Raw genomic sequence first — 56594 nt, forward strand, 5'->3', positions numbered from 1 at the left:
GCGGCCCGGTAGACCCAGATCCGGCCCTCGCGGGCGCGGGTCAGATACGCCTTGTGGAAGAGGATCGTGGTCACGGTGGTGACGGTCGTGTAGGCGATGTCCCGGTGCCGGTTGATGTCGTCGACGATCTCGCGCACCGTGGCGGGGCGGTTCCACCGCCAGAAGCGGTCCATGATCTCCGCCTCCAGGTCCCCCAGCCGACGCATCGTCCCCGTGTCCTCTCCGCCCCGTCCACTCCGGCGGGGTTCATAGTAGACGCGCAGCTCACGGCACCGGCCGGGCCGAGGGGAGTGGCGCGATCGCGCCACCGCGTGTTCACGCAACCGGCCAACCCTGGTCGGCGGCGGGCGAGTCGGCCAGGATGGTGAACGCGACGCGAGCCCCCGCGGCACGGGGAAGCCCTCGCGTCCACGGCATGGACCGGGCGGTGCCCTGGAGGAGTCGCCTCGACGGGAGAACCTCCCCCGTCCCCGTCGAGGTCGCGGCACCGCCCGGTCCTGCCGTCAGACACCTGCGTCGGGTGTTGCCCGGTAGCGGGCGAGCAGCCGGGGCAGGTAGTCGGCGTACGGCTCGGGCGAGGCGTCGCACGGCTCGGCGCCGGGCGCCGCGAAGGCCAGGGTGTCGAGTTCCGGGACCAGACCGCGCTCCGTCTCCGACGCGACGAGCCCGGCATGGCACCGGCGCACCCGTGCGGCCGGAACGGGCGGCGCCAGGAAGTGGAAGCCGAGGCTGCCGAAGCGCGCCCCGCGAGTCAGTCCCCACAGCCGCAGCTCCGACTCCGGTACGGCGAGGCCGACTTCCTCGGCCAGTTCGACGGCGGCGTGCCGCCGGAGCGCGGCGAGGTCCAACGGGCGCCCTGGCGGGGGAGGTTCCGCGCCGCCGCCCGGCAGGCTCCAGCGGCCGGGCGCCGCGGTCGTGTACGAGCCGCGCCCGAGCACCAGGCCCTCCTCGGTGGGCTGCAGCACGGTCACGTAGACCGAACCCGGGACCGCCGAGGCCGGCCGTAACGCCCGCAGGGCGCGGTGCCGGTACGTCATCCGGGTCCACCGCACCGAAGTGCCGCCGGGTGCGGTCCGGTCGAGCCCCAGCACGGCGACGATCGGGCCGTCGAAGGCCGCGGGGTTGGCGGCCGTGATTCCGGCCCAGTGGCGGTCGACCTCGCGCTGCTCGCCGGCCGAGAGCGGGGGCGGCGGGCACTCGACGAAGTCGATCCGGCGGGCGTCGCCGGTCGCGGTGTCGAGGAAGTCGACGGGCGGCGTGCCGTGTGGCGGCCCGGGTGTCATGCGGGGAGGCTGCCGGCGGTGGCCGCCGCCGCTTCCCAGGCCCGGGTCAGCCCGTCGAGCCAGGCCGGCGGGAGTTCGGCCGCGTCCCACTCGACGCGCAGTTCCTCGGGCGTCGTCAGGAGGCGCTCCAGGACGGCGATGCTGGTGGGGGAGTGCAGCAGGGAGTAGCGGCCGTGGATGGCGATGGTGCTGCCCGGGCCGTACTCCGCGTACATCCGGGCCACGCGCTCGCGCCCCTCCTCGGCGAAGCGCGTCAACCTGCCCGCGTATGCCGCCCGCTGACGTGCCGTCATGGTGCCGAGCACGGCCGTGAGGACCTGCTCGGAGACCTCCGGGTCGAGGTCGGACACATCGGTGAAGGACAGATAGAGCGGCAGCACGACCACCTTGGCCCGCTCCAGCTCCATCCGGCCCACCGGCGGACGCGGCTCCGCGCCGTCCTCGCCCCCGTCCCCCTCGCCGGCCCCGGCGCCGCGGTCCACGGCCTCGCGCAGGGTCCGCTCCGCTCGGGCGCCGAGCCCGTCGGCGGCGGCCCGGGCGCCGTCCAGCCACCCCTCGGCGTAGCGGGCCTCTCCTCCCGGCGCCTCGGCGGCGAGCGCGTCCAGCTCCCGCTGCGCCAGCGCGAGGGCCCCCGCCTCGACGAGTCCGATCAGCTCCTCCGCATCCCCGGAGTAGACCCCGGCCCGCGCGAGGAGCTGCACCAACGTCGTCTTCGCGTTGCGGACGTCGGCCTCGTCCAGCCGGAGCCGGTCTTCCTCGGTGGCGTTCAATGGGTCCTCCTCGTCGCACAGCGCCGCGCCGTCGTGAGCCTACGTGGCCGGGGCATCGCGCCGCTGACGGGCACACGGACGAGTGCTCTGGACAGCCCGCACCGCCCGCCGTACTCTCCGAGACGCATATTCAATTTGTTGAGTATTGACCGTTGAGTCGTCGAACGAGGAGAGGCTGGACCATGCACCCGTTCCGCAAGGCCGTGGAGGACCGCGACACCGCCGCCGTCGAGGCGCTGCTCGCCGAGGACGTCGTCTTCACCAGCCCCGTCGCCTTCAAGCCGTACCCGGGCAAGGCGATCACCGCGGCCATCCTGCGCGGGGTGCTGCGGGTCTTCGAGGACTTCACGTACGTGCGGGAGATCGCCGATCCGGGCGGCCGCGACCACGCCCTGGTCTTCACCGCCACCGTCGGCGGCAGGCGGATCCAGGGCTGCGACTTCCTCCACTTCGACGAGGACGGCAAGATCGACGACTTCACCGTCATGGTCCGGCCGCTGTCCGCCGCGCAGGCCCTGGCCGAGGCGATGGGTGCCCAGTTCGAGCGGATCGCGCGGGAGGCCGGCGAGGCGGCCGGAGCCTAGACGATCCGCATGACCGTCACCGTCACCGTCCACGGCCGACCGCAGCGGCGGTCGGCCGACACCTGATGGAGCGTCAATTCCGAGCCTGTGGCCTGTCAAGCCCTGATCGATGCGGCCGACCTGGCGGCCTGCTCGATCTTCGCCCAGTGGGCCGCACGGGCTTCCTCGTCGATCGGCTTCTCGTGTTCGGGGCGCAAGCCGGTCCGGCCGTCGACGCCCTCGCGCAGGATGTCGGCGTGCCCGGTATGCCGAACGGTTTCGCCGATGACATGGGTCAAGACGGCGAACAGGTTCGTGTTGGGAGAGGGCTCCGGCCACCACGGCACGTGGCCGGGGGCGTCGAGGGGAAGCTCGCTGATCGTCGCGTCCGAGTGTTCCCACGTGCGCCGGTAGAACCCGATGATCTGATCGCGGGTCTCGTCCTCGGCCGCCCACTGATCGCTGCCGTCGGAGTCCTGCCACCGGCACAGCGGTTCCGGGGAAGGGCGGTCGAAGACCTCGCCGAAATACCTGGCCTCGACGGTGGCCACGTGCTTGACCAGGCCGAGGAGGTTGGTCCCGGTCGCCGTCAGAGGTCGGCGGGCGTCGTATTCGGACAAGCCGTCGAGCTTCCAGAGCAGCGCCTCGCGGTCCCGGCGCAGTCTGTTGTGCAGGTTGTCCTTCGCGAATTCGTCGATCATGCGGCATGAGCCTGCCATGGGCTGCCTGTCGGCCTCAAGCCACGGACCGGCCCGACCGACTCGAACCGGCGGGACCTCGGTACGCGGCACCGCGACCACCTGCACCTCGTCCTCGTACACGATCCGGCCCGGATCCGCCGACTCGATCCGCTCGCACGCCACCCCGTGCGCGTGGAGCAGGGCCAGGTAGCCCGGCACCCGGTCGAGAAGATGGCCGGCGGTGCTCTTGAACCAGGCCACCGCGCCGGGGTTCACCCCGGGGTCGTAGACCTGCGGATCGGTGTCCGAGGGGTTCGGGTAGGCGGCGTCGTACCAGTCGTTCGCCGTCCGCCAGAAGCGGTGCTCCGCCTCGCTCAGCAGACCCTGCCGGGCCAGGCCGTTGGCCAGCGCGAAGACACCCGGGAAGTGTCCGCGCGGGCTGCGCGCCGTGCCCTGGAAACGGATGTACCGGGCGGCGTCCGCGGTGCGGTCGGCGGTCACGAGACCGGGCCCGCCGGACGCGGGGCCGGGACCCGGCCCGACACCGGTGTGCGGGCCGGCGTGCGGGCCGGTGGGCCGAAGCGCACCGGGACGCCGGGGGAGTAGAGCACGCTCACCGGGTCGCCCGGCGGGCGGGTGAGACCCGCCGCGGCGATGAGGTCCTCGTCGTACGAGAGGAGTTCGGCGCGGTGCAGCGGCCAGCGCGGGTGCGCGTTCGGCAGGAGGCGCGGGCGGCCGAGGGCCGTGGTGTGCAGGCCCCAGCGGGCGGTGAGGAAGTGCTCCAGGGCGGTCGGTTCCGCCACCCGCTCCCCGATCCGTACGGCGAGGTCGCCGCGCGCGCCGCGCGGCCCCGGCCAGCGCCGGCGGCTCGTGTACGTCAGGGTGTCGCCGTCCCGCCGGACCGCCATCCGCGACCAGACGTACGGGATCCGGAACGCCCAGCGCCCGATCGCCACCGGCAGCAGCCGCGAGGCGTCGAGGGAGCGGAAGACCACGCCCCGGCGGCCGTGCTCGTCGACCGAGTAGAGGCGCACGTTCGTCTCCGGGAAGCTGCCGAGGTACGGCACACCCGGGAGCCGGAACCAGCCGACCCGGTGCATCCGGAACGCCACGAGCCCGACGTGCGCGGCCCCCTCGAAGGTGTCGGGCACCGTCCCCGGCGGCAGCAGCGGTGCGACCTCCGCCGGGTCCACGGCCCAGTGCAGGAAGGCGAGATCCAGCCAGGACTGCGTGAGCAGCGTGGGCCCGGCCAGTGCCGGCGGGTCGGCGGATGTCGCCTCGGGGGAGCAGGAGGGGGTGAGGGGCGGGGACGGGACGAGGGGCTCCGGTGCGGGGGCGGCGTGCTGCGTCGGCGGCATCGCAGCAGTATGACAAGTCCCGGCCGCCCGCCCGGAGTGGCGGCGCCCCGCTACACGGGCAACATGGCCGTCGGTGTGATGGGCGACGACCTGATGGTCCGGGTCGGCCCCGACGCCGCCGACGAGGCCCTGGCCCGCCCGGGCGCGCGGCTCTTCGACTTCACCGGCCGCCCGATGCGCGGCTGGGGTGTACCGCGCTGACCACCGGAAACGTGGTGAACGACGGCTCGAACACCTGGTAGATTGATCCATGTCGCCGCGGGCCGCAGGGCCCGGGACGGCTCACCTGTCCGGGTGGCGGAATGGCAGACGCGCTAGCTTGAGGTGCTAGTGCCCTTTATCGGGCGTGGGGGTTCAAGTCCCCCCTCGGACACCACGGTTCATCGGGATCTTCCCGTGATGGGGTGGCTGGACTTCGGTCCGGTCACCCCATCGCTGTTTTTGCGCCCAAAGACTGTCAGGAACCTTTACTAACCTCTGTCGCGACGGCAGCATGTCGTGCACCCATCACGCCCGTACCGTCCCCACCCGGAGGTGGCGCATGGCACGACCGGCACACTCGGCCCGACGGCGCATGTTCCCGGCCGCCCTCGCGGCGGCACTCAGCGCCCTCGCCCTGACCCTGATCGGCACCCTCACCGCCCCACCGGACGCCGATGCCGCCCCCGCCTGGACGCTCCGGTGGTCGCCCGATCCCGCCGTCCAGGGGCTCGGCGCCTTCGAGACCGTCGAGGACGACCGGGCCGACTCGCACCCCGGCGGACAGCCGCACATCAAGGTGGCCGGCGACGCCTACCGCTTCGACATGCACATGGTCGACCGCGACTCCGCCACCGACCGGCAGCGTCAGGAGGTCACCGGCAACCGCACCTCCCCGACGAGCTATCTCTCCTGGAAGCTCGGCCAGACCTGGCGCGTCACGTACTCGATGTACATCCCGAGCTCGCTGATGGCGACGACCACGTTCACCCACATCATGCAGACCAAGCAGCCCGGTGACGGCTCCTCGCCGATCACCGTCACCTCGCTGCGCCGTGTCAACGGCAGGCAGACCATCGAGCACAAGATCTTCGCCGGAGACATCCTGGTCGGCCGCACCGACCTCGAACCGCTGCAGGACAAGTGGATCGACATCGAGTACGAGATGAAGATCGGCGACGGCACCGCGGGCTCCGTCCGCTGGGTGGTCAAGAGCGCCGGCACCACGATCGTGGACGCCACCAAGACCGGTGTCGACACCTTCCTCGCCGACCGGGTACGCCCCAAGTGGGGCATCTACCGTTCCCTCGGCGACACTTCCGGCTCGCTGCGCGACACCTATCTGCTGCTGCGGAACATGCGGGCCTACCAGCTGACCGACTCCGGCACGCCCGCCCCCGACGCCCTGCTCTCCCAGGGCCGGCCCGCCACCGCCTCCTCCGTCGAGGCCGCGGGACTCGAAGCCGGGAAGGCCGTCGACGGACAGTCCGCCAGCCGCTGGGCGTCCGCCGAGGGCGTCGACCCGCAGTGGCTGCGCGTCGACCTCGGCGCCCCCGCCGCCCTCTCCCGCGTCCGGCTCGACTGGGAGGCCGCGTACGCCCGCGCCTACCGTCTGCAGGGCTCCCTCGACGGCACCACCTGGACCGACCTCCACAGCACCATGAGCGGCGACGGCGGCACCGACGACGTTCCGGTGACCGGCACCGCCCGCTACGTCCGGATGTACGGCACCCAGCGCGCCACCCCGTACGGCTACTCCCTCTACGAGTTCAAGGTCTACGGCACGGCGACCCAGTCCGTCCTCCCCGGGACCTGAGCCGGAAGGCCGAGGCGCCGCCCCCGAACCGCCGCCTACCGTGAGGGCATGACTATCGATCTCGACGCCTACCTCGCCCGTATCGGCTGGTCCGGGGAGCGCCGGCCCAGCCTCGACGTGCTGCGCTCCGTGCACCGCGCGCACCTCACGGGCATCCCGTTCGAGAACCTCGACCCCGTGCTCGGCACGGCGCCCTCGCTCGCCCTGTCCGCGCTGGAGGCCAAGCTCGTGCGCGGCGGGCGCGGGGGCTACTGCTACGAGCACAACACGCTGTTCGCCGCCGCGCTCACCGCCCTCGGCTTCAGGGTCACCCTGCTCGCCGCGCGCGTCCTGGTCGGCGCCCGGCCCGGCGACGTACGCCCGCGCACCCACATGCTGATGCTCGCCGACGTGCCCGGTGAGCCCGTGCCGTACGTCACCGACGTCGGCTTCGGCAGCATCGGCTGCCTGATCGAACCCGTGCCGCTCACCGCCGGCACCGAGACGCACGTCGCCCCGCGCCGTCACCGCCTCGTGCAGGCCCCGCACGACGGGCCGCTGACGCTGTGGAAGCTCCAGGCGCACGGCGCGGAGACCGACGGCTGGGACGACCAGTACTCCTTCACCGTCGAGCCCTTCGAGGCGCCCGACTACGAGGTCGTCAACTGGCACATCGCCACCAACCCGCGCTCGCCGTTCTCCCGCGGCGTCTACGCCCAGCGGACCACCGACACCGCCCACCGCGCCCTCGCGGGCCGCCGTCTCACCGAGACGTACGCCGACGGCACCCGCAAGGCACGCGAACTCGCCGATCCCGCCGAGGTGCTGGCCGTCCTTCGGGAGGACTTCGGCATCCGCCTCCCGGACGGCACCGTGCTGCCCGAGTAGCGGCTCAGGCCGCCGCCGTGTCACCGCCCCGCAGCCGGCGGAGCAGGAAGGCCGCGAAGCCGGGGTCCGGCAGGGGCTCCGGCTCCGCGCCGTCCGCCGCGGCCGAGGCGAGGCGCCAGCGGGCCGGGTCCCCGGCGCCGTCCGTCAGCCAGCCGAGCGGGCGTCCGTCGGCCTCGCCCCACTGCAGGAAGCGGCGGGTGTCGTCGGGCCACCGGCGCAGCACCGGGGCGCCCGGCCCGTCCGCGGCCACCGGGTACACCCGGACCCCGGCGACCACACCTCCCGGGAACTCCCGCATGACGGCCCGGAAGTCCGCCGGAAGCTCCCCGCGGCCGGCCTCGCGGGACCGCCCGAGCAGCTCCTCCGCGTACGCGCGGACGGCGGGCAGGCCGAGGGCCCGCACCTCGGTGAGCAGGGCCTCGGCCGGATCGAGGCCCGGATCGGCCCGGAGGGTCGCCGTCTCGCGCATGGCGTCGGCGACCCGCCAGAAGCTGCCGGAGCCGTACGCCTCGTACTCCTCGAAGGTCTCGAAGGCCGGCTCGTCCGCGGCCCGGGCGAGCAGCGAGCGGGCCACGAACTCCGAGGCGGCGAAGGGGAACGCGAGCCACAACCGGAAGGCCCCGTCGGTGAGGACGGTCGTCCACCGCGCGGGATCCGGATCGGCCGTGTCCCACAGCAGCAGTCCGTCCCGGGCGGTCCGCGCCCACGGCAGCAGTGCGGCCGGCGGGTCCTCGCCGCGGCCCCGCAGCTCCTCCTCCAGGTTCCCCATCCGGTCGGCCTCCGCCGCCCGGAAGGCCTCGGCGGAACGCACCGGCAGCGCGGCGGGCCGGGTGAGCCGCACACAGCCGGCGAGGAAGCCCGGACCGACCGCCCGCAGCAGCCGCTCGTGGTCCACCGGGACCGGACCGCCGCCGGCCCCGCCGGCCCCGCCGGCCCTGCCGACCCCGCCGGCCCCGCCGTCATCGGGATCCCGCACCTCGCGTCCGAGCAGCCGGACCACGTCCCGATGGTTCATCTCGCCCTCACTCCTCCCCGGCCGCGAACGCCCGCGCCCGTCGCGTTCCCGAGCCGACCGGTCGGCAGACCGTACCCGACGTCCGCACGCGCGTTCGGGTCCCGGGGTCGATGTCCCGTACAGGCGAATTGCCCCGGGACTCTGGTCGTGCCCCGGCCCGCTGCGTACACTCCACCCTCGGTGCGGACACGGTGCGGTGATCCCATCGAGGCATGGGAGGGCGTGCGGACATGGCAGCGGAACCGGTTCCCCGGCGCGAGGTGGTCACCCGCACCCCCGGGACCACCACCGCCGCGCCCCGGGCGTACCGACCCGTCGCCGAGCGGCCCGAGCCGCTCCCGCCGGCCGTGCGCACCGAGGTACGGCGGCTGATCCGCGCCCAGTTGCGCGCCGGGCTCGCCGTCGGCGGGACCCTGGCCGTGCTCGTCGCCACCCTGCCACTGCTTCTGCGCACGCTCCCCGGCAGCGGCCTGGGCCCGGTGCCCCCGCTCGTCGTCTGGGCCGTGCTCGGCATCGCCGTGTACCCGCTCTTCCTCGTCCTCGCCGGCTGGTACGTGCGGCGCGCCGAACGCAACGAGCGGGAGTACACCCGGGCCGTCGAAGGGAGCTGAGCGGTGGCCCGCACCAGGACGGCGCCGGCCGGGGCCGCCGAGTGAACCAGCCCTACGGCGTGATCGCCGTGTCCGCCGTGATCGTCGCCACGATCGCGGTCGGCGCCCTCGGACTGCGCATCTCCCGCACCACCTCCGACTTCTACGTGGCCTCGCGCAGCGTGCCCGCCCGCCTCAACGCAGCCGCCATCAGCGGCGAGTACCTCTCCGCCGCGTCCTTCCTCGGCATCGCCGGACTCGTCCTCGCACAGGGCGTCGACATGCTGTGGTTCCCCGTCGGCTACACCGCCGGCTATCTCGTGCTGCTCGCCTTCGTCGCCGCCCCGCTGCGCCGCTCCGGCGCCTACACCCTGCCCGACTTCGCCGAGGTGCGCCTGGAGTCCCGGGCCGTCCGGCGCGCCGCCGGCCTCCTCGTCGTGGTCGTCGGCTGGCTCTATCTGGTGCCGCAGCTCCAGGGCGCCGGCCTCACCCTCGGCACCCTCACCGGTCTGCCGCACTGGTCGGGCGGACTCATCGTCGCCGTCGTCGTCGCCCTGTCGGTGGCGGCCGGCGGCATGCGCTCCATCACCTTCGTCCAGGCCTTCCAGTACTGGCTGAAACTCACCGCGCTGCTCGTGCCGCTGCTGTTCCTGCTGTTCGCCTGGTACGCCGACGGGCGGCCCGACCCCGCACTCGACGAGCCGCCCGGCTTCCGCCGGCACAGCCAGGTGCGGATCGACGACACGCTCACCCTCGGCCTCGACACGCCGCTGCGGGTCAGCGTCACCGGCACCGTCGACGGGCGCCGCCACGACGCCGAGCAGGTCGACCTGACGCCCGGCCGCCATCGCGTCGAGGCCGGCACCGTGCTCGGCTTCCCCGCCGGCAGCCCCTTGCCCGAACGCGCCACCGCCGCCGCCGACGGCGGCACCAACACCGGCTGGGCCGAACCCCGCGGACAGGCGGGCGAGGAGCACCCGCTCTACGCCACGTACGGACTGATCTTCGCCACCTTCATGGGGGCCATGGGACTGCCGCACGTCGTCGTCCGCTTCTACACCAACCCGGACGGCCGGGCCGCCCGCCGCACCACCGTCGTCGTCCTCGGCCTGGTCGGCGTCTTCTACCTCCTCGCGCCGGTGTACGGGGCGCTCGGCCGGGTGTACGCGCCGGACCTGCTGCTCACCGGCAGCACCGACACCGCCGTCCTGATGCTGCCCGACCGGCTCGTCGGCGGCACGGCCGGCGACCTGCTCGGCGCGCTCCTCGCGGCCGGCGCCTGCGCCGCGTTCCTGTCCACCGCCTCCGGCCTCACCATGGCCGTCGCCGGCGTCCTCACCCAGGACTTCCTGCCCTCGCCGCGCGGCGTGCGGCACTTCCGCCTGGCCGCCGCCGTGGCTGTCGCGGTGCCCGCCGCCGCGCATGTCGTCGTCCAGGGCCTGTCCGTCGCCAACGCCGTCGGCCTCGCCTTCGCCGTGGCCGCCTCGTCCTTCTGCCCGCTGCTGCTGCTCGGCATCTGGTGGCGCCGGCTCACCGCCGCGGGCGCCGTCGCCGGCATGGTCGCCGGGGGCGGGGCGGCGCTCACCGCCGTCCTCGCCACGGTCGCCGGCTGGCCGGGCTCCGGCTGGCCGCGCGCCCTGCTCGCCTGGCCGGCCGTCTGGACCGTACCGCTCGGCTTCCTGACCATGATCCTGGTCTCACTGGCCACCCCGAAGGGCGTCCCGGCCGGCACCGACGCGATCATGGCGCGGCTGCACCTGCCCGAAGCGCCGCCCGTGCCCCACCCGACGCCCGCCGGAACCTGGAAGTCGCGCCGATGACCGTACTCGTGCTGTTGCTCTGCTGCGCCGTCGTCGGGGCGCTCTGCTTCGCCGCCGGCGCCGCCTACGTCCGGGGCGCGGGATACGTCCTCGGCGCCGGGTACGTCCGGGGCGCACGCCGCCGGGGGCGCGGGCTCGGCGGGCTCGGCGGTCTCCGGGGTCCCGGCGGGCGGGGGGACGGCCCCGGCCCGGACTCGGACACCGTCGAACGCGCCACCTTCCAGACCCTGCACACCGCGTCCCTCGCCGCGCCGCCGCTGCGCGCCGGGCTCGCCCCCGACACCGCCCGCAAGGCGGTGCGCCGGCTCCGCCCGCTGCTCGGCACCCAGTCCCTCGCGCTCACCGGACTCGACGGCGTGCTCGCCTGGGAGGGGACCGGCGAGCACCACGGCGAGCAGCTCGCCGGCCATGTCGCCAAGGCGCTGCAGGCCGGCCGCACCCGCACCTTCTCGGTGGACTGCGACCGCGCCGACTGCGCCGTACGCTTCGGCGTCGTCGCCCCGCTCACCGCGGGCGGACGCCCCAAGGGAGCGCTCGCCGCCTTCGGCTCGCACGACTCCGCCGCCGTCGCCAGGGCCACCGAGGAAGTGGCCCGCTGGGTCTCGGTCCAGCTGGAACTGGCCGACCTCGACCGGGCCCGCAGCAGCCTCATCGAGGCGGAGATCCGCGCCCTGCGCGCCCAGATCTCGCCCCACTTCATCTACAACTCGCTGGCCGCGATCGCCTCGTTCGTGCGCACCGACCCCGAGCGGGCCCGTGAACTCCTCCTGGAGTTCGCCGACTTCACCCGCTACTCGTTCCGCCGGCACGGCGAGTTCACCACCCTGGCCGAGGAGCTGGGCTCGATCGAGCAGTATCTGGAGCTGGTCCGCGCCCGGTTCGGCGACCGCCTCCAGGTCACCCTGCAGATCGCCCCCGAGGTGCTGCCGGTCGCCCTGCCCTTCCTGTGCCTCCAGCCGCTGGTGGAGAACGCCGTCAAGCACGGCCTGGAGGACTCCGTCGACCGCAGCCTCATCACCATCGCCGCCGTCGACGAGGGCTCCGTCGCCCGCGTCAGCATCGAGGACAACGGCGTCGGCATGGACCCGGATCGGCTGCGCCGCATCCTGCACGGCGAGGGCGGACCGACCACCGGGATCGGCCTGCGCAACGTCGACGAGCGGCTCCGCCAGGTCTACGGACCGCACGAGGGTCTCGTCATCGAGACCGCCGTCGGCGCCGGAACGAAGATCACCCTCCGCATTCCCAAGTACCACGCCGGGGTGCGCGCGGGAGCCCCGGCCACCCATCGGTGACCGGGGCCCCGCGCACCTCGGATCCTCAGCGCGCCTGGAACTCCTGCCGCAGCGAGTCCAGGATGTCCGCCGCCTCCGTCAGACCCCCGGCCCGGCAGCGGGCCGCCGCGGCCGTGAGGCGGGTGACGGCGGCAGCGCGCCGCTCCAGGCCGTTGCCCTCGATCAGGGCGGCGATGCGCACCGCCTCGGCGCGCGGCACCTCGCCCTCCTCGCCGCCCCGCTCGTGCGCGGCGATGGCGGCCTCCACCGCCTCCAGGGCCTCGGGGAAGCGCTGGGCCTCGGCGAGCACCCGGGCCCGGCGGTAGTGCACGGAACCCTGCTCGTACCAGAGCGCGAAGTCCGCCGTGTCCTCCGCCGGCACCGCCGCGAGCAGCGCGTCGGCCGCCGCCAGGTGCTCCAGGGCCGCGGCCACGCCCTCCTCCTCCCGCGCCAGCATGGTGAGCCGGGCGAACTCGCGCATCATGTGGGCGAGCATCGGCGGGTTCGGCGCCTCGGCGTGCGAGGCGACGGCCCGGTCGTGGGCCGTGGCCGCCGCGTCCCAGCGGTCGGCGAGCGCCAGTGCCACGGCCGCCTCCGAGGCCACCAGGGTGTGGACCGCGCGGTCGTCCTCCCAGCCGGCGACGGTGTCCGCGAGCCGCAGGAACTCCTCGGCGGCGGGCAGGAACTCCTCGAGATCCCGCAGTCCGCGCGCCAGCGTGAGCCGGGCCTGCGCGAGCAGCCGCTCGTCCAGCTCGGCGGCCGCCTCGTCGGCGAGCACCGACTCCAGGACGGCGACGGCGTCGGCCTGCTGTCCGGAGCGGGCGAGCACGTCGGCGAGCTGGAGCCGCACGTCCGTGGCCTCCTCCCGCTCCCCGTCCTGGTCGAACCGCGCGGCCGCCTCCGACAGATGCCGGACGGCGCCGCCGAAGTCCCCGAGGTGCGAGCAGGCGTGCCCGAGCATCGCGTACGTCGGGGCCATCGGGAAGTCCGTGTCGTCATGGCGCACGGCGTCGCCGATCGCCTGGTGCAGCAGCTCCGCCGCCTCGGCCGGCTCCTGCCGGGCCAGCAGGAACTGGGCGAGCAGACAGCGCGGCCGGGTGGACCGCCACGGCCGCCCGGACTCCGCCAGATCCGCCAGGGCGGCGCGCAGCTCGGCCTCGGCGAGGGCGAAGTCCCGGCGCCGCCCGGCCAGGTCCGCCACGTACTGGCGGGCGTTGGCCGCCTGATGCGGCACGGACAGGCGCTCGGCCTCCGCCTGCAGGGTCGCCCGCTGCTCGTCGAACCGGGCCAGGGCCGCCTCGGAGGGCTCGGGAAGCTGCCCCAGGACCGCGCGGTAGCCGCCGTAGGCCGCCGCGTTGAGCACCATCAGATAGTGCAGGACCCGGGACCGGGCGACGTCGTTGCCGGACTGGGCGGCCGACGCCGTCTCGCCGGGGCCGGGCTTCTCGCCGGTGAGCGGAGCCTCGGTCTTGAGCCGTTCCACCTCGGCGAGCAGCTCGGCCAGGACCTCGTCGATGGCGGCGGAGAGCGCCTCCGCCGTCTCCGGGTCAGGCGCCTGGTCCTCGTCCCGCTCGCCGCCCCACGCGAGGGCGCGGGCCCGCGAGGCGAGCGCGTGCCAGGGCATGCCGGCCTTGGTGAACAGCTCGGCCGCCCGGTCGAGTTCGGCGACGAACTCGGTCATGCGGTCCGCGACGCCGTGCCGGCCCGCGTGGTGGTCGGCGAGCTCGGCCTCCAGGAGCTCGCGCGGGCCGAGCCGGTGGTCGTGCGGGTCCGGCGCGCTGCCGTCCGCCATCCGCTCGGCGACCCGCTGCCACAGCCGGTGCTCGGACGGCCGGCCCGCGCCGGAGAGCCGCCGTGCGGCGTGCACCAGCTCGACGAAGTCCTCGGGGATCTCGACGCCGGCCTTCGACGCCGTGCCGGCGCCGGAGACGGCCGGGACCTCCGCGGCCCCGGCACCGGCGGCCGGGCGGACCACGGTGGTGCGCAGTCCGAGCGGCAGCGGCTCGGCGAGCAGCGGCTCCTGGCCGAGCCGGGCCCTGCGGCGGTCCCCGACGGCCGTGGTGCCGTTGCGCGCGTCGAACGCGGCGGCCAGCGGCTCCGCCTCGGCCCGCACATGGCCGAGCAGTCCGGCCGCGGTCCAGTTCCGGCCGGGCGGGCCGGCCACCGTCGCGTCCCCGTGGCCCTGGGCCACGATCCGGGCGAGCAGCACCTCGACGCCGGTGAGGAAGCCGAGCCGGGCCAGCGGGGCGCCCGTGGCCTCGAACAGGCCGCGGTTCTCGGCGAGGATCTCCAGGCCCCGGCCCTCGTTGCGGGACAGGGCGCAGAACTCCAGGTGCAGGCCCAGCTCCTGCTGCATGCCGGTGTTGCCCCGCGCCCGGCGGTAGCCGGTGAGGTGATGGGAGCGGGCCTCGTCGGTGCGGCCGGTGCGCAGCAGGGGCAGCAGGGCGCGCGCCTGGCTCGACTGCGGCTCCTCGGAACACGTCTGGGAGCCGTCGAGCACCGGTCCCCAGGCGTCGAGCGCCGCCGTGTCGTCGCCGGCGGACACCAGGTGCAGGGCCATGCTCCGGGTCTCGCAGGCCTCGCAGTCGCTGAGGTCGGTGCGGGGCCGGGTGATCCACAGGTCGTACGCGTCGGCGGCGCCCACTCCGGTGTGCGCGGCGACGTGGTGGCGCATCGCGGCCACCGGCTGCATGCCGTGCCCGCCGGTCTCGTACCGCTCGCGCATCCGGTCGACCCAGCCCCGGATCGTGGCCAGCGGCACGTCGGGCACCTGGATCAGTGAGGTCGTCACCCATTTGAAGCGCCAGAAGACCTGGTGGGCCTCCCCTTCGCTGAAGGACTCCGGAACGGTGTCCCACAGCTTGAGGACCCGGGCGAAGACGACCGGCGCCTTGCGGTGCTCGCCGGTGAACTCGTACGAGGTCATCAGCTCGAGCAGCGCGGTGACCAGGACGTCGGGCTTGTCGAAGACCTCGGCCGCCTCCGCCAGTTCCTCGGCGACCACGGTGCGCTGCAGGCCGTGCGGGCGCTCGTGGTTCTCCCGCAGCGCCTCGAACACGGCCTCGGGGGTGTCCAGCATCAGATGTCCTTCCGGGGCTCGGTGCCGGGGGTGCCCGCGCCGGGGGTGTCCGTGCCGGGGTGGTGCATGGCGTGGCTGAGCAGGCCCATGAAGGCCCGGTTGAGCAGGGCGCTCTCGCTCGCCCTGAGCGGCCGGCGGCTGAGCAGCAGCGCCTGCCCGTACAGCGCCTCGGCCGTGGTGACGGCGAGACCCCGCTCGGTGATCGTCACGGCCTGCCGGACCAGCGGGTTGAGGTGGTTCAGGACCAGCTGCGCGCGCGGTGTCTCGTTCCGCAGCGAGCCGAGGATGTCGGCCCACAGGCCGTCGCTGTCGGCGGCGAGACCGGCCCGGGTGCGCTCGTGGCGTGCCTCGCGGTTGTCGAGCAGCAGCGCGGGCGCGGTGACCGGCTGGAAGTCGCGCAGCACGACGTCGCAGTCGTGCACGCCGATGGTCTCCCGGGCCACCGCGAGGAAGCCCGCGGCGCGCAGCTCGGCGGTCGGGTCGACCGCGTCGAGGTGCGCGGTGACGGTGGCCGGGTCGAGGTCCTCGACGGCCGTGCCCGGACGGATCTCCGGCAGCCGGTGCACCAGGTCCCGGTCGTAGGTGTATCCGCCGTTGACGACGCCGAGGCCGGCGGCCGCGGCGATCGGCGCGACCTGCCGGAACTCCTCGACGCTGCGGGTGACGAGCAGTGTCGGGTGGGTCCGGGCGAACTCCTCCAGGGTGACGTTGCCGTCGGTGGTCTCGAACGGCAGCCAGGGCAGCACGATCCGCAGCAGCTCGTCGTCGTAGCGGGCGAGCGCCTTCACCGCGAGGTGGTGGGTGTCGATGAAGCGGTGGAGCAGCGCCGGGTCGCTGGCGGCGAGCCCGGTGAGCCAGTCCCGGATCCGCTCGCCGAGCGCGTCCCGTACCGCCGACAGGGTGCCGTCCTCGTACAGCGACTCGCGCGAGGCGGTCGGCCGCAGACTGGTGGTGTCGACCACGCAGCGCACGAAGAAGGCCCAGTCCGGCAGCAGTTCGGGCGCCTGGTCGGTGAGCAGCATGCCTTTGAGGTGCACGCGGTGGCCGGCCCGCTGGGCCGGGCTGACCGGCGTCGGCAGCACATAGGCCACGCCGCGCAGTCCGGCCGCCGGCAGGTCGAGCTCGATGGTGTCGAGCGGCGTGAAGTCGAACAGCTCGCGGCAGTGCGCGGTCAGCGCCTCCTTGCGGGCCAGCGGCGAGCGGTGGCTCCGCTCCCACGGCGGGGCCTCGTTGACCCGGTGGGACGTGCCGCGCGGGTCGACGACGGTCACCTCGTGCCGCAGCAGCCCGCCGTAGTGCCGGGCCAGGGAGACCACCCGCTCCGGGGTCGTCCACTCGGTGTTGTCGGCGCGCGGGGTCAGCCGCACGGTGGTGCCCGGCTCGGGCACCTCGGAGGCCGGCAGCGTACGGATCGTGTAGCGGCCGTCGGAGTGTCCGCGCCATTCGACGGCGGGCGCCGCCGGGTCGGCCGCCGAGCGGCTGAGCACCGTGATCTCGTCGGCCACGACGAAGCAGGCGAGCAGTCCGATGCCGAACTGGCCGATGAACTCCCCGCGCGCCGCGTCGAGTCCGGCGCCGTCGAAGCCGCCGTCGGCGGTCCGCTTGGAGCTGCGCCCGATGGTGGCGAGGAAGCGGTGCACATCGGCCTCGGTCAGACCGACGCCGGTGTCCGTGACGGTGAGGGTGTCACCGGTGCGCACGGTGATGCGGCCGGGCGCGTCGGGCGTCAGCGCCTGCCGCGCCGTGATGGCGTCGACGGCGTTCTGCAGCAGCTCGCGCAGATAGACACGGGGGCTGGAGTAGAGGTGGTGGGAGAGCAGGTCGACCAGACCGCGCAGGTCGACCTGGAAGGTGTGGGCGGTCTCGGTCCGATGCGAGTGGGACACCTGGATGACGTCTTTCTGACGGTACGACGGTACGGAGGAAGGTGCGGGGAGCCCGGCGGGCTCGGCGGCAGCGGGGCGCCGGGCGCGGCTCAGCGGCCGGCGGCCGAGCGCTGCCTGCGGTAGGCCGCGACCGGGTCGTTGTCGAGGTACTGCCACGGGAACTCGGTGACCCGGCCCCCGGTGGCCTCGAAGCACTCCCGCGCGGCGTCCCGCTCGCCGGCGAGCGAGAAGGCCATGGCGAAGCTGTTCGCTATCTGCAGCCGCCCGGTGCGCGGGGCGAACTCAGGGTGCCGGTAGGAGTGGTCGGCGGCCCGGTGCAGCTCCGCCACCACGTCGGGGCGGCGGATGTACGTGCTGTCCGCGCCGGAGTCGAGGGCGAGCCAGTGCTCCAGGTGCGCGAGCGCGACGAGCTGACCGAGCGCGGTGCCCGCGGGCGCGCCGAACGCGGACTCCCGCGCGAAGGCGTGCATCGCCTCGTGCGAGCCGCCCCACTTCTCGCAGAGCTGCTGCAACTGCTGCTGGTGCACGCCCAGGTGGTACGGGTCGCGCCGCACCGCCGCCTCGAAACGGCGTCGCACGGTGACCTGGCCGATCTCCAGACCGCGCCCGGTCATCAGCAGGCCGTACCAGGGCGAGCTCCAGGACGGCTCACGCTCGGCCACCTCGTACAGCCAGGTCTCGGCGGTGCGCAGCCGCTCGTGGAAGACCTGGAACTGCTCGCGCGAGACATGCTGCGCCCGCAGCCCGGACCGGGCCTCCCAGCCCCAGCAGACCTGGCGCAGGCCGGCGACCAGCTTCGGCAGCGCCGAGTCCGGCTCGGCGTCCACGGCCCCGCCGATCCACCCCTCCACACCGGCGGTGTCCGCGACGCCCATCAGCAGTTCCGCGCGGTCCCCGCTCTCGGGCCGCGCCTCCAGAACGGCGCGCACGCCCGCCCAGTCGCCCGCCTCGGCGGCCGCGCGGACGCGGGTCACCTCCGGTTCACCGGAATCCCGCTCCAGGACCGCGGCCGTCCGGCCGGTCCATCTCCCGAGTGTGAGCCCCCACTCACGGAGCAATGCCATGTCCCCACCCCTTGCGATGTCGAACGGGCAGGTCAGACAGCACTCCGCCCGTGGACAAGTGAGTATCACGAGCGACCGACATCCGCACAGGAGTATCCACAGGTACGAACGGTCCCGAACGCCGTCGAACCGCACACTTCCGGAACCCGGGCTTCCCCCTCGCACGGAAGTCCGAGAAGATTCCCCGGCGTTTTCCGTTATCCGGTGCGGAGCTCCCGGTCTCCCAAGGTGTCGGGCATCGGCAACAGGCAGGACGACAGGATGAGGCAAGGCATGCACGCACCGCACGGGACCGAGCTGGTCAGGGCCGCGCAGGCCGGCGACCCCCGGGCGCAGGACCGGCTCGTCGCCGACCACCTGCCGCTGGTCTACAACATCGTGGGCCGCGCGATGAACGGGCACCACGACGTCGACGACGTGGTGCAGGAGACCATGCTGCGCGCGCTCGACGGCCTCGGCACCCTGCGCGCCCCGGACAGCTTCCGCTCGTGGCTGGTCGCCATCGCCATGAACACCCTGCGCTCCCACTGGCAGCGGCAGCAGGCCCGGTACGCCGCCGGCGCCCTCGACGACGCCCGCGACCTCGCCCACCCCGGCGGCGACTTCGTCGACCTCGCCGTGGCCCGGCTCCAGCTCTCCGGACAGCGCCGCGAGACCGCCGAGGCCACCCGCTGGCTCGAACCCGAGGACAGCGCCCTGCTCTCCCTGTGGTGGCTGGAATGCGCCGGCGAGCTCACCCGCCACGAGGTCGCCGCCGCCCTCGACCTCACCCCCGAGCACACCGGCGTACGCGTCCAGCGTATGAAGACCCAGCTGGAGACCGCCCGCGTCGTCGTCCGCGCCCTGTCCGCCCAGCCGCTCTGCCCCACCCTCCGCGACGGTCTCGCCACCTGGGACGGGCACCCCTCCGCGCTCTGGCGCAAGCGCATAGCCCGGCACGCGCGCGCGTGCCCCCACTGCGCCGGCCTCTGGCACGGCCTCGTCCCCGCCGAGGGCCTGCTCGCCGGACTCCTCCTCGTGCCCCCGGCCGCCCTGCTGCTCGCCGCCGTCCGCGACGGCGCCCGCCTCGACCCGGCCGCCGCCACCGCGCCCCTCGACGCCGTCCCCGCCTCCGCCTCGACGCCCGCCGCCGGACGCGCCCGGCACGCCGCGCACTCCGCCGCCGCGTCCGCAGCTCCCGCCGGCCGCGGCGCCCGGCGCCGCGAGCGCGAACGCAAGCGCGGCCGACGCCGGGCCGCCGCTGCCGCGGGCCTCGCCGTGGTCGCCGTCACCGGCGGCACCTTCTACCTCACCACCGGCCCCGACGCCGGTGACCCCGACCCGGCCGAGGTCACCGCGGCCGCCGCGCCCGACACCTCCGCCGGCACCTCCATCAGCCCGGACGGCGGCGCCCCCGCCACCACCACCGGCAGCCCCACCACCAGCCCCACGGCCCGCCCCTCCAGCCGCCCGCCCAAGCCGTCACCCAGCCGCACCACCACCAAGCCGACCCCGCCGCGCACCACCGCGCCCGCGCCCCGCCCCCAGCCCACCCGCCCCACCAGCACCTCGGGCGGCGGCACGAGCGACCCGAACGCGACCGAGGCCCAGCAGGTGATCGACCTCACCAACGCCGAACGGGCCAAGGCGGGATGCGGCCCGGTCACCGCCAACACCCTGCTCACGCGCGCCGCCCAGGGCCACTCCGACGACATGGCCGCCCGGAACTTCTTCGACCACACCAACCCCGACGGCGCCGACCCCGGCGACCGCGTCACCGCCGCCGGCTACCGCTGGTCCACCTACGGCGAGAACATCGCCAAGGGCCAGCGGACCCCCGCCGAGGTCATGGACGCCTGGATGAACAGCCCGGGCCACCGCGCCAACATCCTCAACTGCTCCTTCAAGGAGATCGGCATCGGCATCCACGACGCCGGCGGCCCCTACTGGACGCAGGTCTTCGGCGCGCAGTAGGAACCCTCCGAGACCCCCGGTCGGCGGATCGTGCCGCGCCGCGCGGCGTGCTCGGCGGGCCCGTCGCGGCCGGTCCGCCTACCGTGATCCGATGCGACGCGTTCCGAGATGGGCCCTGCTGCCGTCTGGCATCGCACCCGTGGTGCTGGTCGCCGGCTGGACGACCGCGGCGGAGCTCGAAGGCCCCTCCTACAACGCCGTGCGGCAGACCATCAGCGTCCTCGCCGCCTACGGCGCCGCCGGGTTCTGGGTCATGACCAGCGCCCTCTTCGCCGTCGGCGTCTGCCACCTCGGCACCGCCTGGGCGCTGCGCGCCGCCGCGCCCGCCGGGCGGGTCGCCCTGGCCGCCGGCGGCCTGGCCGCCGTGGTCGTGGCCCTGGTCCCGGCGCCCACCAGCGGCGGCTCGCTGCGGCACGGCTCCGTCGCCGCGACCGGCTTCGCGTTCCTCGCCCTGTGGCCGCTGCTCGCCGCCGTACGGGGCGGGGCGCGGGCCCCCTGGGGGCTGCGTCCGCTGCCCGCCCTCCTGGCCACGGCGTCGATGGGGGCCGGCGCGCTCTGGTACCTGGTGGCGACCGACCGCGACGGCCCCGCGGGCGTCGCCGAGCGCCTCGTCACCTGCCTGCAGTCGCTGTGGCCGCTGGTCGTGGTCCTGTCCTGCCTGTGGCACCAGCGCCGTGCGGACACCGGGGCGGAGGCCCGGTGATCCGGCCGCTGTCAGTGGCGGACCGTAGGGTCGGCCGCATGAGCACTTCCGACGACGTCCGCGCGCTCGCGCTCGCCCTCCCGGAGACCACGGAGAAGGAGGCCTGGTCGATGCCCACCTTCCGGGTCGCCGGGAAGATGTTCCTGACCCTGCCCGAGCAGGAGACCTCGATGGCCGTGCGCTGCCCCAGGGAGGAGCGCGACGAGCTGGCCCTCGCCGAGCCGGAGAAGTTCTGGGTGGCCGACCACGAGGCGGCCTTCGCCTGGGTACGGGTGCGGCTCGCCGCCGTGGACGACGCCGACGAGCTCCGCGCGATCGTCGTCGACTCCTGGCGGCAGGCGGCCCCGCCCCGCCTCCTCAAGGAGCACCCGGAGCTCGCCGCCCCGGCCTGAGCCGGAGCCGCCCGGAGGATCAGAGCCAGCCGTTGCGCTCAGAGCCAGCCGTTGCGTTTGAAGCCCCGGTGCAGCAGGAGACAGGCCGTCGCCATCACCGAGAGGACGAGGGGGTAGCCGTAGGTCCAGCCCAGCTCGGGCATGTGCTCGAAGTTCATGCCGTAGATCCCGCACACCATGGTCGGCACGGCGACGATCGCAGCCCACGCCGTGATCTTGCGCATGTCCTCGTTCTGCGCGACCGTCACCTGCGCCAGATGTGCCTGCAGGATCGAGTCGATCAGACCGTCGAAGGCGTTGATCTGCTCGGTGGCGCGCGCGAGGTGGTCAGCGACGTCTCGGAAGTACGGACGTATCGCCGGGTCCAGGACCGCGGGCGGCCGGGCGATCAGCGCCTCCAGCGGGCGGGCCAGCGGCACCGTGGCCCGCTTCAGTTCGAGCAGCTCCCGCTTGAGCTGGTAGATCCGCCCCGGGTCCGGCGGCGTGCCCGTCCGGGGCGCGAACACCTCGGTCTCCACCAGCTCGATGTCGTCCTGGACGGCGTCCACGACCGCGAGATACTCGTCCACGACATGGTCGGCCAGCGCGTGGAGCACCGCCGACGGGCCCTGGGCCAGCTGCTCGGGCCGCGCCTCCAGGGCCTCGCGCAGCGGGCCGAGCGAACCGTGCCGCCCGTGCCGGACGGTCACGACGAAGTCGGGCCCGGCGAAGACCATGAGCTCGCCGGTGTCGACGACCTCGCTGGTGGCCGTGAGCCGCTCGTGCTCGACGTACGTCACCGTCTTGAACACCGCGAACAGCACGTCCCCGTACTGCTCCAGCTTCGGCCGCTGGTGCGCGTGCACGGCGTCCTCGACGGCCAGCGGATGCAGCCCGAACAGCTCGGCCACCCCCTCGAACTCCTCCTCGGTGGGCTCGTGCAGCCCGAGCCACACGAATCCGCCGCGCCCGGTGTGCCGGCGCAGGTGGCGTACGGTCTCGGCGACCCCGCCCGCGTCCGCGAGCCGCTTCCCGTCCCGGTAGCCCACGCAGTTGACCACGGTGCTGCCGAGCGGCGAACGCGCCGGGTGACTGAGGTCCACCCGGCGCATCCGGCGCGCGAGACGGGCCATCCTGCGCAGGCCGCCGACCATCGACATACGGGCTCCTTCGCTGAGGTGGCCGCTCAGTCTGCCAGGCGTTCCACCGGGAGCGCCGCGTAGGCCGCCCGAAGTTCCGCGAGCACGGGATCGTCGGCGGGGAAGCGGTGCCCGTCCACGGCCCGGACGGCGCGGACGCCGATCGCCGCGTTGGTGGCGAAGGCGGCCCGCAGGGCCGGCAGTTCGGCGGTACCGACGGGCCGGACGAGCGCGCCCGGGCGGGCCTCCCGCAGCAGCCGCATGGTGACCCCGGGCAGCACGTCCGCCGCCGGCCACACCACCCGGCCTTCCGCGTCCACGAACCCCACGTTCCAGGTGCACCCCTCCGTCACCTGCTCGTCCCCGGCGGGCCCGAGACCGGGCCTGAGGCCGGGCCCGGGCCCCGGCTCCGTGAACAGCACATCGTCGAAGCCGGCGCTCCGCGCCTCGCGCCGCAGCGCCAGCGGCCCGAACAGGCCCACGTGCTTCACGGCGGGCACATCGCGCCGGTACGGCCGGCACGTCACCCGCAGCGGCGGCGGAAACAGGCCACCGGCCGGCCGTACGGTCACCAGCACCCGCGGATCGCCGGCGGGCTCCGCAGGGCGCGTGATGTCCAGGGCCGGATCGAACACGGTCACCCGCACGTTCAGCGCCCCGGAGCGCCCGTCCGCCGCCTCCCGTACGTACGTGACGACCCGCTCCGGATCGAGCGCCGCCCCGAACACGGCGGCGCAGTCCCGCACGAGCCGGTCCAGGTGCAGCGGGAGGCCGCGCACTCCGCCGCCCTCCTCGATCCGCAGGGTCGTGAAGTGCCCGTAGTTGGTCAGGGCGAGCGCTGCCAGCTGGGCGGTGGACGCGGGGACTCCGTCGACGGTTGCCATGCGCCCAGTCTGGCGAAGGGCGAGAAACAAACCCATGATCCCCTCGCGTGTTACCTGCGGGTACGGAATGATGGGGGCGACCAGGCACAGGCATGCGGACGGGCGGGGGCTGAGGCAGCGGTGACGACTTCCGAGGAACAGGCGGAACGGACCAGGGTGCACGCCTTCCGGGACGACGCCCTGGGCGAGCACGACGCGGTGGGCCTCGCCGCCGCGATCCGCAGCGGCGAGGTCGGCGCGGCCGAGGCCGCCCGGGACGCGGCGGCCCGGGTCCGCGAGGTCGAGGCCCGGCTGCACGCCGTCCAGGTGCACGCCGAGGACGCTCCGGCCACCGCGACCGGCTCCGGCGGGGGCGCCTTCGCCGGCGTGCCCAGCTTCGTCAAGGACAACACCGACCGGCGCGGGCTGCCCACCGGCCACGGCAGCGCGGCCTTCACCCCGCGCCCCGCCCGCCACGACGCGCCCTTCGCCCGCCAGTTCCTCAGCACCGGCGTCACGGTCCTCGGCAAGACCCGGCTCCCCGAGTTCGGCTTCAGCCCGACCACCGAGTACGACGGCGCCGAACCGGTCCGCAACCCGTGGCACACCGACCACTCGGCGGGCGGTTCGTCCGGCGGCAGCGCCGCCCTCGTCGCCGCCGGCGCCGTGCCCATCGCGCACGCCAACGACGGCGGTGGCTCCATCCGCATCCCCTCCGCCGCATGCGGACTCGTCGGCCTCAAGCCCACCCGCGGCCGGGTCGTCGCCAACGCGCAGAGCGGCCGACTGCCCCTCGACCTCGTCACGGACGGCGTCGTCACCCGCTCCGTACGCGACACCGCCGCCTTCCTGGCCGCCGCGGAACGCCACTGGCGCAACCCCGCGCTGCCGCCCGTCGGCCTCGTCGAAGGCCCCTCGGGGCGCCGGCTGCGGATCGGCCTGATCCTCGACTCGCCCAACGGCGTGCGCCCCGACGCCGCCACCCGCGCCGCCGTCACCGAGACCGCGACCGCCCTCGAACGGCTCGGCCACATCGTGGAACCGGTCAGCCCGGCCATCGACCCCCGCTTCACCGAGGACTTCCTCACCTACTGGGGCCTGCTGTCCTTCCTCATCGGCGCCACCGGCCGCACTCTCGGCGCCGGCTTCGACCGCCACCGCATGGACCCGCTCAGCCGCGGCCTGCGCGCCCACTACATGGAGAACTGGCACCGCACCCCCAGTGTGCTGCGCCGACTGCGCCGTACCGAGGAGGCGTACGCGGCGGCCTTCCGCGGCCACGACCTGCTGATGTCACCGGTGCTCGCCCACACCACGCCGCCGATCGGCCACCTCAGCCCGTCGGTGCCGTACCGCACCCTCGTCAAGCGGATTCTCGCCTATGTGGCGTACACCCCGATCGACAACGTCGTCGGCACTCCCTCCCTGTCCCTTCCGGCGGCCGCGACGACCGACGCCGGACTGCCGATCGGCGTGATGTTCTCGGCCCGCCCGGGCGCCGAACGCACCCTGCTCGACGTCGCGTTCACGCTGGAGGCGGAGCGCCCCTTCCGCCGGATCCAGGACGCCCGGGAGGTGTCCGGTGGATCGTGACCCGGCCCCCTCCGTACGGGTCGAGCGAGACGGGCCCGTGACGACCGTCGTGCTCTCGCGGGCGCACGCGCGCAACGCCGTCGACGGGCCGACGGCGGCGCTGCTCGCCGACGCCTTCCGGGAGTTCGAGGCGGACGACGAGGCCTCGGTGGCCGTCCTGTGGGGCGAGGGCGGGACCTTCTGCGCGGGGGCCGACCTCAAGGCGGTCGGGACGCCGCGCGGCAACCGGGTGGCGGCGGACGGGGACGGGCCGATGGGGCCGACACGGCTCCGGCTGGGCAAGCCGGTGATCGCCGCGGTCGCCGGGCACGCCGTGGCCGGAGGGCTCGAACTCGCCCTGTGGTGCGATCTGCGGGTCGTGGAGGAGGACGCCGTGTTCGGCGTGTTCTGCCGCCGCTGGGGCGTGCCGCTGATCGACGGCGGTACGGTGCGGCTGCCCCGGCTCATCGGGGAGGGCCGGGCCATGGACCTGATCCTCACCGGACGGCCGGTACCGGCCGCCGAGGCCCACGCCATCGGGCTCGCCAACCGCCTGGTGCCGCCGGGGGAGTCCCGGGCCGCCGCCGAGGAACTCGCCCGGCGGATCGCCGCGTTCCCGCAGCTGTGCCTGCGGCACGACCGGATGTCCGTCCTCGAACAGCACGGGCTGCCCGAGGAGGAGGCGATGGCGGCAGAACTCCGGCACGGCATGGTGCCGTTGACGGCCGGGGAGACCTCGGCGGGCGCGGCCCGCTTCGCCTCGGGGGCCGGCCGCCACGGCACCTTCGCGGAGTGACTCCCGCGTCCTGAGCGTCAGTTGACCGAGCGGCCGAAGAACTCCAGCTCCGCGACCGCGACCTGCTTGTGCGGGTCGGCGCGCCAGGCGGTGCCCAGGACCAGGCGCACGGACAGGGCGTCACGGACCCGCAGGTCCAGACGCTGTGTACCGCCGTCGTTCAGGCGGTGGTGCGTGACGCGCGTGGTGCCGGAGGAGTCCGTGACCGCGAGGTCGAAGGTACGCGGCGCGGCCTGCCCGTCGGCCTGCGTGGTGTTCTTCGAACTGCCGGGCGTGATCAGGACGTTCAGCAGATCGGTGGGCTCGCCGAAGCGGGCTTCCAGGAACTGTCCGGCCGAGTCGCCCCCGTATCCGGTGCCCCACCAGGTGTCGGAGTAGCCGTCGCCGGCGAGCTTGGGGTCCCGCTTCGGCGCCGCGTGCGAGGCCGTCCAGGCGACCGGGTGCACGGGGACCCGGGTGGCGAAGTGGTCCTGCACGGCCCGCGCGGCGGGCGGGCCGCCGACGATGCCGCCCACCACCACGGCCACCACGCCCGCGCCGATCAGCGCGCGCACGATCCAGCGGCTCCGGTCGCGGACCAGGCCGGGGCGCCGACCCGCGTACGGGCCGTCCGCCGTGTCCAGGGCCTCCGGCACCATCGGTGTCGCGCAGGACCGGCAGAAGTGCCGGCCCCGCTCGTTGACGCTCGCGCACGCCGGGCACGGCAGCCCGTCCCGGACCGGCGCCGGCGCCGCGGCGGCCCGGACCACCGGCGCCGCCGCCCCGGGCCGGGCGGGCAGCACGGGCGCGGCGATCGGCGGCGCCTCGGCGTCCGCGTGTTCCGGCACCGGTACGAGCAGCGAGCGGGCGATCGTGTTCCCGGCGCCCGACGCGGGCTCCACGGGCTCGGTCACCGGCGCGGGCACCGATTCCGTCAGCGATGCGGCCGGCGGTGTGACCGGCAGCGGCGCCGTGTCGTCCTCCGCCCCCGCGGGCCCGGCCTCGGCACGTACCGGCGCCTCCGGTTCAGGCCGAGCCTCCGGTTCCGGCTCCGCTTCCGCCGCCTCCGTGGCCGTGGCCGGGGAGCCGGACGCCGGTGTGTCCCAGCGCAGGAAGGCCCCGCACCCGTCACAGAAGGACTGGTCGTGCTTGCGGACGGGGCTCCCGCACTCGGGGCAGGCCCGCGAGGGGGAGGCGGACGGAGTGGCGGAAGAGGACGTGTCGCTCATGGGGGTCAGGCTCCTTCGGAGGTACGGGACGTGGTCACGGCGACCGTGAACGGCAGGTGGGCCGGGCGCGCCGCGGCCACCACCGCGCGCAGCCGGTGCGGGTCCACCGAGGCCGGCTCCGCGACCCGGAGGACGACGTGCACCCCGGGCTCGGGCGCACCGGGGAACGGGCCGAGCGGCCGGGCCGACCAGCTCGCGCCGCCGCTCTCGGTGATCTCGGGGACGATGCCGAACGCCAGCCGCACCGCCGCCACGAGCCCCTGCCGGGTGCCGCGGACCCGGTGCAGCGCCACCGCCGAGGCCACCGCCTGCCGGCGCAGCGCGAGCGGCTCGGTGCCGGTCAGCTCCGTGCCGACCCAGCCCGCCAGGTAGTCGACGAAGTCGGCGGGCGCCAGCCATGGCGAGAAATAGGCCTCCAGGGAGTCCAGGACGTGGAACAGCGGCGCCAGGACCACGTCCAGACCGGCGACGAAGCGCTGCCCGAAGTCGTCCTCGGCGTACACGGCGGGCAGCGCCGCCCCCAGCGGGTGCGGCGTCGCGAGACCCGGCACCGTGCCCCGCGCGGATCCGCTCACCGGGCCTCGACCACCCGGACGCGGTGGTCGAACGGGAAGAGCAGCGCCGAGGGCGCCAGCTCGATCCGGTCGGTCGCGTCGCCGCGCCGCCCGGTCAGCGGGTCCGCCGGGTGCAGCAGCACCTCGTCCACCAGCTCCACGCCCGGCACCCGCTGGAGCGCGGCGAACACCTCGCCCGCCCGCAGCGGCCGCCCGAACGGCCAGCCCTCGCCGTGCGCGCCGCCGGTCAGCGGATCCAGGTACGCGTAGAGGGTGTCGAGCGCGTCGGCCCGCACCCGCTCCGCCTCCGCCGCGCGGAAGGCGTGCAGCGTCGCGACCACGGTCACGCCCTGGTAGTACGGGGGACCCACGGCGAGCCGGGTGCCCAGCGGGCGCCGCTCGTCGAGGAAACCCGTCACGCGGGCGAGGAGTTCGTCGCCCGGCACCAGCTGCTCGAAGCGCAGCCGCCCGCCCCGGTCCGGCACCGCCTGCGGCACCACCAGGACTCGCACCGCGTTCTCGCCGACGCCGGACTCGGCCCCGCCGGCGGCCGAGTCCGCCGCCAGGCACGCGATCCGCGCCGTCTCCGGCGCCGCGCGCCGCGCCAGCTCCTCGTAGTCGCGGGCGGTCACCGCGCGCTCCTGGGCGCGCAGCGTGATCGGCGCCCGGGCCTTCGCCTCCTCGACGGTCTCCCCGTCGACACCGCCGCGTGCCGCCTCGCGGTTCTCCACCCGCGCGATGTACGGGATGGAGGAGCGCAGGACGGTGATCGTGCCCCGGGCCACGTTGCCCGCCCGGCCGCCCCCGGTGCCGTACCGCACCGCCCGGATCGCCGCGCCCTTCGGCGGTACGGCTCCGAACTGCCGTACCGTACCGTCGGGTTGGCGCACCGCGGGGCCGAAGGCCAGCTCGCCGGTGGCCGCGTCCAGGGTGAAGTGGCGGTCGCCGGGACGCGAGGCGGCGAAGTCGGCGACGGCCGTCCACTCCTGCCAGCCCGCCTCCGGATCCTCCTCGTCCGTCCTCCCGCCGGCCCGCTCGGCGACCTGGAGCAGCAGCGGCGGCCGGTCCACGACCGGCGCGTGCGCGAGCCGCAGCCGCTGCCCCGGCACGCCCTCGGACTCGCCGAGAGCCTCGTCCCGTACGGTCTCCGCGTGCGCGGCGCGCACCGTGCCGCCGATGGTGAACGCACCGGCCGAGCGCACCGTCGGCGACTCGCTGTACGAGGGCAGCCCGGCCGCCGCCTCCACCACCCGGCAGCGCACCCAGCCCGCGTCATGGCCGCCGAGCCGCGACACCGCGTGCCCGGACGGCATGTGGAGCACCACCTCGCCGGGCCGGTTCAGGCCGCCCGTGGAGTCCTCGTCGACCTCGACGACGGTCCAGCCCGCGCCGGTCGTCCACGCCTCCCACACCAGCGGCGGCCGGCGCGGATCCACGCCGACGCCGTCCACCCGGCTGTCCAGGTCGAGCACCAGGACACAGTCCGGCAGTGCCGCCGACAGGCCGAAGAGGAGCGCGTCGCCGACCTGGGGAAGTGCCGTGAACGCGGGCACGTCCTGCCCGCCCAGGACGTCCTGCGAGCGGTCCTCCGGCGTGCCGCCCGACTCGTGCCGCAGCACCCGGTCGAGCGTGCAGGGCACCACCGTCAGATCGGCGGTGGTCGCGAACACGACCGCCTCCTCCGTCTCCGTGCGCCCGGTAGCCACCTCCGTGCCGGCCGGCAGCAGCACCGGCTCGGGCTGCGGCGCGGACAGCCGGAAGGTCACGTCGGCCCGGGCCGCGGCGGGCGGGAACAGCGTCACGCCGAGCAGGTCGAGGAAGGCCAGATGGTTCTTCTCCGGTACCCGGTTCAGCCGGTAGACCAGCTGGTCCGCCATGTGCGCGACCGCCTCGATGAGGGTGACGCCCGGGTCGGACACGTTGTGGTCCGTCCACTCGGGACACGCCTGCTGGACATAGCGCTTGGCGTCGTCGACGAACTGCTGGAACCGCCGGTCGTCGAGACGGGGTGAGGGCAGGGCCATGGCGGATCTTTCAGTCCTCGGAGGGGATGACATAGAAGGGGAAGACGAGGTTGCGCGGATTGTTGGCGCCGCGCACCCGGTACCGCACGTCGATGTGCAGGGTCGTCGGCTCGCCCGGCGCGGGCGCGACCGTGACCTCCTCGACCTCGATCCGCGGCTCCCAGCGGTCGAGCGAGGACATCACCTCGTACCGGATCCGGCCCATCGTCGCGTCGTTGACCGGAGCGAACACCAACTCATGGACGGCGCAGCCGAATTCGGGCCGCATCGGCCGCTCGCCCGGCGCCGTCGCCAGGACGAGCCGCATCGACTCCTCGATCTCGCGGTCGCGTCGTACCAGGGCGATCGCCCCGCTCGGGCCGGTGCGCAGCGGGAAGGCCCAGCCGGCGCCGACGAAGTGCTCACTCATCAGGCCCCTCCTCAGAACGGCAGGTTGGCCGCGACCGGGTTCGGCATCGGCACGGTCGTGGTGATCAGGGCGGGCGCGTTGATCACCGCCTGGGTCAGTGCCGCCACCTTGAACTTCGTCCCGGCCTTGATGTCCACGCCGAGCTTCGCGTCCATGCTGATCCGGCCGCGCGCCGACAGCGTCAGGTCCCCGCCCGAGGAGACCGTGACACCCCGGGCGCCGGTGATGGTGACCGTGCCGTCGCTGTCGATGGTCAGCGTCGTACGGGCCTCGTTCAGCTCGACGCTGAGCTTCCCCTGCCCGGTGCGCAGCCGCACACCGTGCGAGGCCCGGGTCCGCCCGGCGTCCTCGCGCAGCTCCACCGTGTGCCCCGAGCGCGAGGTCAGCGCCCGCCACTGCACCCGGCCGCTCGTCGGATCCACCGCCGCCGCCCCGTCGGTGGCCGGCGTGTGCCGGTCCACCCCGTTGTAGAGCCCGGCCAGGACGTACGGATGCTCCAGCGACCCCCGGTCGAAGGCGCACAGCACCTCGTCGTCGACGTCGGGCAGCATCAGCCCGCCGCCCGCCCGGCCGCCGAGCTGCGCCACCCGGCACCAGCCGCTCTCGTACGTGTCCGACAGCCACGGGAACCGCAGCCGCACCCGGCCCAGGTTCAGCGGGTCCTTGGTGTTGGTCACCAGCGCCACCGCCACCCCCGGCATCGGCGGCGCCGGCTCGCCGCCGCCCGAGGCCGTCCCGTACAGCGAACGGAACTGCCGCCCTGACACCGTCAGCCAGGTCGCGAACTGCCGTCCCGACGTGAAGACATGACGCACACCGGTCGCCGTGTAACGCCCCTCGAACGGGAAACCGGCGCCCTTCACGGCCACCGGCTGCCCCGGCTTCAGCGCCGGATTGCCCGTGACCGCCACCTCCACCTCCGCGAAGGAGCCCGTCACGTCGTCCGCGAGCGCCGAGGCCGCCTGCTTCACCTCCGACAGCGTGGTGAACGGCGTGCCCGTGGCGGTGAGTTCGGCCGGGCCGAACGGCGTCGACAACTGCGCCGGAGTGATGTCCGAGACGATCTCCCGGCTCGCGAGGGCCGGCGTGGGCGAGGACAGCGCCTGCTTCGTCCGCGGGTCCCAGCCCCGCACGTCGACCTGGCGGACCTGCCCCGCGGCCGTCACCGACACCCTGCTGTGCAGCGTGTTCGACCCGAAGTCCAGGACGTACGGGCTCTGCGCGGCCGGCGTCGTGTCGGCGGGCGCGCCCGAGGCCGGCGCCAGGGCGGCGAAGACCAGTCTTCCCGCCGGGTCGAGGGACAGCCGGACGTCGTTCTCCCGGGCGAGCCGCGAAAGGAAGTCCCAGTCGGTGATGTTGGGCTGGGTCGCCAGCTCGTACACCGTCGGCGTCGCGTCGATCCGCCCGACGGGGATGCCGTTGAGCGAGGCCAGCTTGCGCGCGATGTCCGAGGCCGTCATGTTCGGATAGCCCTCGACCCGCCGGTTGCGCAGCAGCCGGTGCCCCGGGTCGTACCCCCGCAGGATCAGATGACGTCCGTGCCCCGGCGCCGCGTCCACCTCGACCGCCGTCACCTCGCCCGTCAGCATCGGCTCGCCCCGCCTGCCGTCGGCGAACGGCGAAAGCACCGCCATCGCACCGACCTTGAGGAACCGGAACCTCTCGGTGAGGGTGCCGTCCTTGTCCGCGAACGTCAGCTGGAACGCCGACGGCACGTTCACACTGGAGTCCACCCAGCCCTCGGTCAGCCGCGCGGCCAGCGGCTCCGGCAGCGGAGTGCCGTCGAGCTGCACGTGGAGGACGGTGGTGAAAGTCTTCTCGCTCATGAGGTGCCCTCGGTTTCCGGCGTGTCATTGGTGGACGGCAGGAGCAGTTCCGTGCCCGGGCGCAGCCGCATCGGATCGTCGATCCCGTTGGCCTCGGCGATCAGCCGCCAGCGCGTCGCGTCCCCGTACTCCCGCCATGCCAGCGACGCCAGCGAGTCCCCGGCCACCGCACGGTGCACCCGCCGCGCCGACAGCGCGCCGGAGGTGGGGTTCTGACGCTTCGTCGCCGACGAGATCTCCGTCAGCGACAGCGCGCACGTCGCCCGCAGCGGCACCCCGTTCGGACTGAACAGCGTGTACGTCGCCGACACCGACGTCACGTACGCGACCAGCCGCACCGTCGAGAACGACCCCCAGGAGAACGACACCCACGGCGGCGACGGGGCCTTCGCGTCGATGCTCTGCTGGGTCACCTCGCAGCAGGACAGCAGCAGTTCCACCTGCTGCTGCACCGCGGTCGACGACGGCGTCCCCGACGCGTCGAGGAACACCTCGACCTCCATCGAGGCCGGCTCGGCCCCCGTGAACTTCGGCGGCGCGCCCCGGTCGTACGCCACGTTCGGCTCGGTGAACCAGTGCGCCGACCGGCTCAGCCTCAACTGGTCCGGATTGAACTGGAACCTGACCTCGCCCAGCTTCCCGCCGAGCCCGCCGTCCAGGTCCGTCGGCGGCTGATGGATCGCCAGCGAGGCCCGTGAGAGCCCGCGTGCCGCCTTCCCGCCCGAGACCGCCGCCATCGCTACAGACCCCCCGCGTCCGTGAACCCGTGATGCGCGATCTCCAGCGTCTCCGTCGCCACCCCCGGACTCGCCGGATCCAGCGACGGCCCGGTCCACCGCACCGGCAGCACCTCCACCAGGCCCCACTGCGCCACGATCGACTTGTCGGCGCGCAGCGCCGCGATCTGCGCGGTCGGCCGGGTGATGCCGGTGGCGAGCGACGAGATCCACGCGGCGACGCGCGCGGTGTCGGCCGTCAGCGGTCGCGTCAGCCGGATCGTCGAGAACGTCACCCGCGTCGGCAACTGCCACACGAACCCGTTGTTCCCGCCCTCGTGGCGCTGTTCCACCTCGACCTCGGAGGACAGCCCGTCACAGCCGTTGAACAGACCGAGGTCCTGGCCGTCGATCGTCAGCTTGAAGAAGACGGTGGAAGCGGGGTCCTGCTGCTGGGGCATGGTGACGGTCTCTCGGTAGGTGGGTCAGGGTCTGTGGGCGGGGGGCAGGGGGCAGCGGGTCAGTGGCGGTGGTCGCGGAGCCGGCCCACGCGCTCCCGGTCCGCGCGCAACTCGGCGCGGAGCAGCCGGGAGAGCGGGGTGACGAGACGGCGGGCCAACTCGTCGAGGTGGGCGGGGGATTCGGGTGTCGTCGGGGTCGGGGTCGAGGTCGGGTTGGGGCGTGGGGGCGTCGCGGTCCGCTGGACGGGGGCGGGCGGAGCGGTTCCCGCGATGGGTACGGAGGTACGGGTACGGGGGAGGGGCGCGGATGCCGCCACCGCCGCGGGTGGCGGGGCGGGCGCCGGTGCCGGTGCGGGCTCCGCCCGGCGCTGGACGGTCGGCACCACGGGCGTCCGGGGCGCCACCGCCGGTGCCGGCGTCGACGCGGCTTCCGGCACACTCGGTGCGAGCGGGCGCGCGGTGGCCAACGGCCGTACGGCGCTGCGCCGGACGACGGGCGCGGTGGCTCGCGGGATGTCCATGAGGGTCACGAGGGGAAGCGGCGCGGGTTCGGGGGCCGGCGGCTCGGCTGCCGGGGCCTTCTGGACGGTGGCAGGGGTGGGAGCCGGGGCTGGCGCGACCGGTGCCCCGATGGGCGACCGCCGCGCTGTCGGCGCTTCGGTGTTCCAGTCGGCCCCCGGCGCCCGCCGCGACCTCCGCACGGCGGGCCCCCGCCGTGCGGTGTCGGGAACCCCGGGCCCGGCGGGGGAGTCCGGGCCCGGGGAGTTCTGGGACGCCCGGCTGTCGTCGGGCGAGGCGGTACGGGTGGGGCTCGGTTCGGGCTTCGCCCCGACCGCGTGCAACCGGCGGGCCGGGCGCACGGCCCGCGCGGAGACGAGGGGCGCGCGCTGGGCGGTCAGGGGACGGACGACATGGATTGCGGGCTGCGGAGCCGGGGCAGCCGAGGCGGGCCCGGCCGAGCGACCGGGCTCGGTACCCGCCCGTCCGCCACCGGTGGGGCTGGGGGCAGCGGCCCGGTCGGCCGGTGAAGGCGCCGCGGGTGACGACTGCCCGGCCTGCGGCCCCTGTGGACGGGTGGTGCCGGACGTGGGAGTGCCGGGACGCCGGCCCGTCGCGGGATCGGCTCGTGGCGGAGCCGGGTCGGTTGCGTGCCCGACCACCGGGGCCGCGCGCTGAACCGTCGGCGCCACTGCCCCACGGTGTGCCGTGGGATCCGGCTGCCCCGCCACAGGCGTGGAGACGGTGGTGCTTCGCCCACCACGGGCGAGCTCGGCCTTCGCCTCGGTCCGTGCGGTGGTGTCCTGCGGCGCCGCGTCCGCTGTGGGCGTGCGGTAGGTGGTGTTGTCGGGACGGCGGTTGATCGCGGGTGTGGCCGGTGCCGGTGCCGGAGCCGGTGCCGGATCGCTTCCGCGCCGGGCCTCGGGACGCAGGTCCGGGGCGGCGGTGGCGCCGGGGTGCCGCGCCGGTTCCGGGGCGGCGCGCTGGACGGTGGGCGCCGGGGCCGGCTGCCCGCCGCGCGGGCCTCGGGCCTGTCGGTGCGGCGCGGGCCCCGGCCGTCCTGAGCGCTGGGGCGCCTCGCCCGCGGCGGGCGGGGTCGGGCTGCTTCCGGGCCGGGCGGTGGCGCCCGTGTCCTGCGGGCCCGCGGTCGCGTGCGGAACCGGGCCGGGCGTAGACGTAGGCGTGCCCTGCACGCCGGCCGGGGTGGCGCGCTGGACGGCGGGTGCCGTTGTCGGCCTGCCGGTTGCCGAACGCGTGGAGGCGGCGGGGCTCGTTTCGCCAGGAGCGGGTTCGGCTCCGGCCTCGGCCCATACGGGCTGATCGGCCGTGTTCTGGGGACCCGGTGCCGGTGGCTGTACGCCGGACCCCGGTGCCGCGGCGGCCCGCGCGCCGTCCGTTGCTCGCTGGACCGGGGGCTGCGGCCCCGCGTCTGCGGTGGGCGTCCGGTGAGCCGTGGTGTCGGGACGGTGGACCTGCGCGGGTTCGGCCAGCGGCCGGGCGGCGCTGGCGCGCTGGGCGGCGGGCGCGGGTGACGGCCGTCCGTCCTGCGGGCCGTCGGCTCCACGGTGTGCCGTGGGCTGCGACGGCCTTGCCGTAGGCGTGGAGGCGGCGGGGGCCGCCCCGCCATGAGCGGGCTTGGCTCCTGCCTCGGCCCGTACGGGCTGATCGGCCGTGTTCGGGGGGCCGACTGCCGATGGCCGTCCGGTGGCCCCCGGCGCTGCGGTGGCCCGCGTGCCCTCCGTTGCCCGCTGGACCGGGGCCTGCGGCCCCGCGCCCGCGGCGGGCGTCCGGCGTGCCGGGTTGTCCGGCCGGTGGTTCTGCGAGGGTTCGGCCTGCGCCGGAGCCGGGTTGCCTGCGCGCAGGGGCTCGGGGTGTGCGGCTCGGGCGCCGGTGGCATCGGCGTGCTCCACCCTGGCCGAGGCGGCGCCCTTGACGGCGGGTGCCGGTGACGGCCTGCCGCCCCGCGGGGCCTCGGACCCAGGGTGTGCCGAGGGCGCGGCGGCGGTGCTCCGCCCACGAGATACGGCCTTTGGCCCGACCTCGGCCGGAGGCCGTACGACGGACCCCGCGATGTCGGGTCGCGCAGGCCGCGGCGCGGCGGCCTGCGTGCCCGCAGAGGCCTGCGGGACCTGCGCAGCCTCCCGTACCACCCGCTGCACCGCCGCCGCCGGCCCGTCGCCCGCCACCGGGAGCCGTACCCCCGGCAGTTCGGCGGCGGCCGTCGGCGTGACCGGGCGCACCGCGTCCAGCAGCACGCCGGCCGGGGCGTCGGGGAGGGCGCCGTGGCCCAGGGCGGTCTGGAAGGAGGGGTCCCAGTGGGTGGCGAGGGACGCGGAGAAGGTGTGTTCCGCGACCGGGGCCGGGGGTGCGAGGACCCGCTGAACGGGGGGCAGGGACTGCCACGCCGTACCGGATGCCCTCTCCGGCGCCGCCACCGGCACCGTCTCCGGCGTCGCCGCCGTCTCCTCACGCGGCGCCCGGTTGCGGCGCCCGCGCCACCTCTCAAGCATGCCCATCCTCTCCAACCCCCTCTCTCCGTACCGTCGTTCTCGTTCTCGCCGCCGCCGTCACCCCTGCGCCCGCTCCACCAGCGCCGCCGCCCGCGCCACGTATCCGCGCCGGTCCGCGTGCTCCAGGTCGAGGATCGCGTCCATGCCCCAGTGGAAGTGGAAGGCGAGGTACGCGGTCTCCTCCTCGATGAGATCGGCCGCGTACGTCACGATTCCCCCAGGCGGCTCCCGGCCAGCTCGACCTCGAAGGACTCCTCGCAGTGCGGGCAGGCCACGGCGGCCCGGGTGTGGCCCTCCGCGTTGATCTGCCGGTAGAAGTCCTGGAGGAACGCCAGGTCGGAGGCGAACATGTTCTCCACCGTCCCGTCGTGCACCGACGGGAGCGAGCCCAGTCGGGTGATCACCCGGCCGAGCAGGACGACCGACAGGTACGCGGGGTTCTCGCGGACCCGCACGTCCCGGAGCGGCACCAGCTCGTCCCGGGCCGTGGCAAGGCGCATGGCGCCCCGGCGGTGCACCGTGCCCGACTCGTCGACGTAGCCGCGCGGCAGCTCGAACTCGAACTCGGTGCGCAGCGGCTCCTGTCGGGGCGGCGCCGTCTCCGGCGCACCCGCCCCCGGCCCCGTTCCCTCGCGTCGCACCGGGATCAGCCGAGGGTCAGTTCTTCGAAGGTGATGGTGACCTGCTCGGTGAGCGCCGCGGCGTCACCGGCCTTGGTGCCGCTCAACTCCACCTTCGTGCACCAGGCGTTGCGCAGGTTGTAGCGCTTGACCTCGCGCAGCTCGTAGTCCATGAAGATGATCGAGGCGTCCTTGCGGGCCTGGCCCATGTTGCCCGCGATGGAGGCGGCGATCCACTCGGTGAAGGCCTGGGACTGCGTGGCGCCACGCGTCACGGTGCACTCGCCGGCCTTCTTCACGCCGGGGAGCTTCTTGATGATCGGCTTGCCGTCGGCCGAGACCTGCTGGTACTCGATGACGTCCTGCTCCATCGAGAGGCTGCTGATCTCCTGGAGGGTCTCGACCATGACGCCGTCGATCTGCAGGCCGAAATTGTGTGTGGTGAGCGCGTCACCGGTGTCCAGAGCCATGCGGGGTCACTCCTGTTCGTACGGGATGGAGAAGAGAGGATGGTTGACAAGGGCGTCGGCCTACGGCCTACGGCCTACGGCCTACGGCCTACGGCCTACGGAGCACGGAGTGCGGAGTGCGGAGTACGGAGTACGGACTACTCCTCCAACTCCCCGCCACCGCCCTGGAACTGCGCAAGCCGGAACACCACGAACTCGGCCGGCTTCACCGGCGCGATGCCGATCTCGCAGACCACGCGGCCCAGGTCCACGGACTCCGGCGGGTTCGTCTCGGCGTCGCACTTCACGTAGAACGCGTCCTCCGCGCGCTGCCCGAACAGCGCGCCCTGGCGCCACTCGTTGACCAGGAACGCCGAGATGTTGCGACGGATCCGCGCCCACAGCGACTGGTCGTTGGGCTCGAAGACCACCCACTGGGTGCCGACGAGGATGGACTCCTCCAGGTAGTTGAAGTACCGGCGGACGTTCAGATAGCGCCAGGCCGGGTCGGACGCCAGGGTCCGCGCGCCCCACACCCGGATGCCGCGGCCCGGGAAGGCGCGGATGCAGTTCACGCCCACCGGGTTGAGCAGGTCCTGCTCGCCGCGGGTGATCTGGAGCTCCAGGTCGACCGCGCCGCGCACGATCTCGTTGGCGGGGGCCTTGTGGACGCCGCGCTCGGCGTCGTTGCGGGCCCACACGCCGGCCATGTGGCCGGACGGCGGCACCGTGCGCGTCCGGCCGGTGGCCGGGTCGAAGGACTTGATCCACGGGTAGTAGAGGGCCGCGTAGCGGGAGTCGTAACCGGCCGTCTCCTGGCGCCACTTGCGCACGTCGCGCGCGTTGAGGCCGGGCGGCGGGTCGAGGAGCGCCATCCGGTCGCCCATCAGCTCGCAGTGGGAGATCAGGCCCAGCTGTACGGCCTTGACCTGCTCCGCGTCGATCAGCCCCTGCTGGTACGCGGCCATCAGGTCGGGCACGGCGACCATGCTGATCTCGTCGAAGGCCTCCAGGCCGCCGAAGCCGGTGCGGTCGGCCGAGTCGCCGATGAAGCGGGTGGAGTCCAGTGCGGCGGCGGTGCCGCCCGTCTGGGCCTGGGCCGGCACCGGGAGCGAGGCCGGTGCCACCGGCGGGGCGAGTGTCACGGACTGGGCTTCCGGGCGGGCGAGCTGCCCGCCGGCGGCCGCCTCCTCGACCACGATCGTCTTGGAACGCTGCTTGACCTGCGTGACGACGTAGGTCCGCGAGCCCTTCTTGGCGGACGCGTCGAAGCTCTCGACGACCTTCTCGCCGTCCTTCACGACCAGCTTGAAGCGCTCGCCGTCGCCGCCCTCGACGTCCTGCACCTCGACGGTCAGGGCTCCGCCGGCCTCGGTCCCGGCCGCGATCGCCGCCACCTTGAACGTGCCGAGCGCGACCGCCTCGCCGGCCACCAGCTCGCGCGGCGCCCCGGCTCCGGCTCCGGCGCCCGCGCCGCCCGCCGCCTTCCCCGTCCGCGCCTCGTCGCCCTGCGCGTCCCCGCCGCCGACCCGTACGACGTACGCCGCCGTGCCCCCGTTGTCGAAGAAGCCGTACACGGAGTGGGCCAGGTAGTAGCCCTCCGTGAACTCGCCGAACGACGCCACGTACTGCGACCAGTTCGTCACGAGCACGGGCTCGTTCAGCGGACCGGTCGGCGCGAGGCCCACGAACGCGGCGACCGAGGTGCCCACGCCCTCGATGGGGCGGGAGCCGCTGGCGACTTCCTCGACGTAGACACCGGGGGACAGATAGGTGGGCATGGGCGATCGCTCCTAGGGGAAGAACGTGCGGGTGCGGGCCGGCGGCCGGCCGGCACCGTGGCCGTCGTCGGCATCCGTGACGCGTACGCCGTCGACTCTTCCCGGCCGCCGGAGACGTGACCAGGGAAGCAAGGGCCGTCACGGGGGCAACGCCCGCTGTCCTCCCGGGCACCCGGCCCCGCCGCTCGCCCCCCCGCTCGCCCCCCCCCGCTCGGCCGCAGCCGAACGCCGACGGGCCTCGACGGGCCCCGACGGGTCTCGTGCCTGGACCTGGGCGCGGGCCCCCCACCGGCCCGCGCGGGCATCCGAGCATGCCCGTGACCGGGGACTTTCGGGCAACCGCCGGGCCCCTTCGGGCACTTAGCCTGCGCCCATGACCATGTGGACCTCTCTGGACCCCGCCGACCTGACCGTCGAGCCAGGGACCCGGACCTCCGCTCGGCTGCGTGTGCGCAACACCGGGGACACCGTCGAGGAATACCGGCTTTCCCTCGTCGGCAAACCCTCGGGGTGGTCCCGGGTGGAGCCGGACGTCCTCCGCCTCTACCCGGGCAGTGAGGGGACCGCCGAGATCTCGTTCGCCCCGCCCCGCTCGCCGGACGTCGCGGCCGGACCCCTCCCGTACGGCATCCGCGTCGAGCCCCGCGAGAACGCCGCCGCCCGCGACGTCGTGGAGGGCCGGCTGACCGTCACGCCCTTCACCGAGGTGCGCGCCGAGCTGCTGCCGCCCGCCCTGACGGGCCGTTTCCGCGGGCGGGCCCGGGTCGCCGTCGACAACCTGGGGAACACCCCGCTGACCGCCTCGCTGCTCGTACGCGACGAGGGGAACCGGCTCACCTTCGACCTGCGGCCGAACGCCGTGCAGATCGCCCCCGGCCGGGCCGCCTTCGGCGACCTCGTGGTGCGCCCGCAGACCGTACGGTGGACCGGCGGCGAGGAGTCGCACCGCTTCACCGTGGCGGTGCGCCGGTCCGGCGACGACACCTCGCTCGACGTCGACGCGACCTTCGACCAGCGGCCCGTCCTCGGCGCCTGGCTGATGGTCGCCGCGGGCCTCCTGGTCGCCGGCGTCATCGCCTTCGTCGCCCTCTGGACGAGCTTCTCCCCGAAGATCACCAGCGCGGCGAAGGAGACCCGGGCGACGGGCGCCCCCGCGCCGCTGCCGCAGGGCGACGGCGACACGCTGCCCGACGCCCCGCCCCCGCCGACCACGGCCGGCACGCCGCCGCCCGACGGGAACCAGCCCGGCGGTGGCGGGGACCTGCCGCCCGGCGACGGCGGCTCCGGGGCGGGCGACGGCGGCGGAGCCAGCGGCGGCGGTTCGACCTCCGGCGGCGGCAGCGGTGGTGGCGGCACCGGCGGCGGTGGGCAGGCGCCCCCACCGACGAGCACTCAGCGCGAGGTTCCGCCGTGGGGCCCCGGCTACCCGAAGGACGTCGTCGTCGAGTTCGCCCAGCGGCGCCTGGCCGCCCTCAACAACGACTGCACCCTCAAGGGAGGTTGGAGTCCGGGCGTCATCGACGGACCGACCCGCACCTCCCTCGTCTGCTACCAGCGCAAGGTCGTCTCCGTCGGGCAGCGGGACGGCACCAACACGGCCGCGATCTTCAAGACCGACGCCGAGGGCATGCTCGGCCGCGCCACCCTCACCTCCCTCTGGGCCCAGGGCATCACCCCCGACGAGGTGAAGGCGGGCAGCCGCACCTGGGAGAACACCGCGCTGATCGCCGCCTTCTGGTGGGCGATCAACCGTGACTTCACCGACCCCGGCGACATGGACCGGGCCCGCAACCACGCCCGGCTCGGCATCGACCACTTCCGCTCGGGCCAGGACACGACGACGACCTACACCAGTCAGGTCGCCGACCACATCCGCACCTATCAGCAGGCCGTCGGCCTCCCGGCCACCGGAACGGCCGACTGGAAGACGCTCAACGCGATGGTCGGCGGCAGCGTGAAGTAGGAACTGAGGAAAGCGCGTCGGGGGCTGTCCGGTGAGTGGACAGCCCCCGACGCGTCTCGTCATGTCATGACGTTACGGGGACCAGGGCGCCGTCGTGTCCGCGACGAGCCGCCCGGCCTTCTGGTACTCGCGACGCGCCCCGGCCCGCAGGTCCCCGCCCGTCACCACCGCCCCGGCACCCCGCGCCGCCGCCAGATAACCGGCCGTCACCGCGGCCGAGCGGATCGCGCCGCCGGCGAGCTCGAACTCCTTGGCACAGTCCGCGACATGCTCGTCCAGGTCCTCCGCCCGCGGCACGCCCGCCAGGCAGGCGTGCCAGAGCGCGACCCGCTGTTCGGCGTCCGGGAACGGGAAGTCCACCACGAGGTCGAGCCGGCGGGTGAAGGCCTCGTCGATGTTGGCGCGCAGATTGGTGGTGAGCACCGCGATCCCGTCGAAGGCCTCCAGGCGCTGGAGCAGATAGGCGCTCTCCAGGTTCGCGTACCGGTCGTGCGAGCTGCGCACCTCCGACCGCTTGCCGAAGACCGCGTCCGCCTCGTCGAACAGCAGCACGCAGTCCGTGCGGTCGACCTCGGCGAAGATCCGCTCCAGGTTCTTCTCGGTCTCGCCGACGTACTTGTCGACGACCGACGACAGGTCCACCACATAGAGGTCCAGGCCGAGTTCGCCCGACACGACCTCCGCGCCCAGCGTCTTCCCGGTGCCCGACTCGCCGGCGAACAGCGCGACGACCCCGCGCCCGCGTCCGCCGCCGGTGCGCAGCCGCCACTCGCCGAGCACCCGGTCACGGTGCCGGGCCCGCCCGGTCAGCTCGCGCAGCAGACCCAGCGGCTCCTCGGGCAGCACGATGTCCGCGAAGCCCACCGCGGGCCGCACCCGGCGCGCCCGGCTGTCGAGCAGCGGCGCCGACACGAGCCGCGCGCCCCGCTGGACGTGCGCCCGGGTGAGCGCGCCGCCCTCGAACGCCGCCAGGGCACGCGCCGCGCCCGCCGCCTTCCGGATCTGGTCGCCGCCGAGCCGGTACGGCGCCACCGCCTCGGCCAGGTCGAAGCCGTCGCGGCCGACGCCGTCCCGGCCGAGGCCGTCCCCGTCGGTCCCGGGTGCGCCCAGCTCGTGGCGCCACCGTTCTTCGGAGGATCCGACGGTGCCCGGCGCCTCCAGGGACACCAGTGCGGCCGCCGGCACCCACGTCGGGTCGGGCGCCTCGCCACCGGCCAGGACCACCGTCGCCCCACCGGCCGCCAGCGCCCGCACCAGCGGGCCCGGCTCCGGCGGCAGCGGCTCCACGACCACCGCGGCGCCGCGCAGCCGGGCCTCGCGCAGCAGCACCCGGGCCGCCTCCGCGTCCACGGCCTCCGGCCGGTACCGCAGCACCGCCCGCCCGGCCGCCCGCAGCGCGGCCACGGCGGCGTCCGTCGCGGCACCGGGCACCCGCTCCCGCAGATGGACGGTCACCGGACCGGTCGCGGCGATCCGCCCGGCGAGCTCTCCGAGGGGCCCGGACTCGGCCGCTGCTCCGCCGGGCGGCAGCAACTCCACCCCGGCGCCGGTCAGCCGGGCGTCGAGCCGGCTGTCGTCGCCCAGCAGATGCGCGACGACCCGTTCCGGCACGCGCAGGGCCCGCCCGGGCAGCGGGCGGTCCTCGTCCTCGACGTGCAGCAGGCCGCCCGCGAGAAGCGGGGCCGCCGGATGGAAACGAGCACGGGCGGCCGGGTCGGCCGGGCCGCTGCCGGCCAGGTCCAGGGCCAGGCCCACCGTGGCGCGGCGCCGGCCGACATCGTCGTTGAGATACCCGTACAGCGCCTCGAACCCGCGGTCCACCTCGGGTGCGAGCGCCGCGAGGAGCACCTGCGCGTCGAGCCCGGACAGCCCGAAGGCACGCACGAGCACGGGCAGCCGCCCGGTGCGGCCCTCGTGGCCCGACGGGAACCCGGCGAGCCCCGGCGACGCCGGCCCCGCGGGCGCCCCGGACGTGCCGGGCGCCCCGGACGTGCCGGTCGCCCCGGACGTGCCGGTCGCCCCGGGCAGGTCGGCCGCGCCGGACGCACCGGCTGCGCTTGGCGCGCCGGACACGCCGGGTGCACTGGCCGTGCCGGACACACCGGGGGCCTCGGACGCACCGCGTGCACTGGCCGCGCCGGACGCACCGGCGGCCCCGGACATGCCGGATGCGACGGCCGCTCCGGCCGCGCCCGGCGCGCCGGACACACGCGGCGCGCCCGAAGCGTCGCCCGCGGCACCTGACGTCCCCGAGGCGCCCGACGGGCCCGTTCCCGGTTCCGACCCCGCCTCCGGTACCGCCGTCGCGATGCGCAGCGCCGTCTCCCCGGTCACGTACAGACCGCGCAGCGGATCTCCCGCCGTCGGATCGTCGGCGCTGCGGGCCGCCACGAGCGCGGCGGCCCGGGCCCGCAGCGCGCCGATGAGCTCCAGGACGTCCTCGCTCACGCGCGACCCCCGAGGGTCCTGCGCGCGGCCGCGCCGCCCGGGCGGCGCAGCATCCGCGGCGCGGAGTCGTCCGGCACGCCGTCGAGGCCCCGCACGACGACCTCGGCGCCCTCGGTGACCGGCGGGGCCGCCCCGTACACCGGAGTGACCGGGAAGGGGGTGGTGATCACGACGTCGAGCGAGGGCTTCAGCTCGCCGCCGAGCGCGGACCAGATGTCGGCGAGCGAGCGCGACTCGGCGGGCGGCACCGCGACCGTGAGCGGCAGCGTCGGGCTGATCGCCCGCACCGACTCCGGTACGGCGTCGCCGGACAGGACCTCGTGCGGCAGCAGCAGGGCCAACGCGCCGGACAGCAGCCGGTGTTCGTCCTCCGGGCGGGCGGTCCAGGCCGTCACCAGGTACGACAGGCGGAACCAGCGCGGCGGCTGTCGGCGGCGGGTCACGACGCCCTGGGCGTCGCGCTCGGCGACGGCGCCGCGTTCGCGCCGCGTCACGTCCTCGCGGATGTCGTAGAGATAGGCGTTGAGGGTGGGCGCGTTGCGCCGGGCCGCCCAGTCGCGGGTCGGCGCCTCGAAGGCGAGGTCGCCCGTGACCGCCGGAGCGAGCAGCCGGCGCAGCGACGCGTCGATTTCATGGATCATCAGATGTAGCCCTCGCGGAGCGCGTACGCGACGGCATGCGCCCTGTTGGTGAGTTGGAGCCGGGTCATCAGCGCGTGCAGGATGTTCTTGACGGTGCGCTCCGAGTAGGCGAGCTTCTCGCTGATCTGCCGGGTCTCGAAGCCCTCGGCGAGCAGCCGCAGCACGTCGACCTCGCGCGGTGCCATGCCGAAGAGCGGCACGGTGCCGCCCGCGCCGGCGCCGGCGGCCGTGGCCCGCTGGAGCCGCCCGACCTGGTCGAGGAGGCGGCTCACCAGGTCCGGAGGCAGCTCCCCCTCGCCGCGGGCCGCGCTGTGGACGGCGCTCAACAGGCGTTCCTCGGTGGCCTGATGACGCCAGATGATGGCCCGTACCCCGTACTCGACCACCGTGAGCAGATCCGGTTCGCGCAGCTCCCGCGCGACGAGCACCACCCGCTGGTCGCTGCCGGCGCGCAGCAGCCGGCGCAGCTCGGCGGTGGTCGGCTCGTCGATCCGGTCGGCGAGCATCACGGCGACCGCCGGCGCGTCGGCCGTCCCCCTCGGCGCCCCGCCGCCGTCGTGCCCGTCGGGGCCGGCCAACACGTCGATGGTCGGCTGGTGCCGTAAATGGCTGATCAGTCCGGCCCTGCTGAGCGGATCGGATGCGTGGACGGTGACCGTCACGCGCTTGGTGAGCATTTCCCCTACCTGCTCTCTCACTCGACTCGACCCGTCCGTGCCGGGGCCGTCGGGGCACGTGGTCGAGGCGCCGGTCGGGCGGCCGTACCGTGTCCCCGCGGCCGGTGGCACGTGACGTGAGCCCCCCGTGGTCCGTGGTCTGCCGGTCCGTGGCGACGCGTCGGCCACGGTGGTCGCGCCAGCCTCGCACCTCGTACTCACGTTCCACTGCCGTCGCGCTAACGTCCGCCTGCCGCGCGGCGAGGCGGCGGCTGCGGCCGTGTGCGGCCCGGTGGAAAACGCGTGGCGCGGACGGCGGCGGGGCCGGAGACTCGGACCATGGCTGACATGGCGGCGTTCCGGGAAGCGGTGACCGCGTGGGCGGCGGGCGGCCCCGGCGACCCCGCGCGGGAGCTCGCCGAGCTGCTGCCGGTACGGACGGTGGTCCTGCTCGAAGGCCTGAGCGACGTCGCCGCCGTCGAGGCCCTGGCCGCCGCCCGCGGACGGGACCTGGCGGCCGAGGGCGTCTGCGTCCTCTCCATGGGCGGCGCCATGAACATCGCCCGCTACGCCCGGCTGCTCGGCCCGCCCGGACTCGGTCTGCGCCTCGCGGGTCTGTGCGACGAGCGCGAGCGCGGCTACTACGCCCGCGGCTGGACCCGTGCGGGCCTCGCCGAGGACGACCACGTCTTCTTCGTGTGCGCGGCCGACCTGGAGGACGAACTCATTCGCGCCCTCGGCCCGGACCGGGTCGCCGAACTCGTCCGTGCCGAGGGCGACCACCGTCCGCTGACGACGTTCCTCCGCCAGCCCGAGCAGCGCACCCGCACCCCGCGGCAGCAACTGCGCCGCTTCCTCGGCACGAAGAAGGGCCGCAAGATCCACTACGGTCGCGTCCTGACCGAGGCCCTGCCCCCGGACGCCGTGCCGGAGCCCCTGGCCGCGCTGCTGTCCGCGGTCTAGGCCGTGTCTTCCGGATCTTGCCGGGCTCGCGACGCCTGGCACGCACGCTCGCCGCGTTGTCGTCGGTCGCCGATGTCCCCCTCGGCCTTGCGGCCGGGGAGGTGCCCCCACCGCATGGACTCCCTCCTCCGCCTTGCGATCGCACGCACCAGACGCCGCTCCCTGATCCGGCCTGATCCGGAAGACACGGCCTAGGGCGTGTCCGCAATGTCGGTCGGTCGTTGCTCCGTTCGTGGTGCGACGTCATGAACTGACTGATCAGGCCTGGGAAGTGATCGGGCCGTTGCTGGCTCCGCCGCGGATGGGTCGTCCGGTCCGGGACCGGCGGCAGGTCCTCAACGGCATCCTGTGGAAGCTGTCCACGGGTGCGGCATGGCGGGACCTGCCCGATCGGTATGGGCCGTGGAAGACCGTCTACGAACGGTTCCGCCGCTGGTCAGCGGACGGAACCTGGGACCGGCTCCTGGCCCACGTCCAGCAGCACTCGGACGCGATCGGCGAGGTCGACTGGTCGATCGTCTGCGTCGACTCGACCGTCGTGCGGGCCCATCAGCACGCCGCAGGGGCCCGAAAAGGGGGGCCTGGACCGGCGAAGCACTCGGCCGGTCCCGCGGCGGACTGAGCACGAAGATCCACCTCGCCTGCGACGGCCAGGGCCGCCCGCTCGCCTTCACGATCACCGGCGGAAACGTCAACGACTGCACGCAGTTCGAGCCGGTCATGGACCGCATCCGAATCAAGCGATGCGGGCCGGGCCGGCCCCGCACCCGACCGCTGCGGGTGGTCGGCGACAAGGGCTACTCGTCCCGCAAGATCCGCTCCTACCTGCGTAAACGCGGTATCGCCTGCACCATCCCCGAACGCGTCGACCAGATCAACGGACGCCTCCGGCGAGGCGAGAGCCTGTGCCGCCTCGACCGCGAGGTCTACCGGCGCCGCAACGTCGTCGAACGCTGTTTCAACCGGCTCAAGCAGAACAAAGCCCTCGCCACCCGCTACGACAAACGAGCCCGCCACTACAAAGCCCTGGTCACCCTCGCCTGCCTGCGGCTATGGCTCCCCAACTGACATTGCGGACAGGCCCTAGGGCGGGTCCGGCGGATCAGGGTCGGACACGCACCAGCGGTACGGAACCGCCCCGGCCGTGTGTGCCACGGCCGGGGCGGCGGTCCGCCGGGGGCGGGAGGGTCAGGCGGTGATCCAGTCGCTGGTGGCGATCACCGGCTGCACGCCGTCGCGGTGGATGGTGCCCTCGATCAGGCCGTACATCCGGTCGGCCGCGTAGTACACCTCGTTGTCGTTCTTCAGGCCGAAGGGCTCCAGGTCCACGAGGAAGTGGTGCTTGTTCGGCAGGTTGAGCCGCACCTCGTTGACGCTCTGGCAGTGGTCGAGGACCCGCTCGGCCATCGCGTTGAGGGTCTGCTGGAGCGAGTAGCTGTACGTCTCAGCGAAGGCCTCCAGCATGTGGCGGCGGGCGGACTTGTACGAGCGGTCCCAGTCGAAGTCCCCGGCGCCGGCGGTGAGCGCGGAGTGCGCCCAGCGGGCCGTGACCTTGGTGGCCAGGATGCGGTCGTACGCCTCCTGGAGGGTCGTGTACCTGTCCTTGATGAAGCCGTGGAACTCGGAGTTGGTCGAGTTCATGACGGTGAGGTCCTTCAGACCCGAGATGACCTGGAGCTGCCCGGTCTGGCCGCTGTAGGTGACCTGGGCGGTGCGCACCTCCTGGCCCTTGCGGACGAAGGAGTGCTGCTCGGCGCGGGTGGGCACGGAGATCCGGTCCCAGGCGAACTCCTCGACGCGGATCTGCGCCTCGTGGATCACCGGCTGCGAGTGCACGAAGTGCTTGGCCAGCAGGATCGCGAACGCCTCGGGGGAGGCGATGCCGTGCTCCTTGGCGAAGGCGTAGACCGTGTTCTTGGTGGTGTCCGTCGGCAGGCAGTTGCCGTTGTCGCCGGTCAGGTGCACGTCGCGGAACTCGCCGCGCAGGGCGACGGAGACGTTCAGGTCGCGGATCTCGTGCCAGGCGCCCTCGTTGCCCGTGCGGGTGATCTTGACGATGCGGTTCTCGGCCTTGCCGTACTGGTTCTGGGCCAGAACGTGCTTGCTCATGGCGTTCGCTCCTGCGGGTACGTGGATGGATGGTCCCCGTACGCCCGGCGTCCAGCGCCGGGCCGAAACCGTCCCGCGCTCCCCGCCGTCCGGCCCTCGCGCCCTGGGCCGCCCCGGGACTGACGAGCATCCCGGTCCGTAGGTGTTCGTGACGGATTGGAGCACAGGCGCCCGCCGATCGACAAGGGGTCGGGCCGACGGCGGGTGAATCGGGACCGACGTGGCATGCATTGCCGGGCAGGCCGGGCAGGCCGGGCAGGCCGGGCAGGCCGGGCAGGCCGGGAACGCCGTAGGCGAGGTGAGCCGTGTCTCACCGGTGCCGCCCGTCTTGCTATGCAACGAGTTGCATAGCAAGATCGGTGGCATGGCGCTCGAACACGCGATCCTCGTCTCGCTCCTTGAGCAACCGGGCTCCGGATACGAGCTGGCCCGGCGCTTCGAGCGGTCCATCGGCTACTTCTGGACCGCCACCCACCAGCAGATCTACCGCGTGCTCAAGCGCATGGAGAACGACGGCTGGGTCGCCGCGCGGGAGGTCCCGCAGCAGGGACGGCCGGACAAGCGCGAGTACTCCGTGGCAGACCTCGGCCGCGCCGCGCTCTCCTCCTGGCTGCACGATCCGATCGAGCCGGAGACCGTGCGGCACGACCTCGCCGTGAAGATCCGCGGGGCGGCCTTCGACGATCCGACCGGCCTGATCCGCGAGGTCGAGCGGCACCGGCAGGCGCACGCGGCGCGACTCGCCCACTATCTCGCCGGTGAGACACGGGACTTCGGCAGCGGTCCCGTCGGCGGCTCCTACGGGCCCGCCGACGCCGAGCGGGAGCTGCAGCACGTCGTGCTGCGCGGCGGCATCGCGTACGAACGCATGATGATCGCCTGGCTCGACGACGTGCTCGCCACCCTCCACCGGTTCCGCGCAGAGCGCTGAACCCCCGACCACCCTCACCGAAAGGCGGCACCCGCCATGGCCGACCCGCTCCTCTTCAACCCGCGCACCTACGACCCCGCGCACTTCGACCCGGAGACGCGCCGGCTGCTGCGCGCCACCGTCGACTGGTTCGAGGAGCGCGGCAAGCGGCAGCTGATCGAGGACTACCGCACCCGCGCCTGGCTCGGCGACTTCCTCGCCTTCGCCGCCAAGGAGAACCTCTTCGCCACCTTCCTCACCCCGGCCTCGGCCGCCGGCGAGGGCGAGACCGACAAGCGCTGGGACACCGCCCGGATCGCCGCGCTCAACGAGATCCTCGGCTTCTACGGCCTCGACTACTGGTACGCCTGGCAGGTCACCATCCTCGGCCTCGGCCCGGTCTGGCAGAGCGACAACGCCGCCGCACGCGAGCGGGCCGCCGAACTCCTGCGCCAGGGCGAGGTGTTCGCGTTCGGCCTGTCGGAGAAGACGCACGGCGCCGACATCTACTCCACCGACATGCTGCTCACCCCCGACAGCGAGGGCGGCTTCCGCGCCACCGGCTCCAAGTACTACATCGGCAACGGCAACGCCGCCGGCCTGGTCTCCGTCTTCGGCCGCCGCACCGACGTCGAGGGCCCCGACGGCTATGTCTTCTTCGCCGCCGACAGCCGTCACCCCGCCTACCAGCTGGTCAAGAACGTCGTCGACTCCTCGAAGTTCGTCAGCGAGTTCCACCTGGAGGACTACCCGGTGGCCGCCGAGGACGTCCTGCACACCGGACGCGCCGCCTTCGACGCCGCGCTCAACACGGTCAACGTCGGCAAGTTCAACCTGTGCACCGCGTCCATCGGCATCTGCGAGCACGCGATGTACGAGGCCGTCACCCACGCGCAGAACCGGATCCTGTACGGCCGGCCGGTCACCGCCTTCCCGCACGTGCGGCGCGAACTGACCGACGCCTACGTGCGGTTGGTCGGCATGAAGCAGTTCAGCGACCGCGCCGTGGACTACTTCCGCACCGCGGGTCCCGACGACCGCCGCTACCTCCTCTTCAACCCGATGACGAAGATGAAGGTGACCACGGAGGGCGAGAAGGTCATCGACCTCATGTGGGACGTCATCGCCGCGAAGGGCTTCGAGAAGGACAACTACTTCGCGCAGGCGGCCGTCGAGATCCGCGGCCTGCCCAAGCTGGAGGGCACGGTCCACGTCAACCTCGCGCTGATCCTCAAGTTCATGCGCAACCACCTCCTCGCGCCCGCCGCCTACGAGCCGGTGCCGACCCGCCTCGACGCCGCGGACGACGACTTCCTCTTCCGCCAGGGCCCGGCCCGCGGCCTCGGCGCGGTCCGCTTCCACGACTGGCGCCCGGCCTTCGACACGTACGCGCACCTCCCGAACGTCGCCCGCTTCCGCGAACAGGCCGACGCACTCTGCGAGTTCGTCACCACGGCCGCCCCCGACGAGGAGCAGAGCCGCGATCTGGACCTGCTGCTCGCCGTCGGCCAGCTCTTCGCCCTGGTCGTCCACGCCCAGCTGGTCCTGGAGCAGAGCGCGCTCACCACCCTCGACGAGGACGTCCTCGACGAGCTCTTCGCCGTCCTCGTCCGCGACTTCTCGGCCCACGCCGTCGAACTCCACGGCAAGGACTCCGCGACCGCCGCCCAGCAGACCTGGGCCCTCACCGCCGTCCGCCGCCCGGTCGTCGACCCGGCCCGCACGGACCGCGTCTGGCAGCGCGTGGAGTCGCTGTCCGGCGCGTACGAGATGGCGCGGTAGGAACCCTGCGACTCCTCCGGTCCGCCCCGACCACCCCCCTGGGCGGGCCGGAGGACGCCCCGGCCTCCGATCCGCCTCCCACCTGGCATGATGCCGTGATGATCTCCTCCCTGGTCGACTCGTGGATGCGCGGGACCGCCGCCAACACCGCCGCGCCCGCAGACGTGTTGCTCAGACTGCTCGACCCCGGCGCGAGCAGCGCCTGGAAGACGCTCTGCCAGGAGCGGGCGCTGCCCGACGCGGTGACCGAGGCCGTGCTCCGGCATCCGCGCCGCGAGGTACGGCGGGCGTTCGCCTCCAACGGGCACATGGCGCCGGAGCTCCGGGGGCGGCTGGTGCGCGATCCCGACGCGCTCGTACGGGCCGCGCTCGCCGCCGGGCCCAAACCGCGGCGCGGGAGAGCGGTTCCGCTGCCCGATGACGTCGTGGACGCGCTGATGACCGCACGCGACGAGGACCACCCCGGCAGCCGGCTGTCCGTCGACGAGATCCAGAGCGAACTCATCTCCTCCGGGCAGATCTCGCTCGCCTATCGCCGGGCCATGGGCACCCACCCGGACCCCGCCCTGCGGGTCCACGCCACCCACAACTGGTCCTCGCTCAGCGCCGAACGGCGCGCCGCACTCCTCGCCGACCCGGACCCGGCCGTCCGCGAGGCCGCCCGTCGCAGCGACAGCCTCCAGGACGCGGCCGCCACGGTGACGGAGCTGCCGGAGCAGGAGAGCCACCACCGGACCGGCCTCCTCCTCCACGGCGCGCTCGCCCGCACGGTCGTCGACGCCTGCCTCGGCGCCGGCCGCGACCTCGGGGCACTGGCCCACAACCCGCACACCCCCGCCGACGCCGTCGCCCGCCTCGCCCACGACCCCGACCCCAAGGTCCGCGAACGCGTCGCGAGCCGCGCCGACCTCGACCCCGCGCTGCTCCCCGCCCTGATCGAGGACCCGGACGAGTCGGTACGGACCCGGGCGCGCATCCAGCCGTACCAGCGCACCTGGGAACGGCGTGAGGCCGTCGACCTCGTCGCGCGCGGCTTCGTCTACATGGTCGGTCCGCTCCCCGAGACGCCGATCGTTCCCGACCCCGACTGGTACGCCGAGTGCGCCCGGTCGGAGCACGCCCTGCTGCGCCGCGTCGCGGCGACCTGGGCCGGGCTCCCCGCCGATCTGGCTGCCCGGCTCGCCGCCGACCCCGACCCGGAGGTACGGCTCCTTCTCGCGTACCACCACCCGCTCGCGCCCGCCGCCACCCTCCTCGACGCCTTCATCGCGACCCCCCGCCACCTGCGGCATCTGCTGCCTCCGGGCCGCACGCCCCGCACCGGTCTCGGTCACCTCCTCGACCACGAGGACCCCGAGGTACGCGCCCTGGCCGCCGCCGACCCCACGCTCGACCGGCCGCCCGTGGAGCAGCTCGGCGACCCCGACGCCCGCGTCCGCCGGGCCGCCGCCGCCAACCCCGTACTGCCCGCCTCCGTCCTCACGACCCTCCTGGAGGACCCCGCCGCACCGGAGCTCGCCGAGGGCGCGGCCGCCAACCCGGGCCTGACCGCCGAGCAGCTCCACGCCCTGCTCGACCGGTGCGGGCTCCCCGGCTCCCCGTCCGCCGGCCCGGCCGGCGCCCCGCACCCCCTGGCCGAGGACGCGATCGCCGCCCGCGAGATCACCGAGGCCTGGCGGCGCATCACCGACTGGCTCGGGCGGCATGCCCCCGACTCCCTGGCCGCGCTCCGTCCCGGCGCGGGCCCCGCCGAGATCGACGCCGTCGAGCGCGAACTCGGCGGCGTGCGCGTCCCGGCGGCTCTGCGCGCGCTCTGGTTGCTGACCGCGGGCGACGACGGCGCCGCAGTGGACGCCAACACCGACACCGACACCGACACCGGCGCCCGCGTCGGCTGTCTGCCGGGGAACAGGGCGCTGATCCCTGTCGACTCCGTCGCCGCCGCGTACCGGTCCCTGTCCGGCACGGCGGGCTGGCGGACCGCCTGGATCCCGGTGATCTCGCTCGGCCCCGCCGACCGGACCTCCGGCCTCTTCCTGGACACCGAGACCGGACACCTGGGCCGCTGGACCCGGCACGGCGCGGAAGCCGACGAGGACACCCCGGACAGTCTCGGCAGCCATCTGGAGGAGACCGCCGACACGCTGGAGCACCCGGACCTCGCCACCGGTGACCGGCCCCGGCCCATCGGCGGCACGGTCGTCTGGGAGAGCGATGCCTCATCGGCCGCGGAGCCGTCCACCATGTGCGACGGCCGGTAAAGCGCGGTAAAAGTCCTCGCCGGCGTGCTGCGGTTCCCGTACGGAGCATTCACGCCGTCTTGGCGCGTTCTTAACACCCGATCGCTCCGTCGAACCGTCCCTTCACAACGGATTCCGCAGCCATCGAGCCATTGACCTGCGGTTCCGTGCGGGCTTCCATTCAGCCCGGGAGCCACGGACACCAGTCACCCCTCACATCACCGGCCGCCTCGGAGGCGATACCGCTCCCGCTCGGAAACACCGCACGCATCGATCGGAACCGCCTGATGACCGACACCCTCAGCGCCCCCCACGCCCTGGCCCCCCAGACCGGCCCCGTGCCACAGAGACTCAAGCGCTCCATCGGTGTCGTCGGCGGCACCCTCCTGACGCTCTCGTGCGTCACCCCCGCCTCGACCCTCTTCGTGGTCGTCCCCGACCTCTTCGGCAGCGTCGGCACCTTCACCGCGCTCACCATCGCGATCGGCTCGCTGCTCTGTATCGGCGTGGCCTTCGTCTACTCCGAGCTCGGCACCCTCATCCCCAGCGCCGGCGGCGAGTACGCGATCGTCTCCACCCTCGCGGGCCGCCTCGCCGGCTGGCTGGTCTTCGTGCTCTCGCTGCTCGTGGTGATGATCGTGCCGCCGGTGATCGCCATGGGCACGGCCGACTACCTCGCGCCGCTCGTGCACATTCCCGCCCCGCTCGCCGGCGCCGGCGTCATGCTCCTCGCGACCCTCGCCGGACTGCTCGACCTGCGCGCCAACGCCTGGATCACCGGCGTCTTCCTCGTCCTCGAGGTCGTCGCGGCCGGCCTCGTCGCCGTCCTCGGCTTCGCCCACTCCCAGCGCGGCCTCGACACCCTGGTCCACGGCCAGGTGGCAGGCGAGGGCGACACCCACGCGCTCGTCACCGGCGCCCTCGTCGTCTCCGGCCTCGCCATCGCCCTCTTCGTCACCCAGGGCTTCTCGACGGCCGTCTACCTCTCCGAGGAGCTGGAGAACCCGCGCCGCAGCGTCGCCCGCACCGTGCTCGCCACGCTCGCCATCTCCACCGCCGTCATCCTCGTCCCGGTCATCGCCATCACCCTCGGCGCCGGCGACCTCCAGGCCCTCACCGGCGGCGACATCAGCGGCATGATCACCGCCTGGTCCAATTCCGCCGTCGGCACCTTCATCAGCCTCTGCGTGGCGCTCGCCATCATCAACGCGGGCATCGTGATGGTCATCCAGAACTCCCGCGTCCTCTTCGCCTCCGCCCGTGACAAGGCCTGGCCCGAGCCGGTCAACAACGCCCTGTCCCGCCTCGGCCGCTTCGGCTCGCCGTGGGTGGCCACCCTGGTCGTGGGCGTGCCCGGCGCGGCCCTCTGCTTCGTCGACCTCGACACCCTCTACGGCGTCACCGGCGTCTCCGTCACCGGCATGTACCTGCTGGTCGCGGTCGCCGCCCTGTTCAGCCGCCGCGGCGCGCACCGCCACGTGGCCGCCTGGCGCATGCCGCTCTGGCCGGCCGTCCCGGTCCTGCTCATCGGCGTCCTCGCCTACGTCCTGTACATGCAGGACACCGAGTACCTGCTGTGGACCGGCGGCATCACCGCCGCCGCCACCCTCTACTGGGCGCTCTACCTGCGACCGCGCCAGGACACCCGCTGGCTGGTCAGCATCCCCGAGGACGCGGACCACGTCTGACCCGGCGCGGGACACCGGCCCGATCCACAGACGAGGAGGCCGGAGCGGCAGCGCCGCCCCGGCCTCGTCCGCTGACACGGATCCGTCAGCCCGCGCCCGGCGGGGGCAGCTCCTGCTCGCCCCAGATGGTCTTGCCGGTACGGCTGTAGCGGCTGCCCCAGCGCGTGGTCAGCTGGGCCACCAGGAACAGCCCGCGACCGCCCTCGTCGGTCAGCCGCGCCCGCCGCATCCGGGGATGCGTGGCGCTCGGGTCGGAGACCTCGCAGATCAGCCGGCCGGCCCGGACGAGCCGCGCCTCCACCGGCCCGCCCGCGTACCGGATGGCGTTGGTGACCAGCTCGCTCAGCACCAGCTCGGTGGTGAAGACCAGCTCCTCCAGGCCCCAGGCGCGCAGCTGCGCCGCCGCGGCCTCCCGCACCGCGCCGACCGCCGCGGGATCGGCCTCGACCTGCCAGGTCGCGGTGTCCTCGGCGGGCACCTCGCGGGTACGGGCGAGCAGCAGGGTCACGTCGTCCGTTAGCCCGTCGGCGGGGCGGCCCGCCACGATCTCCCGGCCCAGCTCCCGCAACGGCAGCCCCACGGCACCCGGCCGGGAGAGACAGGCCGCGAGATCGGCCATCCCGGCGTCCAGGTCGCCGCCGCGCCCCTCGATCAGACCGTCCGTGTAGAGCGCGAGGACACTGCCCGGCGCCAGTTCCACCTCCGTCGTCTCGAACGGCAGTCCGCCGACCCCCAGCGGTGGACCGGGATCCACCTGGAGATACGCGACCGAGCCGTCCGGGGCCGCCACGGCGGGCGGCGGATGCCCGGCCGAGGCCACCGTGCAGCGCCGCGTGACCGGGTCGTACACCGCGTACGCGCAGGTCGCACCGGTCGGTGACGAGGGGTGGCGGACCCGCCAGGCCTCGCCGAGCTCGCTCTCGGCGCCACCCTCCGTGCCCTCGTCCTCGTCGTCCTCCCCGGTCTCCTCCGGCTCCGCGAGCAGCTGGGTGACCAGGTCGTCGAGATGGGCGAGCAGCTCGTCGGGTTCGAGATCGAGGTCCGCGAGGGTCCGCACGGCGGTGCGCAGCCGGCCCATGGTGGCGGTGGCCGCGAGGCCGTGCCCGACGACATCCCCGACGACCAGCGCGACCCGCGCCGAGGACAGCGGGATCACGTCGAACCAGTCGCCGCCGACGCCGGTCCTGGTCTCCGCCGGCAGATACACGCCGGAGGTCGTCACCGCCGGGGTCTGGGTATGCGTCGGCGGCAGCATGCTCCGCTGGAGCCCCACGGCCGCCCGGTGTTCCCGGGTGAAGCGGCGGGCGTTGTCCAGGGCGAGCGCCGCCCGGTCGGCGATCTCCCGCAGCAGGTCGCGGTCCGCGTCCGCGTACCGGCCGAGCGCCGTCCGCCGCCCCACCGTGAGCCGCCCGAGCAGCGTGCCGCGGGCCCGCAGCGGCGCCGTCATACGTATGGGATGCCCGTCGGCCGACGCGGCCTCGCCCTCGCGGACGGCGACGAGCACGACGTCCGGGGCGGGCGTCTGGGGGCCGTTGGCACGGGCGGGTGCCGGCTCGCCCGCGACGGCGGTACGGCGCAGCAGCAGCCGCCCCTCGGCGTCGGGCGCCGGCTCCTCGCCGAGCGGGACCGCGTCGGCGAGTTCGACCACCGCCAGGTCGCCGAGGCCCGGCACGAGGGCGCCGGCCAGCTCGCGGGCGGTGTCCGTGACGGACAGGGAGCCGCCGACGCGGGCCGTGGCGAGATGGAGCAGGGCGAGCCGTTCGGCGGCCCGGCGCGTCTCGGTGACATCGGTGAAGAGCGCCGTCACGCCCAGCACCCGGCCGCTGGGATCCTGCAGCCGGAAGGCCGAGATCGCCAGGCTCACTCCGTCGCCGGGATCGTCGACGGTCCGCAGCAGCTCCTCCACCTGCACCAGCGGCAGCCCGGTCGCGAGGACCAGACGCAGCTTCTCCTCGACGGCCGCCGCGTCCTCGGGCCGCAGGAAGTCGGAGAGGCGCCGCGCGCGCAGGTCGGCGGGCACACCCCTGTACGGCAGGAGGTGGGTGTTGGTGCGCAGCAGCCGCAGTTCCGGGTCGAGCACCGCGAGCCCCACCCGGTCCTGGAGGAACAGTTCGCGGATGAACGCGTGGTCCTGGAACCAGCCCGCGGCCAGCGTCGCCGGCGCGACGAGCACGAAGCACCCCGCGGCGGCGCCGTCGCCGCCGCCCGGCGCCCTCGGGGGCGTGCCGTTCGCGCCGTCCGGGCCGTCCTCGGTGAGGCCGAAGGCCTGGAACACCACCGGCACGTCCTCGCCCCGCCCCGAGCGCAGCACCGCCTCGCCCGCCCGCGCCCCGCGCGCATAGCGCCGTACGAGCTCGCGCCAGTCCGCCGGGTCCGCGAGCAGCGCCCGTACCGGCCGGCCCACCACCTCTGCGGCGGACCGCCCGAGCAGGTCGCGGGCCTCCGGGGTCCAGGCGGCGACCCGCCCGTGGCCGTCGACCAGCGCGCCGGCGATGCCCTCGGTGAAGGGCAGGATCCGGGCGGCCGGTTCCGGGACGCCGTTCACGCCGCTCCCTCCTTCTCGTCGTCGTCCTTGCCCTCGTTCTTTCCGGGGACGCGCCGGGCGCGCGCGATCAGCAGCGCGACGTCGTCGGGGGCGTCGGGCTCGCGCAGGGCGTCGAGCAGCAGATCACAGGTGTCCTCGAGGGAGCGGGGCGG

The 56594-nt window shown here is 74.4% G+C and carries 47 protein-coding genes, 1 tRNA gene and 3 pseudogenes (2 of these 51 running past the window's edge); 21 read left to right on the plus strand and 30 right to left on the minus strand.

Annotation, left to right across the window (positions count from 1 at the left end; translation table 11 throughout):
• The 3 genes from AB0M18_RS08055 to AB0M18_RS08065 form a co-directional block, all read right to left on the minus strand.
• Positions 1-206 carry the 5' portion of a BlaI/MecI/CopY family transcriptional regulator gene (locus tag AB0M18_RS08055; protein ID WP_365755974.1) on the minus strand. The gene continues 163 nt to the left of window position 1, outside the view, so the window shows 206 of its 369 coding nt (coding positions 1-206); the start codon lies at positions 204-206; its stop codon lies beyond the left edge, outside the window.
• A gap of 297 nt (positions 207-503) precedes the next feature.
• A complete protein-coding gene (locus tag AB0M18_RS08060) occupies positions 504-1283 on the minus strand; it encodes an NUDIX hydrolase (RefSeq protein ID WP_365755975.1) in 780 nt (259 codons plus the stop codon).
• Complete coding sequence (locus AB0M18_RS08065; protein WP_365755976.1) at positions 1280-2053, minus strand: hypothetical protein; 774 nt, start codon at positions 2051-2053, stop codon at positions 1280-1282. The genes AB0M18_RS08060 and AB0M18_RS08065 overlap by 4 nt, the downstream gene beginning before the upstream one ends.
• A gap of 182 nt (positions 2054-2235) precedes the next feature.
• Here AB0M18_RS08065 and AB0M18_RS08070 point away from each other — a divergent pair, with 182 nt between their 5' ends.
• Positions 2236-2637 (plus strand): nuclear transport factor 2 family protein, encoded by a 402-nt coding sequence (locus AB0M18_RS08070; RefSeq protein ID WP_365755977.1) that lies wholly within the window; start codon positions 2236-2238, stop codon positions 2635-2637.
• 95 nt (positions 2638-2732) lie between these two features.
• Here AB0M18_RS08070 and AB0M18_RS08075 read toward each other — a convergent pair whose 3' ends face one another.
• The 3 genes and pseudogenes from AB0M18_RS08075 to AB0M18_RS08085 all read right to left on the minus strand — a co-directional run bounded on the left by AB0M18_RS08075 (position 2733) and on the right by AB0M18_RS08085 (position 4654).
• Positions 2733-3317: a DinB family protein gene (locus AB0M18_RS08075; protein WP_365756231.1), complete on the minus strand. Its 585-nt coding sequence runs from the start codon at positions 3315-3317 to the stop codon at positions 2733-2735.
• Positions 3318-3398: 81 nt separating this feature from the next.
• Positions 3399-3797 (minus strand): annotated as a pseudogene (locus AB0M18_RS08080) (hypothetical protein); the annotation flags it as partial.
• The gene (locus AB0M18_RS08085) at positions 3794-4654 is read right to left on the minus strand and encodes a DUF2071 domain-containing protein (RefSeq protein ID WP_365755978.1); all 861 of its coding nucleotides are present in this window, start codon (positions 4652-4654) and stop codon (positions 3794-3796) included. The pseudogene AB0M18_RS08080 and the gene AB0M18_RS08085, both read right to left, overlap by 4 nt.
• A gap of 9 nt (positions 4655-4663) precedes the next feature.
• Between AB0M18_RS08085 and AB0M18_RS08090 the strand changes: the two genes are divergently transcribed.
• The 5 genes and pseudogenes from AB0M18_RS08090 to AB0M18_RS08110 all read left to right on the plus strand — a co-directional run bounded on the left by AB0M18_RS08090 (position 4664) and on the right by AB0M18_RS08110 (position 7316).
• Positions 4664-4855, plus strand: a complete 192-nt coding sequence (locus tag AB0M18_RS08090; RefSeq protein ID WP_365755979.1) for a hypothetical protein — start codon at positions 4664-4666, stop codon at positions 4853-4855.
• 87 nt (positions 4856-4942) lie between these two features.
• Positions 4943-5030 (plus strand) — tRNA-Leu (locus tag AB0M18_RS08095).
• Positions 5031-5195: 165 nt separating this feature from the next.
• Positions 5196-6008 (plus strand): annotated as a pseudogene (locus AB0M18_RS08100) (Tat pathway signal sequence domain protein); the annotation flags it as partial.
• Positions 5991-6449 carry a discoidin domain-containing protein gene (locus tag AB0M18_RS08105; RefSeq protein ID WP_365756232.1) on the plus strand — a complete coding sequence of 153 codons (459 nt, stop codon included), beginning with the start codon at positions 5991-5993 and terminating at the stop codon, positions 6447-6449. The pseudogene AB0M18_RS08100 and the gene AB0M18_RS08105, both read left to right, overlap by 18 nt.
• Before the next feature lie 48 nt (positions 6450-6497).
• The gene (locus AB0M18_RS08110) at positions 6498-7316 is read left to right on the plus strand and encodes an arylamine N-acetyltransferase (RefSeq protein WP_365755980.1); all 819 of its coding nucleotides are present in this window, start codon (positions 6498-6500) and stop codon (positions 7314-7316) included.
• Between the two features lie 4 nt (positions 7317-7320).
• On the opposite strand, the gene AB0M18_RS08115 is transcribed toward AB0M18_RS08110, so the two are convergent.
• Entirely contained in the window at positions 7321-8331 is a 1011-nt protein-coding gene (locus AB0M18_RS08115; RefSeq protein WP_365755981.1) for a hypothetical protein, read from the minus strand.
• A gap of 230 nt (positions 8332-8561) precedes the next feature.
• On the opposite strand from AB0M18_RS08115, the gene AB0M18_RS08120 reads away from it, so the two are divergent.
• From AB0M18_RS08120 to AB0M18_RS08130, 3 genes are read left to right on the plus strand one after another with little or no spacing between them, the layout of a single operon-like run.
• The gene (locus AB0M18_RS08120) at positions 8562-8942 is read left to right on the plus strand and encodes a hypothetical protein (protein ID WP_365755982.1); all 381 of its coding nucleotides are present in this window, start codon (positions 8562-8564) and stop codon (positions 8940-8942) included.
• A 41-nt stretch (positions 8943-8983) separates the two neighbouring features.
• On the plus strand, positions 8984-10741 hold the full coding sequence (locus AB0M18_RS08125; RefSeq protein WP_365755983.1) for a cation acetate symporter: 1758 nt from the start codon (positions 8984-8986) through the stop codon (positions 10739-10741).
• Positions 10738-12036 carry a histidine kinase gene (locus AB0M18_RS08130; protein ID WP_365755984.1) on the plus strand — a complete coding sequence of 433 codons (1299 nt, stop codon included), beginning with the start codon at positions 10738-10740 and terminating at the stop codon, positions 12034-12036. Before AB0M18_RS08125 ends, AB0M18_RS08130 begins: the two co-directional genes overlap by 4 nt.
• Positions 12037-12061: 25 nt before the next feature.
• On the opposite strand, the gene AB0M18_RS08135 is transcribed toward AB0M18_RS08130, so the two are convergent.
• From AB0M18_RS08135 to AB0M18_RS08145, 3 genes are all read right to left on the minus strand, one after another.
• Complete coding sequence (locus AB0M18_RS08135; protein ID WP_365755985.1) at positions 12062-15094, minus strand: hypothetical protein; 3033 nt, start codon at positions 15092-15094, stop codon at positions 12062-12064.
• The gene (locus tag AB0M18_RS08140; RefSeq protein ID WP_365755986.1) at positions 15094-16980 is read right to left on the minus strand and encodes an HSP90 family protein; all 1887 of its coding nucleotides are present in this window, start codon (positions 16978-16980) and stop codon (positions 15094-15096) included. The genes AB0M18_RS08135 and AB0M18_RS08140 overlap by 1 nt, the downstream gene beginning before the upstream one ends.
• A gap of 89 nt (positions 16981-17069) precedes the next feature.
• Complete coding sequence (locus AB0M18_RS08145; RefSeq protein WP_365755987.1) at positions 17070-18044, minus strand: hypothetical protein; 975 nt, start codon at positions 18042-18044, stop codon at positions 17070-17072.
• A gap of 273 nt (positions 18045-18317) precedes the next feature.
• Between AB0M18_RS08145 and AB0M18_RS08150 the strand changes: the two genes are divergently transcribed.
• The 3 genes from AB0M18_RS08150 (at position 18318) to AB0M18_RS08160 (ending at position 21092) form a co-directional block, all read left to right on the plus strand.
• Positions 18318-19997: a sigma-70 family RNA polymerase sigma factor gene (locus tag AB0M18_RS08150; protein WP_365755988.1), complete on the plus strand. Its 1680-nt coding sequence runs from the start codon at positions 18318-18320 to the stop codon at positions 19995-19997.
• Between the two features lie 91 nt (positions 19998-20088).
• Positions 20089-20700, plus strand: a complete 612-nt coding sequence (locus tag AB0M18_RS08155) for a DUF998 domain-containing protein (protein ID WP_365755989.1) — start codon at positions 20089-20091, stop codon at positions 20698-20700.
• Positions 20701-20738: 38 nt separating this feature from the next.
• Positions 20739-21092, plus strand: coding sequence for an MmcQ/YjbR family DNA-binding protein (locus AB0M18_RS08160; RefSeq protein ID WP_365755990.1), 354 nt, complete (start codon positions 20739-20741; stop codon positions 21090-21092).
• A gap of 38 nt (positions 21093-21130) precedes the next feature.
• On the opposite strand, the gene AB0M18_RS08165 is transcribed toward AB0M18_RS08160, so the two are convergent.
• Positions 21131-22231, minus strand: coding sequence for a magnesium and cobalt transport protein CorA (locus tag AB0M18_RS08165; RefSeq protein ID WP_365755991.1), 1101 nt, complete (start codon positions 22229-22231; stop codon positions 21131-21133).
• A 26-nt stretch (positions 22232-22257) separates the two neighbouring features.
• Complete coding sequence (locus AB0M18_RS08170; RefSeq protein ID WP_365755992.1) at positions 22258-23094, minus strand: aminotransferase class IV; 837 nt, start codon at positions 23092-23094, stop codon at positions 22258-22260.
• Positions 23095-23214: 120 nt separating this feature from the next.
• Here AB0M18_RS08170 and AB0M18_RS08175 point away from each other — a divergent pair, with 120 nt between their 5' ends.
• Together AB0M18_RS08175 and AB0M18_RS08180 are read left to right on the plus strand one after the other, a co-directional pair.
• Positions 23215-24666, plus strand: a complete 1452-nt coding sequence (locus tag AB0M18_RS08175; RefSeq protein WP_365755993.1) for an amidase — start codon at positions 23215-23217, stop codon at positions 24664-24666.
• Complete coding sequence (locus AB0M18_RS08180; protein ID WP_365755994.1) at positions 24656-25441, plus strand: crotonase/enoyl-CoA hydratase family protein; 786 nt, start codon at positions 24656-24658, stop codon at positions 25439-25441. Before AB0M18_RS08175 ends, AB0M18_RS08180 begins: the two co-directional genes overlap by 11 nt.
• A gap of 17 nt (positions 25442-25458) precedes the next feature.
• Here AB0M18_RS08180 and AB0M18_RS08185 read toward each other — a convergent pair whose 3' ends face one another.
• The 12 genes from AB0M18_RS08185 to AB0M18_RS08240 form a co-directional block, all read right to left on the minus strand.
• On the minus strand, positions 25459-26649 hold the full coding sequence (locus AB0M18_RS08185) for a hypothetical protein (protein ID WP_365755995.1): 1191 nt from the start codon (positions 26647-26649) through the stop codon (positions 25459-25461).
• Between the two features lie 5 nt (positions 26650-26654).
• Positions 26655-27224: a phage tail protein gene (locus tag AB0M18_RS08190; RefSeq protein WP_365755996.1), complete on the minus strand. Its 570-nt coding sequence runs from the start codon at positions 27222-27224 to the stop codon at positions 26655-26657.
• Positions 27221-29227 carry a putative baseplate assembly protein gene (locus tag AB0M18_RS08195; protein ID WP_365755997.1) on the minus strand — a complete coding sequence of 669 codons (2007 nt, stop codon included), beginning with the start codon at positions 29225-29227 and terminating at the stop codon, positions 27221-27223. Before AB0M18_RS08195 ends, AB0M18_RS08190 begins: the two co-directional genes overlap by 4 nt.
• A gap of 10 nt (positions 29228-29237) precedes the next feature.
• Positions 29238-29636, minus strand: a complete 399-nt coding sequence (locus AB0M18_RS08200) for a GPW/gp25 family protein (RefSeq protein ID WP_365755998.1) — start codon at positions 29634-29636, stop codon at positions 29238-29240.
• Between the two features lie 11 nt (positions 29637-29647).
• Positions 29648-31462: a VgrG-related protein gene (locus tag AB0M18_RS08205; RefSeq protein WP_365755999.1), complete on the minus strand. Its 1815-nt coding sequence runs from the start codon at positions 31460-31462 to the stop codon at positions 29648-29650.
• Entirely contained in the window at positions 31459-32199 is a 741-nt protein-coding gene (locus tag AB0M18_RS08210) for a LysM peptidoglycan-binding domain-containing protein (protein WP_365756000.1), read from the minus strand. The genes AB0M18_RS08205 and AB0M18_RS08210 overlap by 4 nt, the downstream gene beginning before the upstream one ends.
• A gap of 2 nt (positions 32200-32201) precedes the next feature.
• Entirely contained in the window at positions 32202-32639 is a 438-nt protein-coding gene (locus AB0M18_RS08215; protein ID WP_365756001.1) for a phage tail protein, read from the minus strand.
• 59 nt (positions 32640-32698) lie between these two features.
• Positions 32699-33160 carry an extensin gene (locus AB0M18_RS08220; RefSeq protein ID WP_365756002.1) on the minus strand — a complete coding sequence of 154 codons (462 nt, stop codon included), beginning with the start codon at positions 33158-33160 and terminating at the stop codon, positions 32699-32701.
• Between the two features lie 2544 nt (positions 33161-35704).
• Positions 35705-35857 carry a hypothetical protein gene (locus tag AB0M18_RS08225; RefSeq protein ID WP_365756004.1) on the minus strand — a complete coding sequence of 51 codons (153 nt, stop codon included), beginning with the start codon at positions 35855-35857 and terminating at the stop codon, positions 35705-35707.
• Positions 35854-36288: a hypothetical protein gene (locus AB0M18_RS08230; RefSeq protein ID WP_365756005.1), complete on the minus strand. Its 435-nt coding sequence runs from the start codon at positions 36286-36288 to the stop codon at positions 35854-35856. Before AB0M18_RS08230 ends, AB0M18_RS08225 begins: the two co-directional genes overlap by 4 nt.
• 5 nt (positions 36289-36293) lie before the next feature.
• A complete protein-coding gene (locus AB0M18_RS08235; RefSeq protein WP_356075924.1) occupies positions 36294-36737 on the minus strand; it encodes a phage tail protein in 444 nt (147 codons plus the stop codon).
• A 137-nt stretch (positions 36738-36874) separates the two neighbouring features.
• Positions 36875-38497, minus strand: a complete 1623-nt coding sequence (locus tag AB0M18_RS08240; protein ID WP_365756006.1) for a phage tail sheath subtilisin-like domain-containing protein — start codon at positions 38495-38497, stop codon at positions 36875-36877.
• 373 nt (positions 38498-38870) lie between these two features.
• Between AB0M18_RS08240 and AB0M18_RS08245 the strand changes: the two genes are divergently transcribed.
• Positions 38871-40460, plus strand: coding sequence for a peptidoglycan-binding protein (locus tag AB0M18_RS08245; protein WP_365756007.1), 1590 nt, complete (start codon positions 38871-38873; stop codon positions 40458-40460).
• A gap of 72 nt (positions 40461-40532) precedes the next feature.
• Here AB0M18_RS08245 and AB0M18_RS08250 read toward each other — a convergent pair whose 3' ends face one another.
• From AB0M18_RS08250 to AB0M18_RS08260, 3 genes are read right to left on the minus strand one after another with little or no spacing between them, the layout of a single operon-like run.
• Positions 40533-42908 carry an ATP-binding protein gene (locus AB0M18_RS08250; protein WP_365756008.1) on the minus strand — a complete coding sequence of 792 codons (2376 nt, stop codon included), beginning with the start codon at positions 42906-42908 and terminating at the stop codon, positions 40533-40535.
• Positions 42905-43549 carry a DUF4255 domain-containing protein gene (locus AB0M18_RS08255; RefSeq protein WP_365756009.1) on the minus strand — a complete coding sequence of 215 codons (645 nt, stop codon included), beginning with the start codon at positions 43547-43549 and terminating at the stop codon, positions 42905-42907. The genes AB0M18_RS08250 and AB0M18_RS08255 overlap by 4 nt, the downstream gene beginning before the upstream one ends.
• A complete protein-coding gene (locus AB0M18_RS08260) occupies positions 43549-44226 on the minus strand; it encodes a response regulator transcription factor (RefSeq protein WP_365756010.1) in 678 nt (225 codons plus the stop codon). Before AB0M18_RS08260 ends, AB0M18_RS08255 begins: the two co-directional genes overlap by 1 nt.
• Positions 44227-44544: 318 nt before the next feature.
• On the opposite strand from AB0M18_RS08260, the gene AB0M18_RS08265 reads away from it, so the two are divergent.
• Both AB0M18_RS08265 and AB0M18_RS08270 read left to right on the plus strand, forming a co-directional pair.
• Entirely contained in the window at positions 44545-45168 is a 624-nt protein-coding gene (locus AB0M18_RS08265) for a TOPRIM nucleotidyl transferase/hydrolase domain-containing protein (RefSeq protein ID WP_365756011.1), read from the plus strand.
• 301 nt (positions 45169-45469) lie between these two features.
• Positions 45470-46236, plus strand: a pseudogene (locus AB0M18_RS08270) (IS5 family transposase).
• Positions 46237-46356: 120 nt separating this feature from the next.
• On the opposite strand, the gene pucL reads toward AB0M18_RS08270, so the two are convergent.
• Positions 46357-47277 carry a factor-independent urate hydroxylase gene (pucL, locus tag AB0M18_RS08275; RefSeq protein ID WP_365756013.1) on the minus strand — a complete coding sequence of 307 codons (921 nt, stop codon included), beginning with the start codon at positions 47275-47277 and terminating at the stop codon, positions 46357-46359.
• A gap of 364 nt (positions 47278-47641) precedes the next feature.
• On the opposite strand from pucL, the gene AB0M18_RS08280 reads away from it, so the two are divergent.
• The 4 genes from AB0M18_RS08280 to AB0M18_RS08295 all read left to right on the plus strand — a co-directional run bounded on the left by AB0M18_RS08280 (position 47642) and on the right by AB0M18_RS08295 (position 53897).
• Positions 47642-48208 carry a PadR family transcriptional regulator gene (locus AB0M18_RS08280; protein WP_365756014.1) on the plus strand — a complete coding sequence of 189 codons (567 nt, stop codon included), beginning with the start codon at positions 47642-47644 and terminating at the stop codon, positions 48206-48208.
• A gap of 36 nt (positions 48209-48244) precedes the next feature.
• Entirely contained in the window at positions 48245-49969 is a 1725-nt protein-coding gene (locus AB0M18_RS08285) for an acyl-CoA dehydrogenase family protein (protein WP_365756015.1), read from the plus strand.
• A 98-nt stretch (positions 49970-50067) separates the two neighbouring features.
• A complete protein-coding gene (locus AB0M18_RS08290; RefSeq protein ID WP_365756016.1) occupies positions 50068-52230 on the plus strand; it encodes a hypothetical protein in 2163 nt (720 codons plus the stop codon).
• A 266-nt stretch (positions 52231-52496) separates the two neighbouring features.
• Complete coding sequence (locus AB0M18_RS08295; protein ID WP_365756017.1) at positions 52497-53897, plus strand: APC family permease; 1401 nt, start codon at positions 52497-52499, stop codon at positions 53895-53897.
• Positions 53898-53982: 85 nt separating this feature from the next.
• Here the strand turns inward: AB0M18_RS08295 and AB0M18_RS08300 are convergent, their stop codons facing one another.
• Together AB0M18_RS08300 and AB0M18_RS08305 are read right to left on the minus strand one after the other, a co-directional pair.
• On the minus strand, positions 53983-56442 hold the full coding sequence (locus AB0M18_RS08300; RefSeq protein WP_365756018.1) for a SpoIIE family protein phosphatase: 2460 nt from the start codon (positions 56440-56442) through the stop codon (positions 53983-53985).
• Positions 56439-56594, minus strand: the 3' end of a protein-coding gene (locus AB0M18_RS08305) for a SpoIIE family protein phosphatase (RefSeq protein WP_365756233.1). 2061 nt of this gene lie beyond the right edge of the window; the window shows 156 of its 2217 coding nt (coding positions 2062-2217); its start codon lies beyond the right edge, outside the window; it ends in the stop codon at positions 56439-56441. The genes AB0M18_RS08300 and AB0M18_RS08305 overlap by 4 nt, the downstream gene beginning before the upstream one ends.

This window comes from Streptomyces sp. NPDC051909 (genome assembly GCF_040681095.1).
In the GTDB taxonomy this organism is placed as follows: Bacteria; Actinomycetota; Actinomycetes; order Streptomycetales; family Streptomycetaceae; genus Streptomyces.

Coding starts and splice junctions, on each gene's coding strand:
- AB0M18_RS08060 (WP_365755975.1), bottom strand. CDS start 1,283: ATGACACCCGGGCCGCCACACGGCACGCCGCCCGTCGACTTCCTCGAC.
- AB0M18_RS08070 (WP_365755977.1), top strand. CDS start 2,236: ATGCACCCGTTCCGCAAGGCCGTGGAGGACCGCGACACCGCCGCCGTC.
- AB0M18_RS08075 (WP_365756231.1), bottom strand. CDS start 3,317: ATGATCGACGAATTCGCGAAGGACAACCTGCACAACAGACTGCGCCGG.
- AB0M18_RS08085 (WP_365755978.1), bottom strand. CDS start 4,654: ATGCCGCCGACGCAGCACGCCGCCCCCGCACCGGAGCCCCTCGTCCCG.
- AB0M18_RS08090 (WP_365755979.1), top strand. CDS start 4,664: ATGACAAGTCCCGGCCGCCCGCCCGGAGTGGCGGCGCCCCGCTACACG.
- AB0M18_RS08105 (WP_365756232.1), top strand. CDS start 5,991: ATGCGGGCCTACCAGCTGACCGACTCCGGCACGCCCGCCCCCGACGCC.
- AB0M18_RS08110 (WP_365755980.1), top strand. CDS start 6,498: ATGACTATCGATCTCGACGCCTACCTCGCCCGTATCGGCTGGTCCGGG.
- AB0M18_RS08115 (WP_365755981.1), bottom strand. CDS start 8,331: ATGAACCATCGGGACGTGGTCCGGCTGCTCGGACGCGAGGTGCGGGAT.
- AB0M18_RS08120 (WP_365755982.1), top strand. CDS start 8,562: ATGGCAGCGGAACCGGTTCCCCGGCGCGAGGTGGTCACCCGCACCCCC.
- AB0M18_RS08130 (WP_365755984.1), top strand. CDS start 10,738: ATGACCGTACTCGTGCTGTTGCTCTGCTGCGCCGTCGTCGGGGCGCTC.
- AB0M18_RS08135 (WP_365755985.1), bottom strand. CDS start 15,094: ATGCTGGACACCCCCGAGGCCGTGTTCGAGGCGCTGCGGGAGAACCAC.
- AB0M18_RS08145 (WP_365755987.1), bottom strand. CDS start 18,044: ATGGCATTGCTCCGTGAGTGGGGGCTCACACTCGGGAGATGGACCGGC.
- AB0M18_RS08150 (WP_365755988.1), top strand. CDS start 18,318: ATGCACGCACCGCACGGGACCGAGCTGGTCAGGGCCGCGCAGGCCGGC.
- AB0M18_RS08155 (WP_365755989.1), top strand. CDS start 20,089: ATGCGACGCGTTCCGAGATGGGCCCTGCTGCCGTCTGGCATCGCACCC.
- AB0M18_RS08160 (WP_365755990.1), top strand. CDS start 20,739: ATGAGCACTTCCGACGACGTCCGCGCGCTCGCGCTCGCCCTCCCGGAG.
- AB0M18_RS08165 (WP_365755991.1), bottom strand. CDS start 22,231: ATGTCGATGGTCGGCGGCCTGCGCAGGATGGCCCGTCTCGCGCGCCGG.
- AB0M18_RS08170 (WP_365755992.1), bottom strand. CDS start 23,094: ATGGCAACCGTCGACGGAGTCCCCGCGTCCACCGCCCAGCTGGCAGCG.
- AB0M18_RS08185 (WP_365755995.1), bottom strand. CDS start 26,649: ATGAGCGACACGTCCTCTTCCGCCACTCCGTCCGCCTCCCCCTCGCGG.
- AB0M18_RS08195 (WP_365755997.1), bottom strand. CDS start 29,227: ATGGCCCTGCCCTCACCCCGTCTCGACGACCGGCGGTTCCAGCAGTTC.
- AB0M18_RS08200 (WP_365755998.1), bottom strand. CDS start 29,636: ATGAGTGAGCACTTCGTCGGCGCCGGCTGGGCCTTCCCGCTGCGCACC.
- AB0M18_RS08205 (WP_365755999.1), bottom strand. CDS start 31,462: ATGAGCGAGAAGACTTTCACCACCGTCCTCCACGTGCAGCTCGACGGC.
- AB0M18_RS08210 (WP_365756000.1), bottom strand. CDS start 32,199: ATGGCGGCGGTCTCGGGCGGGAAGGCGGCACGCGGGCTCTCACGGGCC.
- AB0M18_RS08215 (WP_365756001.1), bottom strand. CDS start 32,639: ATGCCCCAGCAGCAGGACCCCGCTTCCACCGTCTTCTTCAAGCTGACG.
- AB0M18_RS08220 (WP_365756002.1), bottom strand. CDS start 33,160: ATGGACATCCCGCGAGCCACCGCGCCCGTCGTCCGGCGCAGCGCCGTA.
- AB0M18_RS08235 (WP_356075924.1), bottom strand. CDS start 36,737: ATGGCTCTGGACACCGGTGACGCGCTCACCACACACAATTTCGGCCTG.
- AB0M18_RS08240 (WP_365756006.1), bottom strand. CDS start 38,497: ATGCCCACCTATCTGTCCCCCGGTGTCTACGTCGAGGAAGTCGCCAGC.
- AB0M18_RS08245 (WP_365756007.1), top strand. CDS start 38,871: ATGACCATGTGGACCTCTCTGGACCCCGCCGACCTGACCGTCGAGCCA.
- AB0M18_RS08255 (WP_365756009.1), bottom strand. CDS start 43,549: ATGATCCATGAAATCGACGCGTCGCTGCGCCGGCTGCTCGCTCCGGCG.
- AB0M18_RS08260 (WP_365756010.1), bottom strand. CDS start 44,226: ATGCTCACCAAGCGCGTGACGGTCACCGTCCACGCATCCGATCCGCTC.
- AB0M18_RS08265 (WP_365756011.1), top strand. CDS start 44,545: ATGGCTGACATGGCGGCGTTCCGGGAAGCGGTGACCGCGTGGGCGGCG.
- pucL (WP_365756013.1), bottom strand. CDS start 47,277: ATGAGCAAGCACGTTCTGGCCCAGAACCAGTACGGCAAGGCCGAGAAC.
- AB0M18_RS08280 (WP_365756014.1), top strand. CDS start 47,642: ATGGCGCTCGAACACGCGATCCTCGTCTCGCTCCTTGAGCAACCGGGC.
- AB0M18_RS08285 (WP_365756015.1), top strand. CDS start 48,245: ATGGCCGACCCGCTCCTCTTCAACCCGCGCACCTACGACCCCGCGCAC.
- AB0M18_RS08290 (WP_365756016.1), top strand. CDS start 50,068: ATGATCTCCTCCCTGGTCGACTCGTGGATGCGCGGGACCGCCGCCAAC.
- AB0M18_RS08295 (WP_365756017.1), top strand. CDS start 52,497: ATGACCGACACCCTCAGCGCCCCCCACGCCCTGGCCCCCCAGACCGGC.